A 57671-nucleotide genomic window follows, 5' to 3' on the forward strand; every position below is an offset into this window, starting at 1 on the left:
TTTGGCAATGGTAACTCCGGAGACTTGCTGATTTATGCCTCTAATGTAGAAGTGTTTGAGACACCAAAGTATAACTACTTTAGTACAGGAATATTTGCTGAGGTTGCAGATCCTTCTCCTGATGCTACTGGCATACCTGGAAATCCCAGACGCATAGCCAAAGGAAATGGTGGAAATTTAACTATTAAGGCTGACCAGTTAAGTATCCGAGATGGGGGCCGGGTTTCAGTATCTACTCGCAGTCAGGGTAATGCTGGAAAGTTGTTTGTCAGAGCTAAGGACTTAGTGGAAGTCGTGGGTATCCACTCAGAATATGGAGAAAGTGGCTTAACGGCGAGTGTCACTCCAAGAGGCAAAGGCACTGGCGGAGACTTGACTATTGAGACTAGACGCTTGAATGTTAGAGATGGTGGGCAAGTGTCAGTTATGACATTGGGTAAAGGTGATGCTGGCAAATTGCAAATCCATGCTGATGAATCCATAGAAATAGTTGGGACATCTCCAAATGCAGAAATTCAAAGTCAATTGAGTGCTGAAGTTGGTTCTGGTAGTACAGGTCGTGGGGGAAACTTAATTATTAAAACTGGGCAGTTAAATGTTAAAGATGGCGCAAGTATAACCAGCCGCAGCACTGGAGAAGGAATAGCAGGTGATATCTCTATATTTGCCAATATTATTGGCTTAATAAACAAATCTGCGATTAATGCCGAAGCAACTTCTCAAGATGGTGGAAACATTAAACTGCAAATAGCAAACTTGATTCTGCTACGTCGTGATAGTCAGATTTCTACCAGCGCAGGTAGTGAACGTAGTCCCGGTAATGGTGGCAATATAAATATTAAGGCTGACTTCCTAGTTGCTATACCTAGTGAAGACAGCGATATCACTGCTAATTCCTTTGGGGGTAAAGGAGGAGTTATAAATATCACGGCACAAAAACTTTTTGGGCTAGAAGTTGGTAATAAGCCAACTTCCTTGAGTGAGATTACAGCTTTCTCTCAAATTTCCCCCACGCTAAATGGTGAAATTACTCTTAACCAGCCTACATTTGACCCTACTCAAGGATTGGTGGAACTGCCCCAAACCATTATTGACCCTGCTGCCCTAATTGCCCAAAATCCCTGTCAACGGGGTGTAGGCAGCAAATTTATCATTACTGGACGCGGTGGTTTACCACCTAGCCCCAATGAAGGAACTAGCAGTGACGCTGTGCAAGTCGATTTAGTCGAGCCTGCAACTGGGGGAAGCGAAGGAGCAGGGGAGCAGAGGAGCAGGGGAGCAGAGGAGAAAAATAAATATTCAGTTTCTAAACCAATTGTGCCTGCCCAAGGATGGATATTCGACAAGAATGGTGAGGTGATGCTTACAGCATACGACCCTACAGGTACGGGTTCGCAACGTCTCCTTAATTCAGATGTCTGTCCAGTACCTTGAATTAATTCGTAATTCGTAATTAAACGTGGTGTGCAACGTTCTTTTAAACCTAACCCCCAACCCCTTCCCTACAGGGGAAGTGGAACAAGAGTCAAAGCCTCTACCCGTCGCGGAGAGAGGTTTGGAGAGGAGTTAAGCCAAAGTCTGAAATTCACGTATTTTTAACCCATAAAGAAAAAATCAATGAGGAAGGCAGAATATGAATTTCAAACTGTCTAACCTATTTCAGAGATTACAAAATCTAGCCAAACGATCGCTCACAGTAACTAAACCGCGATCGCTCATCCTATTAATACTTTTATTTCTCCTCTCCTTGAGCATTCCCCTGATCGCTCACCAAGTATCTGCATCATCTATCATCGTTCAAACTCAGCAAAATCCCTTACAACTGGTAGAACAAGCCAAAAAACTCTACACTACCGGACAGTTTGAGCAAGCGGCTTTAGTTTGGCAACAAACGGCTGAAGCTTATGCTGCTCAAGGGGATAATCTCAATCAGGCAATGGCTTTGAGTAATCTTTCGCTTACAGAGCAACAACTAGGTAAGTGGGCTGAAGCAAAACAGGCGATCGCAACTAGTCTCAAACTCCTAGAAACCCAGGAAAAAACACCAACGCAACGCCGCATCCAGGCGCAAACGTTGGATATTCAAGGACAGCTACAACTAGCTGTTGGGCAATCACAAATAGCCCTGAAAACTTGGCAACAGGCAGCTGATATATATAAGAATATTGGCAATAAACATAAGTTCATCCAGAGTCAGATTAACCAAGCTCAGGCAATGCAAGAATTAGGGCTTTATCGCCGGGCTTGTGAACTATTACTAGAATCTTTAGAACTTGAGCATCAAGACCTTGATATCTCAAAACAACAGTTGCAAACCCTGACAAAGAAATTCTCAGGAATAGGCGATTTAGCGTCTTTACAAGTTTTAGGATTACGTAGTCTTGGTGATGTTCTGCGAGTAATTGGCAACAGCGAACAATCCCAACTAATCTTGGCAGAAAGTGTGAAATTAGCAAAACAATTGGGTGATTCCCAAAACTTGGCTGCTAGCTATTTCAGTTTAGGTAATACAGTTCTGTCTTTGGGTAATCAAAAAGCCCAAATAGAAACCATTGCCACGCCAATTACATTCACATCATCTCAAGACTGCATGGCACGAGCAAATAATACTGTTTCCGAACTATACCAACAAGCAGCAGCCTGCTATCACCAAGCTGAATTATCTACCGATGCAAACATTAGCGCCAAGGCAAAACTGAATTTACTCAGTCTCCTCATCGAGACTCAACAATGGTCTGAGATATCAACGCTACTGCCTAAAATTCAATCCCAGCTAGATAAATTGCCAATGAGTCATGGAGCCATCTATGCTCAAATAAATTTGGCACAAAATCTAATTTGTCTGAAATCAGCAGTAAATCCAGAAGTATCTCAACTGTCGTCCCCCCTACTTCAGCAGTGTGGTGTAAGCCAGGAAAAAACAACTAACACTGGGGGTAATACTTTGCAACCTACGCTGATTCCTGCGTGGGAAGATATTGCAAAAATTGTCACCACCGCACGTAACCAGGCTCAAGTTTTGCAAGACAACCAAGCACAAGCCTACGCTTTAGGTTATTTAGGCGGAGTTTACCAAGAAATTGGGGAAATACCAAATGCTCAAAGGTTTACTCAAGAAGCATTGCAACTAGTTTCGGCTTTTGATGCGCCACATATTGCCTATCGTTGGCAATGGCAATTAGGACGACTGCGGCGAATTCAGGAGAACCAACCAGGAGCCATCGCAGCGTATACAGCTGCGGTTGAAACTCTCAAGTCACTGCGGAAAGACTTAACTGTAATTAATCCAGACATACAATACACGTTTCGAGACAGTGTAGCCCCAGTTTATCGGGAATTTGTCGGTTTACTGTTGCAAGCTAATAACTCTAACCAAACCAACCTCAAACAAGCTCGTGATGCAATTGAAGCACTTCAGCTGGCAGAACTGGATGATTACTTTCGAGATGCCTGCATTGAAGCTAAACCACAACAGATTGATCGAGTCGTAGATAAAGCTACTCCAGCAGCAGCAGTTTTATATACAATTACTTTGCCGGATCGCTTAGAGTTAATTCTCAAATTGCCAGGGCAAGAAAACTTAGAACACTACACTACAACAGTTACTCAAGCCCAATTAAAAGACAACTTAACACAATTAATAGAGCGTCTCAATGATAAAACACGCTTTGCTGGTGAAATTCAGGAATTATCACAACAGACATATGATTGGTTAATTAAACCAGCACAAAGCAAGTTAGTTGATAGTAAAGTCAAAACTTTAGTATTTGTATTGGATGGTCTATTACGAAATATTCCGATGGCAGTTCTTTATGATCACGCCAGTCAGGAATATTTAGTACAAAAATATGCTTTAGTTATCACCCCTGGTCTTCAACTGATCAGTCCTCGTCCTTTAGCAGATGTCCGCCTCAATGCCATGCTTGCTGGAATGAGTGAACAGCGTAGTTTTCCTGACGAAAATCAGTTATTCTCTAATCTTAAATTTGTACCTAATGAATTAGGAAAAATTCAAAACCAAGTGCCAAACAATGAAAAGTTACTGGATCAGAATTTTCTCAAAGCTACGCTGCAAGAGCATCTAGCAAATGCCAAATATACTATTGTTCACTTAGCAACTCACGGAGAATTTAACTCTGACCCCGAAAAAACTTTTATTGCTACCTGGGATCACCTAATTAAAATCAAAGATTTGGATAAATTACTGCGATCAGGTAAGACAAATCAACCAATATCGATTGAACTACTTGTTCTCAGTGCTTGTAAAACAGCCACAGGAGACAGCCGCGCTACTTTAGGGCTAGCTGGTGTTGCTGTACGAGCCGGAGCAAGAAGTACACTAGCCAGCTTGTGGTCAGTAAATGATGAGTCTACATCTGAACTCATGGGTGAATTTTATCGTGAATTAGTTAATGCCAATGGCCGAAAAAATGTCAGTAAAGCTGAGGCTCTCCAGCAAGCTCAGTTAGCTCTGTTAAACAATCGCGATCGCAATAAAAAATGGGAGCGTCCTTATTATTGGGCCCCCTTTGTTTTAGTAGGGAATTGGCTTTAATTTTGGGAAACTACAGTACCAAAACTATATTCTTGAGCCAGTCTTTCTAAGCCAACCACACCATTAGCTTTTAATAAATCAGCCCATTCCTGTTTTAATGTTGGATCTTGTGGATTGCGACGGCGACGTTCAGCTAAGTTATTCAACGCATCATACCAAATCTTATTATTTAAATAGCTTTGGTAATCATTAGTATTAGCAGAACCAAGGTTGATTCGTTCTACTATTCCACCAACATCAAAACTATTTCCATCATTACAAACCATCCGAAAAGACCAATTATAAACCTTGCCTTGTTTTAATGAGTTTTGGGGTTTTGATGGCACAGTCACACTAACAATTCCTGGTGTTGATTGAAGTGTGTATCGAGTTCTTTCTATGGTTTTTTGTTCTGCTTCATTTTGCAATACTAACTCAGCATATCTGATATCTTTCGGCAGATTAGGAACATAAACCCAAAAAGTAGGATACTCAGAGACAGTAGATCCCCCATTCTTAGGCACCAAAGCAGTTAGTTCCGTTGCTTCTATTCCATCACAATTACCACGGCTAGCAGCATCTGTTTGTCGATTTGGTCTACCTGTTGAAGTAAAATCTAGCTTTTGTCTCCGAGATGATTGTACTAAACGAAAGTTAGAATTTATAGTTAATCTGGGAGACTCTGCAAATACTAATATGGGGTAGCTTGTCAAGCCAGCCATAACCCAAAACAAAAAGAGGATAAGAGAATTTTTTGGAAAAGTTCGCTTCTTGTTACTCATAATTTCCTCTAAAAACTATTAACTATTGGTAGGAGTAGTAGGAGTAGTAGGAGTAGTAGGAGTGCTAGGAGCGCTAGGAGTACTAGAAGTGGTAGAAGTGATTTGCACATACGTTAAGGCAATTACTACGCACACTCCTGTTAGGAACAAACTAAGTATTGTGGGTATAACTGGCAACCACCCACCCTGCATAAAAGCTAAACGACATAGTCCATATAAAATACTGATCGCTATAACCACAACTAGCCCCCTCCTAATTGGCGATCGCCAATACTCAATCAATATCCCTACGAAGAATGCCCAAAGCCAAACCCAGATAATTTCTACCGCCTGTGGCCACCACCACAACAAGGGTCGTTGATTTAACACAGCACTAATAATTTGACTCACCATGTGTGCCTGAATTAACACTCCAGGCATTTCTGTACCATAAGGAGTCATATGAAAATCCCTAAAACTACGGGCAGTAGTACCGATTAAAACAATGCGATTATTAACGAGACTTGGTAGTTTAGCGTCTTGCGAACCTTCAAGGATATCCGTCAAGCTTATTTGCTGGGCAATTGATTCATCTGGTTTCAGCGATCGATAATTGAGGAGAATTTGGTAGCCCAAATCTTCTGTTCTTGGTAACTGATACCCACCAGCATCTGAAACTAACTTGGGAAAAATTACTGTACCAATTTGTAACCTCTGATCTACAGTCTGTTGGATTGGTGAAATATTTTCTGTTTCTAAGTAACGAAGTGCAATTCGTAGGCTAAATGATTGATCTGTATAACATTGGCTGCTAGGTGTCTGAGCTAATAATTGGCGACGGATAACCTTGTTTGGATCTTCGGGAATATTACTAAATCCCAAACGTTGATATTGTGCTAATTGAATTTCAGGTGAAGCTTTTATACCTCCAATACTGCACGTAAGAATCAAATTGTTGTTCTCCTGCAATTGTTTTACTAAGTCTTTGAATTGTAGGTTGACACCAAAATCACGAAAAATATCCAAACCAATGACTCGCGGTTGATGCGGATTCAATTTTTGTAAAAGTGCATCAAGTGCTTGGTCTGATAGTGATGCGGCTCTCCTTTCCATATTTTTCTGAGCTTGATATTCCAGATCATCATCGTTAATTGTGATTATTAGTAGGCGAGAATCTGGTTGCTCAATAGGCCGCGATCGCATCATATAATCAAATGCTGCCAACTCAGATGGCTGCAACATCCCTAAAGGTCGTACCACTCCCATCAACAAACCAACGATTATTACACTAGTTAGGAATGCAGTTTGGAATTTCCTCATTGGTAGAGTAGGTTTTCCCTTCCCGTTTGCCCTTGAGGGTTCTCCTGTGTTTTCTGCTTCCCGCATATATCGCAGAACTGTGATCAATGTGGTTGCTGCTGCTGTCAGTGCTGAAATTAAGGTCGGAAAATCCATCTGACACCTCCATGAAGGGTCTGTAAACAGGCAATGAGAAGGGATTTTAGCTTCTATTGTCTACAATCACAAAATCATTTCGTCGGTCATTGGTAGAGGTTTTGTAGGCAATTAAAATCTCTTGAGCATCTAAAATTCGAGAAAATGCCAAAGTGCAAGGTTGTCCCCAAGGTAAGCCAAAATCATGAACATTGCCGGAAATTTCTCAGAAGTACATCCGACCAAATTTTAGTGCTGCTGTGGATTGAAAGATTCTGACAATTTGAGAAATCTTTTGGTAAATTCTACAATTTTGATTTTGATTTTGATGTTTTTATATTAATCTGATTTATTTGGCAAATTAATCTAATGGAAGAGAAACAAACATAAGGATTTTATGCAGCTATCCAATCAATTAAGAATTCTTTAAGAGTGCTACGACAAAAGCTGTAGACAAGAATGCCAATAAATGTTGAGTGTAAATTTTACCCGTTTATCTTTATATTGCTGATCCCCCAAATTTAAACCTCTAACCAAAGTTAGATAAATTTAGTCAAAAGTTAGAGTTTAGAGTAAACTTTTTTGCCGAATAAAAAGTTTACTTAATGCCGTGTACAACTTTATCTCAAAGCTAACCCCCAATCCTTTCCCTATGTTCGTACAGCGTCTCAAAGAGAGAGAAGGGGAGCAAGAATCAAAAGCCTATCGACCTTTCGGGGATAGATTTGGAGAGAGGTTACAAGAATAGGTCGCACATCGCATTACTTAATGAAATTCAGTTGTTGAGGAATATATCATCTTCATCTATTTATAGAGATAGTTTTGTATCCTTTTGTTAATTAAGTTTTACCAAAATTGGTAAAGTTACTTTATACAATAATTTCCTCACAAGTTCCTCAAATTATTTTTTTAAATTTGGGAAGTAGATAAATTTAGTAACAATGTTATGACAGTCTTAACAAAATTACAGCAGTTTCTTAAATCAATTAAAGAAGCTCCTGCACAAATCATTAACTACATCTCAAGTGCAGCAGCGAGAATTTTCTCACCCAAGGATGATGATTATCCAGATACAGGGGTTCAACCTTTTGAGGGAGATATTCCTGATGATAAAAGAAAGTTTTGAGCGGATATTTAAGAAGTATCAAACTTTGGCTGGGTAATATTAGGACATAACATTAAGCTCATTCCATCCCCTTTTAGGGGATGGGATAACACGTGCATACTGATGACTGATGAAGGTTGACGGTTAACAGTCATCAGTCAACAGTTAACGACGGCATTGAATAAGTGGGCTTCCCGCCGCCTTGGTGATAGTACTCCAGTTACCATCGCTGTTATGTCCGTCCAGAAGATTGACTACGATCGCAAACTATAATTGTCGAATATCAAAATCCTGAAACGCAGACACGGGAAATTTTGGCAGTCGGTTGGTTAAATAAATCGCATGGTACGAATGAAGCAGAATTCGCTATTGTGGTATGCGATCGCTGTCAGGGTATATTAACCGAGTTACTGCGACGGCTGCTGGCACTTTAAATCACAAACCTATCAATTCTTCACAAGTTTCTCAACTTCTTATCCTAATGTCGAAAGTAGATCCACTTTAGTCATTGCTAGCGCTTAAAGACTTTCACCGGTGCAAGAAGATGAACAAGAGAAGCTTTGCAACCATAGACGGCAATGAAGCTGTTGCCCAAGTCGTCTATCGACTGAATGAAGTCATTGCGATTTATCCCATTACTCCCTCTTCACCAATGGCTGAGTGGGCAGATACTTGGGCTAGTGAAGGCAAACCCAACATTTGGGGTACTGTTCCCTCGGTGGTAGAGATGCAAAGTGAAGGAGGTGTAGCTGGTGCTGTACATGGTGCTTTGCAAACTGGTTCACTGACAACCACATTTACAGCATCACAGGGATTATTGTTGATGATCCCCAATATGTACAAAATTGCTGGGGAATTAACACCTACAGTATTTCATATTGCCGCGCGATCGCTAGCCGCGCAAGCTCTCTCCATTTTCGGTGACCACAGCGATGTCATGGCAGCGCGGGGTACTGGTTTTGCCATGCTGTGTGCCGCATCAGTCCAAGAAGCACAGGATTTTGCTTTAATAGCAACGCGGACAACCTTAGAATCACGAATACCGTTCTTACACTTTTTTGATGGCTTTCGTACCTCCCACGAAATTAACAAAGTAGAAACTTTAACAGAAGATGATTTGCGAGAATTCATTCCCGATGAATTAGTATTTGCCCATCGATCACGCGCTCTCACCCCTGACAAACCAGTTTTGCGCGGTACAACACAAAACCCTGATATCTACTTCCAAGCCAGGGAAACTGTCAATCCTTACTATCTAGCTTGTGCAGACATCACCCAGAAAGTCATGGATGAATTTGCCGCGATGACTGGGCGACAGTACCAACTATTTGAATATCACGGCGACCCAGCAGCCGAACGAGTTATTGTGCTGATGGGTTCTGGTTGTGAGGCTGTACATGAAATAGTAGATTATCTCAACGCCCGTGGTGAGAAAGTGGGTGTTTTGAAAGTAAGACTATATCGCCCATTTGATGTAAAGCGTTTTGTCGCTGCTTTACCAACAACTATCCGTAGCATCGCAGTTTTAGACCGCACGAAAGAACCAGGTGCATCAGGTGAACCTCTCTATTTAGATGTGGTAAATGCAATTCATGAAGCTTCGAAAGCAGGGCCAAGCATTTCCCTATCTCCCCTTCCTCAAGTAGTGGGTGGTCGTTACGGTTTATCTTCTAAAGAATTTACGCCAGCGATGATTAAAGCCGTCTTTGATAACCTTGCTGCGGCTGAACAAAAAAAAAATAATTTCACCATCGGTATTAACGATGATATCACCCACACCAGCTTGAATTATAACCTTGACTTTAGCATTGAACCAGACAACATAGTAAGAGCAATTTTTTATGGTTTGGGTGCAGATGGGACAGTGGGCGCTAATAAAAACTCAATCAAAATTATTGGAGAAGAAACAAGCAATTACGCTCAAGGCTATTTTGTCTACGACTCCAAGAAATCAGGTTCTGTCACAGTTTCTCACTTACGCTTTGGTTCACAACCAATTCGCTCAACCTATTTAATCAGCAAAGCTAACTTTGTCGGCTGTCATCAATGGGAATTTATCGAAAAATTTCCTATCCTGAAAGACATCATACCAGACGGCACATTCTTAGTTAATTCACCTTATGAACAGGATGAAGTTTGGGATCATCTGCCGCCATCAGTACAAGAGCAAATTATTCAAAAGCGTCTGAAATTTTATGTAATTAATGCGTATAAAGTTGCTCGTCAAGCAGGCATGGCTGGCAGAATCAACACAGTAATGCAGGTTTGTTTCTTCGCTTTGTCGGGTGTATTGCCACGAGAAGAAGCGATGCCTTCGGCGAGCTACGCTAACGCCTCTATCAAAAACTCCATCCGCAAGATTTACAGCCAGAAGGGTGACGAAATTGTACAGATGAACATCAACGCGGTGGATACTACATTAGAGAATTTGTATGAGGTGGGAAATAGGGAATTGGGAATAGGGAATGGGAAAGAAAAACAATCCCCAACTCTTGATACTGCACCTGCTTTTGTCCGTGATGTCTTAGGTAAAATGATTGCCCGTCAAGGAGATGAACTGCCAGTTAGTGCTTTACCAGCAGACGGGACTTATCCCACTGGTACAGCAAAATGGGAAAAGCGTAACATTGCCCAAGAAATACCCGTTTGGGATACAGATGTCTGCATTCAATGTGGTAAGTGCGTGATGGTGTGCCCTCACAGTGTCATTCGGAGTAAGGTTTACGAACCACAGCAGTTAGAAAATGCACCATCGACCTTTAAGAGTGCCAATGCCAAAGACCACGATTGGCAAGGTTTGAAATACACTATCCAAGTGGCAGCAGAAGATTGCACTGGCTGCGGAATTTGCGTAGATGTGTGCCCAGCGAAGAATAAATCAGAACTACGCCGCAAAGCCATCAATATGGAACCGCAAAGACCATTACGCGAACAAGAACGGGAAAATTGGGACTTCTTTTTGAATATTCCTAATCCAGATAGAAGCCATCTAAAGCTGACTCATATTAACCAACAGCAGATGCAAGAACCATTATTTGAATTTTCTGGGGCTTGCGCTGGTTGTGGCGAGACACCTTATATTAAGTTAGCAACGCAGCTGTTTGGCGATCGCATGATTGTTGCCAACGCCACCGGTTGTTCTTCTATCTATGGTGGTAATTTACCCACCACACCTTGGACGCACAATCTCCAAGGACGCGGACCAGCTTGGTCTAATAGTTTATTTGAAGATAACGCCGAATTTGGACTTGGTTTTCGCATTTCGATTGATAAACAAGCAGAATTTGCTGCGGAATTACTCAAACAACTGACAACAGATGTAGGTGAAGAACTGGCAAATAGTATCCTTAATGCCGAACAAAAAGATGAAGCTGATATTTGGGAACAACGAGAAAGGGTAGCGCTATTGAAACAGAAGTTAGATAAAATTTTGACTGCGGAAATAGACACCAATTTAAAATCTAAAATCCAAAATCTAAAATCGCTAGCTGATTACTTAGTGAAAAAGAGTGTTTGGATTATCGGTGGTGATGGCTGGGGTTACGATATCGGATTCGGTGGACTAGATCACGTCTTAGCCAGTGGACACAACGTTAATATTCTCATTCTTGATACTGAAGTTTATTCCAATACAGGTGGACAAATGTCCAAAGCCACGCCCAAAGCAGCTGTAGCTAAATTTGCGGCTGGGGGTAAAGTTGCACCTAAAAAAGACTTGGGTTTAATGGCGATGACTTACGGCAATGTCTATATTGCCAGCGTCGCAATGGGCGCACGCGATGAACACACCCTCAAGGCTTTCCTGGAAGCTGAGGCTTATGAAGGCCCATCGCTAATTATTGCCTACAGCCATTGCATTGCCCACGGAATCAATATGAGTACAGCAATGCAGAATCAAAAAGCTGCTGTCGATTCAGGTCAATGGTTACTGTATCGATTTAATCCAGACCGCATCAAGCAAGGAATAAACCCACTACAACTTGATTCGCGCACACCAAAGTTACCATTAGAGAAATATATGTATTTGGAAAACCGCTTCAAGATGTTGACTAAGAGTAACAAAGAAGTGGCACAGCAATTACTTAAAGAAGCTCAAGCAGATGTGAAAACCCGTTGGCAAATGTATCAATATTTGGCTGCAAGAAATTATTGAAAATTAAATATTTTGCCTAATCTCTCTTCTCTGAGTGAGAGGATGTTTTAAAAGTCATTTGATTGGTATAAAACCTTTTGTTATCCCCCTAAAATCCTCTAATATCATGTCCGGTAAAAGACTTATCATTAAGACCGCATTTCTCGCTGGGGGCAGGGAGCAGGGGGAAAGAGAGTTTTAAGATTTTTGCATAGATGCCCTGAATAATAACTAATTAAGCGGACATGATATAAAAAACAGGGAATTTGATTCCGACTACCCGCTTTCTAAGGGGTTAGGGGGAATAAACAAATGCCTAAAATTACAGCCAACCACTTTTAAAATATCCTCTGAGATTATTTTTAAATTTATCTTCACGGCTTAAATAGAATATTTTAACAAACAACGCGCAGCGTCTGGTAATAGAAGGAGTTCGAGGACGTAAAGGAAAGATAAATAGAGTATTTCCAGATATATCTCACCCAAATATTTTAGCAACTAAAGATTTTGTACAGAAGAAAACAAGTTTCTACATAACATTGAAAATAGGAGTAAAGATGATGGATTTGACTACAACTTATATGGGGATGAAATTGCGATCGCCTCTTGTTCCCTCTGCATCACCTCTATCTGAGGACATTGACAACATTCGGCAGATGGAAGACGCGGGTGCAGCAGCGATAGTCATGCATTCGCTGTTTGAGGAACAGTTGCGCCTAGAATATTATGAACTCCATCATCACCTTACCCAAGGTACTGAAAGTTTTCCTGAAGCCTTAACTTACTTCCCTAATTCAACCAGCTTTCGGGTGGGGCCAGAAACTTATTTAGAGCATATCCATAAAGCTAAGGAAAAGGTGAGCATTCCGATTATTGCCAGCCTCAATGGATCATCCGTTGGTGGATGGACAAACTATGCCAAACAAATTCAGCAAGCAGGAGCAAACGCACTGGAATTGAATATTTACTACGTTCCTACCGATATGGAACTAACAAGTAATGAAATTGAACAGACCTATATTAATATTCTTCGTGCAGTCAAAGTAGTAGTAACTATCCCCGTAGCAGTCAAACTCAGCCCGTACTTCACAAATACAGCAAATATGGCAAAACGTTTGGATGAGGTGGGGGCTGATGCTTTAGTACTATTTAACCGCTTTTATCAACCAGATATTAACCTCAACCTTCTGGAGGTTGAGCCTAATGTGCTGTTAAGCACACCGCAGTCGATGCGATTACCTCTGCGATGGATTGCAATTCTCTATGGACGCATTCATGCTGATTTAGCTGCAACCAGTGGTATCCACAGAGGAAATGATGCGTTAAAAATGCTCATGGCTGGTGCCAAGATTACGATGCTTTGCTCAGTACTGTTACAACATGGTATCAGCCACATTCGAGTCGTTGAGCAGGAAATACGCGAATGGATGGAAAAATACGAATACGAATCAGTACAGCAAATGCAGGGGAGTATGAGCCAAAAGTATTGCCCAAATCCCAGTGCTTTTGAACGTGCTCAGTATATGCGATCGCTTGCTACCTATAAACCTGAATGGGCAGCCACTCATGATACATCATATTATTTTGGTTAAAAGGGATAACACGAAAGACTGATGACGGTTAACGGTTAATGGTTAACCGTTAACGGCGGCGGGGCGGCTATCCCGGACAACCCAAAAAGCAAGTGGGGTTCCCGCCGCCTCGGTGATGATCTGACGGTGGCGATCGCAGTCGCAGAAGCTATCTGACAGTTACACCTGCGCTGACTAATTGATTAGCAAAAAAAATATGACAGCAGAGCATGGCTTTATTCTGGACTTCACAACTGTTCTAGGTGCTTCAGCATTAGGAGGATATCTAGCTAACCGACTGCGGCAACCTGTTTTGCTGGGTTATTTAGTGGCTGGATTGGCTCTAGGCCCTTATGGCTTCAAGCTGTTAAGTGATGTTCCACGGATTCAATCTTTAGCATCAATTGGTGTAGCTTTTTTGTTATTTGCCCTGGGTGTGGAATTTTCTTTAGCAGAGTTGAAGCGGGTCAAGGATATTGCAATAAAGGGTAGTTTGTTGCAAATTGGGCTAACTACGGCTTTGGTGGCATTTTTAACAATTGCGTTGGGTTGGGTTGAGAACTTTACACAAGGCATTTTTTTAGGGGTGGTTCTATCCCTGTCCTCCACAGCAGTAGTATTGAAAACTTTGACAGAACGAGGTGAAACGAATACAGTTCACGGTCAAGTCATGCTGGCAATTTTAATTGCTCAGGATTTAGCGTTGGGATTGATGTTAGCATTTTTACCTGTCCTCAACCAACCAGAAAGACTTGCTTGGGCGATAGGTATGGCTTTGCTGAAAGTTTTGCTATTTTTAGCATTAGCGATCGCCTTTGGTCGTTGGATAGTGCCGAAGTTAATTAGTAACGTGGCAGCTACGGAAAGCACAGAGTTATTCGTTCTGACCGTAATTGCTCTGTGTTTGGGTGTGGCTTTGGTGACAGCTAAACTGGGTCTGTCAATCGAGATGGGTGCATTTATTGCCGGGTTAATGGTTTCGGAGATTGAACATGCAGATCATGCCCTCGCCAAAGTTTTACCTTTAAGAGATACCTTTGCTTGTCTATTCTTTGCTTCCATTGGAATGTTGATCGATCCAGTCGCACTCATCCAAAATTTGGGGCTAGTTTTGGGACTGGTAACTCTAGTTATGTTGGGTAAAGCAATTGTTGTGATGCCAATCATTTTTAAATTTGGCTATTCACTCAAGACTACCATCCTTACCAGTCTGGGGATTAATCAGATTGGAGAGTTTTCTTTTGTCTTAGCTTTAGCAGGTTTACAACTCCAACTTATTCCCGAAAGAACTTATTTTATACTATTAGAGACAACAGCAATTACACTAGTTTTGACTCCCATATCGCTCAATATTGCGCCGCAGTTGGTAGAATATCTCACCCAGCTACCGTTTTTTGCTAAATCACTGCGACAATTTACAGAACCCAACATCTTCTCAATTCCAGAAACTATTAGTGGTCATGTTGTGGTTGCAGGTTACGGAAGAGTCGGGCAAGTGATTGTGAATATTTTGCTCAATCAGGGATATGTAGTCTTAGTCATTGAAAATAGTGAAGCCGCTATTCAAAGATTGAGAATGCAGCGTATCCCCTACATTTTTGGTGATGCTGATTCCGAATTAGTGTTAGAGAAAACTCATTTAGAAACTGCCAAAGCCCTAGCAATTGCCTTACCTGATCCTGCCAGTTCGCGATTACTTCTAAAACGCGCATTAGCGATCGCTCCTAAATTAGATGTAATTGCGCGATCGCACCACGATAATGAAATTGACCTACTCACGCAAATGGGAGCCAAGGAAGTCGTCCAACCAGAATTTGAAGCCGCCCTAGAATTAGGCGCACATCTCCTAGCCACTTTAGGGGCAGCAAAAAGCCAGATTGATCGGGTAATTACTGATATTCGCACCGACAGATATCGTAGTATCAGACCAGGGAGATGAATATAGTTTCTAATGCTTGACCAGCCGAACTTGCCATTCATCTGCGATCGGCAAAATCAACAATATACCATTTGCTAGATTCGGCTGGCTTACTGAGTGAAGAAAATAACAGATATATGCAGAAGTACGATAAGTAATAAAATGGAAGTTGCCATTCGCAAGACAGCACAGATCCTTGAGCAAGTTCATCAATCAGAGTCGGCACTTGGGCTAAAAAACGAAGCCTGTCGTTCAAAATTCTTTATTCATCCTAATTCCACATCAAAAGTTTGCCTATTCTTGCATGGTTTCACGGCAGGGCCTTACCAGTTTGAGCCAATCGGCAAAGCTTTTTTTAAAGCAGGATACAACGTTTTGATTCCTTTACAACCCGGTCATGGACGCTCAGGTAACTGGAGCCGTCAAAATCCTCCACCACTCCCAACAGATATTCAGATATATCAGGAATTTGTCATCAAATGGTTGCAGATTGCCAAAACGATAGGTCAACAAGTTGTAATTGGTGGATTATCTACAGGTGGAACTTTAGCTGCTTGGTTAGCTTTAAAGCATCCCCAGCAGATTGACCGCACCTTATTGTTCACCCCTTATTTGGGTAGCCGCTATTCACTATTCGATCAGCTGATCAAAATTTTGCCAATTTACTTTGAATGGTTCAACAAAGATGCATCAGGCAATTTTGGTTATAAAGGTTTTTATCTCAAGGCATTAAGGATATTTCTTGAATTGGGAGATCAGATTTTAGAAAAGGCTCAAGGCTCTGTTTCTGCCCCTATGTTAATGGTGTGTAGTGAAGGAGATCAGGCTGTTAGTCGCTCCAAACAGCAGGATTTTTTCCGAAGAGTACTTAAGCAGCAACCGAAATCCTGGTATTACTGTTTCGATGATTCGCTTCACATTGAACATCGGATGATGACGAAACTGGAAGACAATGATTATGAAGAACTGGTAATTACCCTTGCTAAAGCATTTGTTGAGAGTGATTTGAGTTGGGTCGAGTTTCAGCAAATGGCAAAGCGGATAGCGCAAGGGCAAATGTATGACCAAATCATGCGAGAATTCAACTTTGATGGACAAGTTTCTCAACAACTATCTGCAATGATGACTCAAGGTTTTGGCTGTGAGCATCTTAAATGTATCAATCCAGATTCATAATAATTTGTACATTTACCTAATGACTGATGACTGATGACTGTTAACCGTCAACAGTCAACAGTTAACAGTACACTCATAGGGGCACGGCAGTGCCGTGCCCCTACACCTGGCGATATAATGTTGTACCTTTAGACGCGCATCAGCTTACTATCTCTAATCAGTACTTTTCACCCTTTCAAACAAAGCCCGATAAACAGGTTGACCCTTTTTTTGCGTACCTATTTCCCGTTCTGTAGGGACTGGTAGCGGGTTTTCAGCCAACCATTCTTCTGTACCCACTTTCTGATAAGCTGGGTGAGCTGCAAAGCGATCGCGCATTTCCACTGCAACAAATTCCATATCTGATTGCAGAAAGACAACTCCTCCAACCGCAAGATAATTGGCTAATTCTGCCACTAGTTCTGGTTGCACTACACGGCGTTTAGCATGGCGGGTTTTAAACCAAGGATCGGGGAATTGAATTGTAACGCGTTGTAAACTTCCTGAAGGGAGGGAAAATAACAGCGATCGCAGTGAGTTATTCACATTGCAAAATAAGTAGTGCAGGTTTGTTAAAGCCAACTCAGAACGTAATTTATTCGCCTCCACCACCAGCGCTTCCCGAATTTCCAAGCCAAGAAAATTCCAGTTGGGTTCTATTTGGGCCATATTTACCAAAAATAGTCCTTTAGCGCAGCCAATATCTAAATGTAGTGGTTGATTTGGCTTTGCATAAATTTTTTCCAAGTCTTGGGGACTTGCTGGTGTTTGATACTTTTTACCCAGTGGATTAACATGCTGGCGAACTCGGACTGCTGCCAAAATTTGATCTCCTTTACGTGAAAATATTTTGTTTATTCTGATACCAATTTCTGTGAATGTTCGTTTAATTACATCTTGGAAAGCTTTATCCATTTCTGCTGTTTGTCTCAGTAGAAATGATAAACTATTGTTTCATTTTTCAGACCTTATTTAGTGACAAGTCGAGTAAATAACGGTTATAAAAGTAAGAGCTTATAAAGCCAATTTAGATTGTTGTCTTAAATTTACCGCGTAATATTTCAATTTAGGCAATTTTACACCAAGCAACCTTTTCGTTCATTGCTCTTGTTAATTAGCTAGAGCTTATAAACTGTAAATTATTATACTCTTTTTTAACTAGATATTTTGGTTAGCCTTCGAGTCAGAAAAAGGCAATACATGCTAGAATTGTATCAAATTATGGCAATTATTCAAGAGCAATTTAGAATAATTTTGCGCTTTGTTGAGTAAAAAAGCTAAAATCTACGATTTTTGGAGATTTTTAGGTTATGACAACCTCACAGGAGAGGATTATCCCGATAGACTTGCGAACCGAAATGTCGCAGTCTTATCTGGAATACGCCATGAGCGTGATAGTGGGTCGGGCGTTGCCAGATGCCAGGGATGGTCTAAAACCTGTGCATCGTCGCATTCTTTACGCAATGCACGAGCTAGGTCTGCTCCACGATCGCCCGTTTAAGAAATGCGCCCGTGTGGTGGGGGAAGTGTTGGGTAAATATCACCCCCACGGCGACACGGCAGTATATGATGCCTTGGTGCGGATGGCGCAGGATTTTTCCATGCGATCGCCCCTAGTAAACGGACATGGTAACTTCGGTTCGGTAGACAACGATCCGCCAGCCGCAATGCGGTACACAGAATGCCGCTTACAAGCTTTAACTAGCGCTGGGCTACTGCATGACATCGAGTATGAAACCGTAGATTTCGCAGATAACTTCGACGGTTCCCAGCAAGAACCCACAGTCTTACCGGCACGGATTCCTCAATTATTGCTCAACGGTTCCTCTGGGATTGCCGTGGGCATGGCAACCAACATTCCGCCGCACAATTTGGGCGAATTAATTGATGCTTTGGTGGCTGTAATCCACAATCCAGAAATCACCGATCTCGAATTAATGCAGTATGTCCACGGCCCAGACTTTCCGACTGGGGCGCAAATTTTAGGCACATCTGCCATTCGAGAAGCTTACACCACCGGGCGTGGTTCCATCACCATGCGTGGTGTCGCTAACATTGAAACCGTTGAACAACGGGGACGGCCGGATAGAGAAGCAATTATCATTACCGAATTGCCCTATCAAACCAATAAAGCGGCGCTGATTGAAAAAATCGCCGAAATGGTGAACGAAAAGCGGCTAGAGGGCATCGCAGATATCCGGGATGAAAGCGATCGCGACGGGATGCGAGTTGTTATCGAACTCAAGCGTGATGCTTATCCCCGCGTTGTACTGAACAACCTTTACAAACAAACGCCACTGCAAGCCAACTTTGGGGCGAATATGCTGGCGTTGGTGAATAGCGAACCCCAGGTACTCACCCTCAAACAGTTCTTAAGCGTCTTCTTAGATTTCCGCATCGAATCCATTGCCAGACGCACCCGTTACGAACTGCGGAAAGCCGAAGAACGTGATCATCTTCTGCAAGGGTTATTGATTGCCTTGTCCCAGTTAGATCCGATTATTGTCTTGATTCGCCATGCTCCCGATGCGCCCACAGCCAAAGGCGAGTTGATCACAACTTACGGACTTTCGGAAGTGCAAGCAGATGCAATTTTGCAGATGCAATTACGACGGTTGACTGCCTTAGAAGCAGACAAAATTCGTTTGGAACACGAGGAATTACAAGCGAAAATTACCGACTTGCAAGATATCTTGGCACGCCGGGAGAGAGTGCTAGAAATCATTGAAACCGAAGTCGGGCAACTGAAAACTAGCTTCGCCACACCCCGCCGCACGGTGATTTTACCAGGGGAAGGAGAATTAGACGATCGCGACTTAATTGCCAATGAAAAAGCGATAATTCTAGTTACAGAACAAGGCTACATCAAACGGATGCCAGTTAATACCTTTGAAGCACAAAGCCGTGCTACCAGAGGTAAAGCCGCAGCTAAGGTAAAAGATGATGATACCATTGAGCATTTTTTGACTTGCTGCGATCACGACAGTATTTTATTCTTTAGTGAGCGTGGTGTTGTTTATTGCCTGAGAGCGTATCAAATTCCAGCAAGTTCGCGTACTAGTCGCGGGACACCTATTGTCCAGATGCTACCCATTCCCAAAGAGGAAAAAATTACCTCGATTGTACCCGTTGACGAGTTTAGCAACGAAGAATATCTGGTCATGCTCACTAAGGGCGGCAATATCAAGAAAACCGAATTGGCAGCCTTTAGTCACATTCGCGCCAATGGTTTGATTGCCATTTCCTTAGAAGAAGGCGACCAACTGCGCTGGGTGCGACGCGCCAGAGTCGAGGACAGTGTAATCATTGGTTCTCGTAACGGAATGGCGATTAACTTCCGTTGCAACCACGAACAACTGCGTCCTTTAAGTAGAGCGACTCGTGGCGTGAAAGCCATGAAACTCAAAAATAAAGATGAACTGGTGGGTATGGATATTCTCCCCGCAGCAATTCTTGAAACTTTGGATGTTACAGAAGCCGAAATTGAAGATATCGAAGCAGTCGAAACAACCGAAACAATCGAAACAGAAGATATCGAAATTACCGAAATTAATGAAGAGTCCGTAGAAGTGCCTAGCAGTGGCGTAGTTGGCCCTTGGGTGTTGGTAATTACAATGGGAGGATATGGTAAGCGCGTACCCGTTGCCCAGTTCCGCCTGCAAAACCGTGCTGGTCAGGGTTTAATGGCAACCAAGTTCAAAAACCGCAAAAACAAAGACAAGTTGGCAACCCTACGCATTGTCAACAATGATGATGATGAAATCATGATGGTGACAAATCGCGGTATTATCATCCGTCAAGCGGTAAATGCTATTTCTATCCAATCGCGATCGGCAACTGGAGTCAGAGTGCAGCGTTTAGACGAAGATGACGCTATTACCGGAGTTGCAATAGTTCCACCTGATGCTGTCGATGCAGAAGAAGCAGAATAAAAAGCAGGGAGAGAGGTTAACCGCCTTACTCCCTTATTTAACTGCCTTAGCTAGCGGCATTTTAATGGGGCTAACCGTAGCCCCAGTAGGTGCATGGTTCTTGGCTTGGATTGCCCTAGTCCCCTTATGGGTGCTAGTTGTTACTTTAACTAAAGGCAAAAACCAATCCCCCCCGGCTTTCCTCTGGGGTATTGGTTATCACGGTGTCGCCCTATCTTGGATTACCGGAATTCATCCGATGACATGGTTGGGCGTTCCTTGGTTGCCAAGTTTGGCAATCACTCTTTTTTGTTGGGGATTTATCAGCCTCTTGGGAGGTGTATTCGTTGCTATTTGGGCGGCTGTGATGGTTCGCATAGCCGGACAAAAACCTTGGCTACGTGTACTGATTGGTACAGCCGTCTGGTGCGGCTTAGAGAGTCTGTGGAGTGCCGGCCCCCTGTGGTGGAGTTCTCTTGCTTACACGCAAAGTCCGCACAATCTCGTAATTGTACATTTGGGTCAACTCTCTGGGCCTAATACTGTGACAGCAGCAATAGTTGCTGTGAATGGTTTAATTGCTGAAGCATATATAAACCGCCGAGACACCAAGATTTCCTCTGTGTCGCGCCAGTTGCTAGAAGTCGGGGAACCGCAAGGGCGCACTGGCTTCTCTGCGCCTCTGCGGTTCATTAATAAATACTTAGTTATCGCTACAGGATTATTAATTACCTTACACCTCATCGGTTTTATCTTATACAGCCGTCCCATCACCCAAGTACCAGAAGCAGCCTTGAAAGTAGGGATTGTTCAGGGTAATATCCCGAACCGACTTCTCCGAAGTTCCGAAGGGTTTCGTCGCGCTCAAGAAAACTATACCAATGGATATCTGACTTTAGCAGATCAAGGTGTAGATGCAGTCCTCACCCCAGAAGGAGCTTTACCTATTTTCCAGCGCAACTTGATGCAAACTGCTTTAGTCTCAGCAGTGAAGAAAAAAGGCGTAGTTGCTTGGATTGGGGCTTTTGGCGAACGGGGAGACAGTTATACAATTAGCTTATTTACTTTCAATAGTAAGGGTGAAATTGTCAGCCGCTACGATAAGTCCAAACTAGTACCTCTGGGAGAATATATTCCCTTTGAAGAAATTTTAGGCGGACTAGTTCAACGCTTGTCGCCTTTGGAGGCACACCAAGTTCCTGGTTCAGCAAATCAGATATTTGACACTCCATTTGGTCGGGCGATCGCTAGTATATGTTATGAATCTGCTTTTCCTGAACAATTTCGCCGTCAAGCTGCTATGGGTGGGCAATTTATCCTCAGTTCTTCTAACGATGCCCATTACAGTGCATCCATGCCATTTCAGCACCATGCACAGGATATCATGCGGGCAATTGAAACTGATAGATGGTCAGCACGGGCAACGAATACAGGATATTCAGCCTTTGTAGATCCTCACGGTAAAACTTTGTGGATATCTAGATATAATACTTACGAAACTCATGCTGAAACAATTTATCGGCGACAGACACAAACTTTATATGTGCGTTGGAGTGATTGGTTAACACCTTTGTTGCTGGGATTAAGTGTCTTAGGATGGTTTGTGCAAAAGGTGATTAATTGAAAATAATTATATTTTGCTAGAAACTAACTCTTGAAATGCACAGTTTGAGCTAATTTGCAATTATCCACAAGGCTGTAATTTTAATACAATATTTCACCCCAATTTAAGTTTGAAAGAAGTGTATAAGCGATAATTTGCTGACTTTCAGGTGTTTTAATAAAGTTATTATCAAAAGTCTAGTGGAAGCAAAAACATGAAAGGTTTTAGGAAGTTATCCTCAATAGCACTATTGCTATGTGCCTTTGTGTATCCTCCCTCATTAGCTGAAGCCAAGGATATTTCTTTAACTAATGCTCGCAATGAACAGAGTGCTGCGCCAGATGCCAACCTAGTTGGAGATAAAACCGGAGAGCTTTTAATTGCTCAACGGCGGCGAGGACGATACCAAATTATTCGACGACGGCAGATTATCCGACGCCGCCAGCCTTTTGGAAGATACCAAATGATCCGACGAAGGCAGCCTTTTGGAAGATACCAAAATATCCAACGACGGCGCTCTTTTGGAAGATACCAAAATATCCAACGACGGCGCTCTTTTGGAAGATACCAAAATATCCAACGACGGCAGCCTTACGGAAGATACCAGATTATCCGACGACGGTATTGATGATAGCTGATGCAACTAACTAATGGTTAGTGGTTGAATCACCAACCACTAACCACTAACTATTGTTATCTTCTAATGACTTGCTACTACCTCTCCTTCAAGGCGAACCAGTCGGTCTGCCAAAAGTTTTTCAAGGTCTTCTAATGCCTTAGTGAAACCTTTGATGCCCTCGTCTAGTTTGTCGGTTGCCATGCGGTCAGCAGCGTGCATTTTGTCATAGCTAGCTTTGTCAATGGATATCTTTTCGATTGACAAACTTGCTGCCTTGGCGGGGTCAAGTTTACGTGGCAGTTCTGCAACAGTTGACTGCAATTCAGCCAAAAGTGACGGTGAAATAGTCAGTAAATCACTACCTGCAAGTTCAGTAATTTCACCAAGATTACGGAAGCTAGCTCCCATAACTTCAGTTTTATAGCCAAATTTCTTGTAGTAGTTGTAGATTTTGGTGACAGACAAAACTCCCGGATCTTCGGCTGCTGGATAGCTATCGCGTCCGGTATCTTTTTTGTACCAGTCGAGAATCCGACCGACGAAAGGAGAAATTAGGGTAACGCCAGCTTCTGCACAAGCGATCGCTTGGTGAAGACCAAACAACAAGGTAAGGTTACAGTGAATACCTTCTTTTTCGAGAATTTCCGCAGCGCGAATGCCTTCCCAGGTGGTGGCAATTTTAATTAAAACGCGATCGCGGCCAATTCCAGCAGCTTTATACTGGGCAATTAAATCCCGTGCTTTAGTCAGGGTAGCTTCGGTATCGTAAGACAAGCGAGCATCCACTTCCGTAGACACGCGACCGGGAATGATTTGTAAAATCTTTAATCCAAAGGCAACTGCCAAACGGTCAAAAGCTAAAGAAACTATCTGTGCTTGGGTGGCTCCGGCTCCAGCATCTTTCTTCGCCTCAAGTAAAGTTTGATCGACAATTCCCTGATATTCTGGCATTTGCGCCGCAGCAGTAATCAGAGAAGGATTGGTGGTGGCATCTTGGGGTTTAAATTTTTCAATTGCCTGGATATCCCCTGTATCGGCGACTACAACAGTCACTTCTCGCAATTGTTCCAGTAAATTCTTAGACATAAAATACTCCGTGATGTTTGTTTAGGATTTACTTATTCCCCAGTTCTTTACACTCTTTACTCTTCCTTCAATTCTGATTCTGGCAATTTTTCTTAATCATTGCCCAATTTTGCTTACTATCTTGAGCCACAGCCCTATTCTAAGTGCCTTATGCCGAAATTGGCTGTCCAATGGAATGCACTTTGATTAAACTAGTTGTGCCCGATTTACCAATTGGAACACCAGAGGTAATCACTACTTTATCGCCCTTATTCGCTAGGCCCATCACTACAACTGTGTTCACTACATTGGTAAACATCTCTTCGGCATTATGAACTGGTGGGATCAGCAAAGCTTCTACACCCCAAGAAAGGGCTAGTTGGCGATAAGCAGTGATGTCAGAGGTGAGGGCAATAATCGGAGAAGTAGGCCGATATTTAGACACCATTCTCGCCGTACTTCCTGATGAAGTGTTACAGAGAATTGCCCGTGAGCCTGTTTCATAAGCGATGCGACACACGGATTCTGCCACAGATTCGGTAACGCTGAGACTGCCTGCTTCATGACACCAGGCATGTCTGCTACCCTCATCTAAAGCTTGTTCTGTCCGCACGGCGATGTTGTGCATCATCTGGACGGCGGCGATGGGATATTGTCCGACAGCTGTTTCACCAGAAAGCATTACCGCATCCGTACCATCCAAGATGGAGTTGGCAACATCGGTTGCTTCGGCGCGGGTGGGGTCAGGAGCGCTAATCATCGACTCTAGCATTTGGGTGGCTGTAATCACCGGTTTGCCAGCACGATTGCAACGGCGAATAATATCTTTTTGAATTAGGGGGACTTCGTGAATTGGTACTTCTACCCCTAAATCGCCACGGGCAATCATAATCGCGTCGGCAACATTTAGAATGGAGTCAAAATTCTCTACTGCTTCTGCTCTTTCGATTTTGGCAATTAAGCGGATGGAAGCGCCAGCAGCTTCAATCATGCGCTTGGCGGGTTCTAAGTCTTGTGGTGATCGCACGAAGGACACCGCTACCCAGTCTACACCTAACTGAATCCCAAAGCGCAGATCCAGCAAGTCTTTTTCGGTGATCGAACTAACAGGTAAAGGAGTTTGTGGCAGATTTACTCCTTTGTGCGTAGAAATTAGCCCGCCAATTTTTACTTGGGCCCGAATGCGATCGGCATCGCGATCGGTAACAATCAACTTGACGCGACCATCATTAATCAAAATCGGTTCGCCTGGTCGCACCATTGCGAATAAAGTCGGCAATGGTAGGGGGAGTTCGTCAATACTCTCACCCTTTTCTTGCAAAACAAAGGTGACTTCACTACCAGCTTCCAGATTTAACCCTTCCGGTGGTAAGGTTCCCAAACGAATCTTGGGGCCACACAGGTCTTGCATAATTGCGATCGGCTTTTGCTGCTCAGTACTAATTTGCCTGAGATACTGAGCCGTTTGGGCGTGAAATTCATAGGCTCCGTGGGAAAAATTCAGCCGAGCCACATTCATCCCAGCTTCTACTAAAGCTTGCAGCTTTTCGGGTGCAGATGTAGCCGGCCCAACAGTACAAATGATTTTGGTTCGACGCATAGGGATTAGGGGTTGAGGAGTAACCTGCAAATTTGGATGGTGTAAGCGTAGGCGTAGCCTGTCGTAGACATCGCACAAGCCATACAAATTAACATGTGCTTTATATCACTGGTTTTGTAAATAAAGATACTAAATGGCGTTTTGTTTTCGCGGTATTTACCATTTGACCCAAATCCCAAAAGTCAAGGGTCAAAAGTCAAAAGTTAATGACCAATGACCAATGACTAATGACTAATGACCAATCAAACCACAGCAGCTGTCGGTGCGAGTTTTTCCTTTTGTGACATAGACAACATCAGATCAATCACGCGATTCGAGTAGCCCCACTCGTTGTCATACCAGGCAATTACCTTGAAAAAGTTGGAATTCAACTCAATCCCAGCACCTGCGTCGAAGATACTAGAATGGGTATCGCCTTGAAAATCTGTGGAAACTACTTCTTCATCTGTGTAACCCAGGATACCCGCTAGCGAACCTGCGGCAGCTTCCTTCATGGCAGCACAGATTTCCTTATAACTGGTGGCTTTGGCAGTTTTGAAAGTTAAATCAACTACAGAGACATCGGGAGTCGGAACTCGTAATGCCATACCAGTCAGCCTACCCTTCAATTCTGGTAAAACCAGTGCTACGGCTTTAGCTGCGCCTGTGGAGGAGGGAATAATATTCTGGCTTGCACCTCGACCACCTCGCCAGTCTTTCTTGCTAGGGCCGTCTACAGTTGGCTGAGTGGCAGTCATGGCATGGATTGTGGTCATTAACCCTTCGGTCAACCCAAAGTTGTCATTGATGACCTTAGCTATGGGAGCTAGACAGTTTGTAGTGCAGCTAGCATTGGATACAATGATATCCTTGCTGGAGTCAAATAGGTGATGATTTACACCCATTAGTAGGGTAGGAACTTTATCTGGATCTTTGGTGGGAGCGGAAATTACCACTCGCTTTGCACCTGCTTTCAGGTGGTTGGCCGCTCCTTCGTAGTCAGTGAAGAGTCCGGTGGCTTCTACGACATAATCTGCACCTAATTTTCCCCAAGGTAACTCTGCTGGATTTCTCACCGACACACAAGGAATGAAATGTCCGTCAATGAGAATGCCGTCTTCCCTGGCTTCAACCTTTTGCTTTAATTTCCCGTGGGTTGAGTCGTACTTTAATAGGTAAGCGAGGTTATCTGGTGGTACTAGGTCGTTAATTCCCACAAACTCGATGTTGGGGTTATCGATGCCAGCACGAAGCACGAGTCGCCCGATTCGGCCGAAGCCATTGATACCAACTTTCAATTTAGTCAAGATTAAACCTCCCGTTGTGGAAGTTGAACAAAAGGAGAAAGTTAAAAGTCAAAATAGATTGCCTTTTACTCTTTACTTTATGATCGTGACAGTTTCAGTCGGTTAAGGCATATTTACTTGGCATCTTTTAAGGATTGGGGGATTGGGGATTGGGGATTAAATAATTTTCTTTTGCAACCCACGATTGGTTAGGAGGTAAACAGCGAAAGTTCCTAGCCAGTGACTAGCTGCATAATGTTCAATTACAACATTTGTTAGTCCATGCTGACGATGGTGAAGGGCAGCAGAGCAAAGTGTTTCTATGCGGCGATCGCTATTTGCCAATCCAGAAATGATCCCCTCAAGCATCCAAGCACGACTGAGATTAAGACCGTAGAAGTGGGCTTGCATATAATCTTGAGGATTATCTACTCCGGCAGGTTCTAACCAATTTGCTGAATTATCAATGGGTATTTGTGGAAGAAAATCGGTGAGCCACTCAGCGAAAGCTGTTGTTGAGAGAACTCGCCGCATCAGGTCTGCTTCAGCAAGACCAGGAGAGAGAAAATCGTAGCCTAGCGGCTCGAATTGTAAGGAGTAGTTGCGATCGCTAAGATAAAATTGCCGTGCCTTGTTCTCTATTAACTGAATGAAGTCGGCATTTTCGGTAATCCGTGCCCAATCTAGCATCAAACCAAGTGCAAAAGCTGTTTGGCTATGCATCCCTGTGCGATTTGGGAGTTTCAGTCCATCAATCCAACGGTGTAAGTTACTAGCAATCAACTTTTCTAGCGGTTCCAATATCAGCCGCCATTCTTTCGCTTGAGGATGATTCCACTCGTGAAGTTCCGCAGCCAGTTGTAAAAGCCATGCCACACCATAAGGAAATTCAAAAAACGGTAGCCGTTGAAAATGGGCAATTTCTCCTTGAATCTTCTCAGGTGTCAGGCTTTGCTCAAGTGCTTGCTTTGACGCTGCATTGAAGGAGGCTTCAGGAAAATGACGCATCAGACGTACCAGCAACCAGTGACCATGTACGGCTGAATGCCAATCTAAGCAACCATAAAAAGCAGGAGTCAATTCACGCGGTGGTTTTATATCCTCGTCGCTATCAGCCCAATACAGACCACTATGGGGATATTCCCGCCCGATACAATCCAGCACCAATTGAGCAAATTGTGCCGCGATCGTTTCATTTATCTCCAATTTATCGAGTGGCATGGTCAGCCCCTTTGGGGAAGTCAAAAGTCAATAATTTTTAACCCCATAAATAAATTTAGGGGCTTTCTCGGCGCGGATAGCTTGGTAAAAGCGTAGCGTTTTTAATGCAGACGAACGCATTAAGATTGCATCGGGATGCATTGCCATTGCAGGGCGACGCATTAAGATTGCATTGGGATGCATTGGCATTGCGGAGCGACGCATTAAGATTGCATCGGGATGCATTGGCATTGCAGGCGAACGCATTAACATTGCATTGGGATGCATTGGCATTGCAGGCGAACGCATTAACATTGCATCGGGATGCATTGGCATTGCAAGGCATTGCCAAATTTAATTCGCTACGAATTAACCATCACTTGTGCTTCCGGTTTTACCCTAGCTTCTGCTTCCAGAAATTCAGCCACTTGAGCCTCAATTTCATCCCGAACAATCTGGCGATACTCCAAGAAATGCTCAATTTGGGCACAAACAGCTAAGTAGCTACTCACCCCACCCGGATTATGCTGATACATACTCCACAAGTTGCGCCAGAATTGCCAGCGTGTTTGACGACGTACACCTTGCCGCCAGCAAATGATTAGAAACGCTCGGAGTACTTTCCAGTTCAATGGTTTCTTGGCAGCTTTGCCTTTTTTCGGGTAGGTTGCTTCGCCCAAAAGCCGGAAATGTTTATATGTACGCTCCAAAAACCGCTCTGGCTCATACAAATCACAGAACGCCTGCACATATTCACGAGCGATGTCTTCTAAAGGTCGAGTTGGGACAAAATTCATCAACGTGGTTTGGTTGATATTCGCAGATTTATTGCGGAGTCGTCCTTCTTTTTCTAATCTATGCCAGAGGGCTGTATCTGGAAGCGCTTGCAGCATACTAAATAAGGCCGTGGGAATTGCTGTTTGCTCCACAAACTTGACAATTCGTGCGCCGGCTCCCGCCTTTTCGCCATCAAACCCAATGATAAAGCCTGCCATGACTCGCAACCCTGAGCGGGTAATTCTATTTACCGCCTCACTGAGTGAGTCTCTGGTATTCTGGTATTTCTGAGTGAAAGTGAGACTTTCTTCATCGGGGGTTTCAATTCCCAGAAAAACGGCTCCAAAATTACACGCTACCATCAAGTCCATCAGTTCTTGATCTTGGGCTAAATCAACTGAGGCTTCTGTGGCAAAGGAAAAGGGATAGTTATGTTCTACCATCCAGGGTAGAAGAGACTTCAGAAATAATTTGACATTCCGCTTATTACCGATGAAGTTGTCATCGACCATAAAAATACTGCGTCGCCAACCCAGTTTGTAGAGATAATCAAGTTCTGCTAAGAGTTGCTCTGGGTTTTTGGTGCGGGGTTTGCGACCATATAGCACAATAATGTCGCAGAATTCACACTGGAAGGGACATCCACGCGAAAATTGCACGGACATCTCGGCGTAGGCTTCAAATTCTAGCAAGTCAAAGCGAGGAGTTGGAGTATTAGTCACATCTGGTTTTTCACCGCCAGAGCGAAAAATACCTGTGCGATCGCCCCGTGCGATCGCTTCTACAAATAAGGGTAGGGTAATTTCCCCTTCGTCCAATATCAAGTAATCTGCTCCGGCGGATGTCATTTCATCTGGTAACGCTGTCGGGAAAGGGCCACCCACAGCTACCCGTTTACCTCTTTGTTTTGCTTCTAATATCTGAGAGAGCAAATCCTCTTTTTGCACAATCATCGCCGACATAATAACCAAATCTGCCCAAGCCCATTCTGCTTCCGTACAGACGCGAACATTTCGATCTACTAGCTTATACTCCCATTCCTGAGGTAATATCGCGGCTACAGTTACCAAGCCTAAAGGCGGTAGCATTGCTTTCCGGTCTAATAAAGCCAGTGTTTTTTCAAAAGACCAAAAACTTTTTGGAAAACGGGGGTATAGAAGTAAAACATTCATATTTGATGCTTATAAACCTTGATTTTAGCTGCTGGTTGAGTTCACATACAACTTAGCCACTCTGATAACACACTTAGAGAAGCCTTTGTATGTAGTAGCTGTAAACTCTACTATGACTGATTTAGACAAAGCAATATTTTTTAATACTGCTTTTAGATTAGAGAGGACTCAAAATTGCTCAAGAGTGCGAGAAGTGCGATCGCCCATGATTACATGGACAAGGAATGTGGGACGAAAGAATGTTCAACCTATTGGTTGATAGTTTCTAGATATGGTAGCGGTTGGTGAAAACCCTGAAGTGAAGCATCGACATTTCTAACGCCATAATTTCCTCTTAACACTAGGGCGTGTCTGTAAACTACAAAATCTATGATTCTGAACTTTTGAAGATTACTTCAGCATTACGTCTTTCTTTTTCTGAAGGATATTAATTTCTTAAAAATTCTTTACAAAATCGACTTTGCAGACAGCCAGGGGGGTAAAGAGGAGAAAAAACCCCAATTTATCGGGGGGTTGGGGGGATATTTGAGAGACAAACATGTTAACCGAACCGTATTGGGACGGATATAAAAGTAGGAGTTCAATATCTGCTCTTTTTCTGGCTTGGCAAATTGGCAACTCTGAGAAAATTAATTGTGTTATGTTCAACACTATACAAGGTGTATTTGCACTTTCAAGCTATTTAGACGGGCTGCAACCCGTCTTTATTTATCCCTAGATCCTTTTAACCTATTACTCCTGAAAGGGGGTGCAGTATTGTTAAATGAAAGCTATGCTTAGTTTCAGCTTTCAGATAGCGTTCTTGCAAGGGTTGCCACTCCTGCCACGACTGGTAACGATTTTCAGTTAACAAAGTAGCAAGGGTAGGCAGTTCAGTCTGAATTTCTGACTTGAAGACATCTGTAAGCCAATCAGTTAAGACCGCACTATCTTGCATCGTACCCAAAATTTCTTGGATACTTTTTACTTCTGTAAGATAAGCTGCATAAGACTCGCCATATAACTCAGTAAATAACTCCATCTGGTAGCGTATACGTTTAGCTTCTTTCCGCAAACTGTGAAGAATTTCACCTTCTGTTGTTAATTGTTTTTCTATCTTTTCTGGTTCCCAATTTTTATGGATTTTCACTTCTGATTCCACAAATTGAGTGCCAACTAGCCAACCCGGATGCAGTAAAAAGTTACTCACTTCTGGTAAAAGTAAATCTGGTAGCACCTGCTGAATAGTAAAAGATGCCAAAGGTTGATAATTAGGTTTTTCTAACCACTTGTCTAATGCATCTTTTAAAGACTTATAAGACTCATCTTTTAACGTTTTCTGCACACTCGATAGTACATCTTCGCGTTGTTTAGCTAAAGCTTTGAAAGCTGTTTGTAAAGATTCTTGTTCTTTGCGGGGTAAGTTTGGTTTGTAATTGTTTTCCAAACTTTCTTTGAGTACGTCTAAATCTCGGAGACTACCAAGACGACGGGCTATTTTACCAATATTTTTATCGCTAATTGGTTTCGGCACATCCACCGCTACCCCAAACCGAGTTACCGCTGTGCGTAAGCGACGCATTCCCACTCGCATTTGGTGTAGCGCTTCTGGGTCTTCATCTTTCTTCACTGATTTTTCCCACTTCAAGGTTTTCTTAAAGTGTTTCTCAATCGCTTGGTAGGCGTAGTCCCCTAGAGTTTTTACTGTGGGTTGTGTGGCTAATTTCATAATTGATCTTAAATGACGATTACCTCATGAGGTTATTGCATAATAACATTAGTTAAAAATTTGCATCTGCTTTTGATATTTTTTATTCAATGAGAATTATAAAGTATGCTTATGCTCTTTAAGACTTGCATCCTCTTTTAGCAACATATAATATCTATCAAAAGGATAGGAACAGATTCTCCCTTGATATTTGATATGATTTGCAGATTTTAAATATTTTTGTTACAGATTGTAGTTTACATTATAATAGCATAATTAACATTTTTATAACTATTAAGATGATTTAGAATGCCAAACTTAAATTTGCTCAATCAAGTTATTTTGACTTTTGTAGATAATTTTAAAGAACATAGAGAAGACTTATCGGCTGTGCTGCTAACACACCAGAAGTATTTATGGTTGGGTTCAGATGAAACCTCAACTATTGAACGTCTTTCTTTGGTTGATACTGATAAATTTACAGATCATCAACAATTTCGGGTAGCAGAATTTATCAATTTACCTGCACCAGAAGACCAAGAAATTGATATAGAAGGGCTTGCTTATACAGATAATTACTTATGGTTTGTTGGTTCTCATAGTTACAAACGCAAAAAAGCTAAACCTGATAAAACTGATGCACAAAACTTTAAAAGACTGGCAAAAATTGAATCAGAACCCAACCGTTACCTCTTAGGACGAATTCCTTTGATAGACGGTAAGCTATTCTCATCTTGCCCACATCCCCAAAATCCAGATGTGCAGTTGAATGCCGCTAAACTAGAGGTGACAAATGAGGGTAATTTACTGATGACAGCTTTAGCAGATGACCCCCATTTAGGCTTGTTCCTTAAGGCAGCAATTGCGGGGAAAGATAACGGCTTTGATATTGAAGGAATAGGCATTTATCAAAACCGGATTTTTTTGGGGTTGCGTGGCCCTGTATTGCGGGGCTGGGCTGTAGTGCTGGAAATTGAGTTAGAAGATTCTAGCCCTGGAATTCTGAAACTACGGCAAATTGGAGAACCAAAGGAGTTATATAAAAAGCATTTTATCTGGTTGAATGGTTTGGGAATTCGGGATTTGTATGTAGATGGACAAGATTTGTTGATTTTAGCTGGGCCAACGATGGATTTAGATGGGCCCGTGCAAGTTTATCGCTGGATAAATGGCGTTAACTTGCGAGAAAATGTCTTCAGCAATCCAGATTTTGTGCAAGATATTCCCTATGGAAACCGGGAAGACCACGCTGAAGGAATGACACTGTTTCAGGATGTAAATGGCATACCTTCGCTATTAGTAGTTTATGATTCTCCAGCAAAAACTAGGTTGGTGGGTGATGCTGGTGTAATAGCAGATGTGTTTCAACTGGGATAATTTAAAGGTTAGTGGAGATTGCTTGTACTGGACAGGTGGGGATACACTGTTCGCAAACGATACAACGCGATCGCGTGAACATCAACTTGTACGTCTCTGGGTGGAGGGTGAGGGCTTCGGTAGGACAAACCCCAGTACACAAGCCACAGTGGACACACACATCCTCATCGATCGCAATTTCGCCTAAAGTATAAGAAACGTTAACATGACGCGATCGCATCCACTCGATCGCCGCATCTAATTGATCGATATCTCCCGATAGTTCCACTACTAGTTTGCCAATTTGATTTGGGGCAACTTGGGCGCGAATAATATTGGCGGCGACGTTGAACTCTTTAGCCAGTACATAAGTGACTGGCATTTGTACGGCGCGTCTCGGAAAGGTAAGCGTTACTCGTTTTTTCACAGGTTTAGCAGAGAGTTTTTTATGTTGTAGCGTATTGAGAGTTTTATAACTCTAAAGATAATTACTCAGGTAAAGGATGCAATGGAGTGTTCTCTCCCTGCCCTTTACCTCAAGATACATAGCTTATACCATTACCATCTTTGTAACAAATAAATCATCTGTACGTTCTTACTAGAGAAGATATTTCGTGAACGTAAAATAGTATTACACTAGTAAACTATGGCGAAAGTTTGCTTACCTTTAACCAGTTGCTTAAGCACCTTGTCTGGTTAATTGAGATGGTAGGTAGATTAACGTCGTGCTGTACTAAGAGAACCTGGAAGTAAGGTATAGCGGTTCCCACTCAGATGCGGTACAACATTATATCGCCAGGTGTAGGGGCAAGGCACTGCCGTGCGCCTATGGGTGTACTTCTAAGCAGGCAGCTATAAAAATCTAATCAAAAATTTATCAATAATGAGTATAAACCCAAAATATAAACCTTTTAGAAGATGCTTTCAAACTTAGCATTAATATTAATTTATTTTGCAATTTCAGCTTATTGCTTGTTATCTGTTGCATCCATATTCGGAAAGCTTTTAACATGAAAATTTTAGTTGTAGAAGATGACGAGTTAAATGCCTATGCACTCACCGCCGTTTTGAATAACCAAAACTATGCGGTTGAAATTGCCACTGATGGTGAGGCGGCTTGGGATTTTATTCACACTTACGATTATGATTTAATCCTCTTAGATGTAGTATTACCCAAGCTGGACGGCATTAGTCTTTGTCGTAAAATCCGGTCTAGTGGTCTGCAAATGCCAATATTGTTATTGACAGGGCGCAATAGTAGTCATGAGAAAGCGATCGGATTAGATGCAGGCGCAGATGACTATGTAGTTAAACCCTTTGACCAAGAGGAGTTAATTGCTCGGATTAGAGCGCTGTTGCGTCGCAAAGGCGTAACCTCCCAACCTGTGCTGGAGTATGGTAAGTTGCGGCTAGACCCTAGTAGCTGTGAAGTTAAATATGCTGGCAATCTGTTGCCACTTACCCCAAAAGAGTTTGCTCTGTTAGAACTATTCTTGCGAAATAGTCGCCGCGTGTTTAGCTGCGACATGATTTTAGAACATCTTTGGTCTTATGAAGATACTCCACAAGAAGAAGCTGTTCGTACTCATATTAAAGGGTTACGACACAAACTCAAAGCTGTAGGAGCGCCCAGTGATTTGGTTGAAACAGTTTATGGTATCGGCTATCGTCTGAAAACGCTTGAAGAAGGGGAGCCGAGTGGCAGGGGAACAAAGGGGCAGGAGAGCAGAGGGAAATTAGCTCATGCAAAGTCCCCAGTCCCAAATCTCAAATCACAGCAGCAAGCATTAATGGCAGTTGCGGAAATTTGGCAACGATTTCAAGGGCGAGTAGACGAGCAGGTGAGAGTGCTAGAGCAAGCGATCGCAGCTTTAATTCAAAATAGTTTAAATCCCGAATTGCGATCGCTTGCAGCCAAAGAGGCGCATACCTTGGCAGGATCTTTAGGTACTTTTGGCTTGCCTCTTGGCTCAAAATTGGCACGCAATATTGAACTGCTACTGAGTTTTGATCAAAGCTTGAGTAAATCTGACATCAGCAACCTGGAAAGTTGGGTAAAGTTATTGCGTCGGGAAATTCACGGAAACGACGTAGCGGCAATATCTGCATCACCAACCCCACAGGTATTAAAAACAGTGACGCAACCGCTGCAAAATCACCCCCATGCAGAAAGTAAAATATTGGTTGTGGATGATGATCCGCAAATTCAGGCATTGTTGCAAACCTTACTTAGTCCTTGGGGACTTAAAGCGATCGCTCTTGAAGATCCACTTCAGTTCTGGGGAACTTTAGAAGCAGTTGCGCCAGATATGCTGATTCTGGATGTGGAATTACCCCATACAAATGGTATAGAACTTTGCCGATTGGTACGCAACGATCCGCACTGGAGTGAGTTACCCATCTTATTCCTCACTGTGCATAGCGATGCCGAGATGGTAAATCAGGTGTTTAGCATTGGTGCTGATGACTTTGTAAGCAAGCCAATTGTGGGGCCAGAACTAGTAACCCGGATTGTCAATCGCTTAGAACGGTTAAAATTGCGGCAACGCGTGGCGCAGGGGGGCAGAAGAACAAAGAGAGAAACTTCTCCCTCATCCCTTAATGACCAAGCCATCAACGAACTGGAATTGAGAGTAGCAGAGCGCACCGCCGAGTTAATTACCGTGAATCAACAGTTGCAGTCACAACTTGATGAACGTCAGCGAACACAGGAAGAATTACGCTTCTCTCAAGCCCGATTTGCCCGAATTTTAGATATTGCTGATGATGCAATTATTTCCATCAACGGGTTCCAACGCATCACCTTGTTTAATCAAGGAGCAGAGAAGATTTTTGGCTACTCTGCCCAGGAAGTGATTGGCCAAGGTCTTGATTTACTCTTACCGCAGCGCTTTTTCCAAGCGCATCGTCAACATGTGGTTGACTTTGGCCAATCTCCCAATATTGCCCGCCGGATGGGAGAACGACGGGAAATCTATGGTCGCCGCAAGGATGGGACTGAATTTCCAGCGGAGGCTTCCATCTCTAAAATTGATATGGGTAAGGAAATATTTTATACAGTTATCTTGCGAGATGTCACAGAGCGCAAGCAAATCGAACGCATGAAAGATGAATTTGTCTCTGTTGTTAGTCATGAACTCCGCACACCTTTAACTTCGATTTACGGGTCTCTAGGAATGCTAGCCAGTGGTTTACTACCGACAGACTCAGACCAGGGAAAACGCCTGCTGCAAATTGCTACTGATAGCACCGAACGCCTAGTACGCTTAATCAACGACATTCTAGACATTGAGCGGATCGAGTCGGGTAAAGCGAAGATGGAACCAGAAATCTGCGATATGGTTGATCTGATCACTCAAGCAGTAAATGTCATGCAGCCTCTGGCCGACAAAGCCGGAGTGACGCTATCCATTTCTGCCCTATCCGGTCAAGTATTGGCAGATTGCGATCGCATTGTCCAAACCTTGACCAATCTACTGAGTAACGCCATTAAATTTTCGTCTGCTGGTTCTACGGTTTGGTTGGGGGCGCAACAACAAGGTGATGAAGTTGTGTTGACAGTCAAAGATACTGGACGCGGTATCCCAACTGACAAACTTGAGAGTATCTTTGAGCGCTTTCAACAAGTTGACTCCTCAGATTCACGCAACCATGATGGTACTGGTTTGGGTTTAGCAATTTGTAAGAGCATTATGCAACAGCACGGCGGGCGCATTTGGGCCGAAAGTGTATTGGGTGAAGGTAGTACTTTTTACGTTACTCTGCCGTTGTTTGGGACTGTCCAAAATCCTGATTTAGAAGACTCTTCCAATGTTCCTGTAATTTATAGTCGTTACGAGCAAAGCACAAATAGGCAACTAAGTCCAGAACCAGAATTTTTGACCAAAGGGCGTGTGACTAACGAAGAATTTGAACAACGCGTGATGGAGTTACTTCAGCGAATTACCCTGAACCAACAAAAGGATAGCAGTGATGACAACAAAGCAAATTCTAGTGGTTGATAACGAGCAGTATATTCAAGAAGTTGCCAAGATTTGCTTGGAAACAGTTGCAGGCTGGAAAGTTGAGACAGCGAGTTCTGGTAAGGAGGGCATAATAAAAGCCGAGACTTACCAACCTGATGCGATTTTACTAGATGTGATGATGCCAGAGATGGATGGTATCGCTACCTTTGAAAAGTTACAAGCCAATCCGTTAACTAAAGCAATACCAGTAATTTTGTTAACTGCCAAAATTCAGGCTTCCGATCGCCATCGCTATACCCAGATGGGAATGATCAGTGCGATCGCTAAACCATTCAATCCTCTAGAATTAGCTAATGAAGTAGCCGTAGCGTTGGGCTGGAGTCTAGAAAAGTAGAGGTTCGCATCTGTGCGCCCCTACTCTATGGTTTTCAAACCTCGTTTCCAGCCAGAGGCTGGAAATGCTGCTCAACGAGAGTAATTAACGCAAACCTAAAATTTCGGAAATCGCCGCTACAATATCCAAATAGAAGTTGCCTTTTACCGCCCGAAATAATTCAAATTTAGAGTCAGGGGCACCAAAAAAGGGTCTGAGAAACCATCCTAACTGCATCCCAACAAAGGCATAAAGCAATAACCAGGATCTTAAAATAGTCGTGCGGGTTTTTTTGCCAACTTCATCTTGTTGAGAAAGCAATTGCATCCCTTCATACAGGAATTTAACGCCAAAGATGCCTGTAATGCCAAAAATTAATACATTTAACAGTTTAAAAAATTGATAAGAATCGGGTGTAGTGATTAGAAAAAATAACGTCACTGGTGCCAAGCTAAATAGAAGCACACTAATCACCGATACAGATGTGAGCAACACAACGAAATGCTGTTGAATACTGCTTCGAGAACCAAACAAAACATTAAAAAAGAACAAAGTGGGAAAACAAATAATCAGTGTTAATAAATAAAATGCTGGAAGTTTAATAGCACCAGATAAAGCCTGTGCCCAACTGTTAGAGGCACCGATAATTGCGCCATAGATGGCAAAGAAAATCGAACTAGTTACGAACAGAGAACTGATTTTATTTTGTAATCTTATTCCCAGACGAATCTCTTCTAAGAATGATTGGCGATCGCGCAGTAAATTAACTAAAACATTAAATTGTTGAATTCCGCGATTTTGCTTTTTCAGCATAATTTTATAGGTTGTATATTTTGGGGAATTACTAATGACTAATTAACGGAATCCAAAGAGATAGCTAAGAGATTTAATGACGCTTAAATAGAAATTACCTTCTCTTTCGCGGAATAGTTCAAAGACAGAACCAGGTGTGCCGAAAAACGGTCTGAGAGTCCATCCTAACTGACTGCCTACGAATGCGTAAAGAAATAGCCAAAATTGTAAAATTTTCTGGCGTGTCTTGCTACCTTCATCATCTTGTTCTAAAACTAAACTCGTGGCTTGATATAAAGACGAAACCCCAATAAATCCAGTTATGGCAAAGATAAAGACATTTAACAGAATTAAAAATTGGTAATTGTTGGTGGTAATTAAGAAAAACAGTGTGATTGGAGCAAAGCTAAATAAAAGTACGCTGGTAACTGAAACCGCAGTTAAGACTAATGCTAAATGCTGTGCAAAAGTCCGTTTGGAACCAAAAATAATATTCGCAAAGAATAACGTCGGGATACAAATCAAAAGTGTAATTAAATAAAGGGCTGGGAGTTTTATGGCAGAAGATAAAGCTTGCATCCAGCTATGGTATGCACCAATGATTCCGCCATAAGCAGCGATAAATAAGGAACTGCAAACCAGCAGCGAAATGATTTTATTTGGTAATCTTGTACCTTGGCGAATTTCCTCTAGAAATCCTTGGCGATCGCGCAGGAATCCAATCAGCACTGCAAAGTATTTGATTCCTAATGATTTCCGTTCAATCATGTTATCCCCACACCGATAAAATTCTAAGTTTCATCTAAGTAATCACCTCCAGAACCATACTTCCAGGCATCAATCAACCGATGCCAATAATATTGTTGTTCTTTTGGTTGATTCTTAATCCATGTTTCTAGCATTGGACTCAACCAAAATAAGGCAGTATATACACCTAAATTACTGTAATGCACCATCCAATCTAACAAACTTGCTAAACCTACTTGTGGAATTATCTTTGCAACTATTCCAGGATGAGATAAACCAGTTTTTAACAGTGTTTGTGTTAGTCCCGAAAACTGCACTATATCTTGTAAAAATGGTTTTAGCACTGGTGTACCCAACTGTTGCATTTCCTGAAATACTGCCGAGAGTAATTGGTTAATTTGATCTGGGGCAATTTTCTGATTTATACCAACACTCATCGCCCTTTGAAATAACCAGGTAACAGTCAAACTTGGCTGATAGGGTTGCAGCAGTGCTAAAGCTTTTGCAGATAATTGTTCTGTTTCCAGCGCTTCGGAAATGCCATAAGTTAAACGCTTCAGGTGACGCACCATTGCCCCAAAACCACCAAAACTCAAGGGAGATTGACTACCACTGCTATCTCCGGCTGGTAAAATGCGATTCCACGGGGTTTTTAGCGGACTTTGGCGATAGGTGGGAAAGAAACCAAATAGTGCTCGTTGAAATTTTAGTTTGCTCAATTCCACTCCCTGATATTCTGGTAAAAGTTGCAGATATTCCTCAAATAGAGCTTCTAAACTCAAGCGTTGCGGATGTGCATCCATGTAAGTAAACAAGTAAGTGGTTCTGCCATCCCTGGCTGGGAAAGCTTCCCAGAAGTACTGACATTGATTCTGCAAAGATGTAAATGATAACAACAAGTCGCCTGAGTTATTTTCCGGAAAACCTTGGGCGCAACTTCCCACAACTAAACACAGCGCGTCTGGTTTTTTTCCTTGGCGTGCTTGTTGGGTGATGGGTGAAAGATGTCCCATCGCGTCGATTAATAACCGAGTTTTGAATTGGTTATTTACCATCACCCCATCTGAATGAACCACCGCTTCGGTAAAGGGTGTGTTTTCTAACAACTTTCCACCTGCGCCGAGAAATCGGGTTTTCAAGGTAGCGAGTAGATAAACTGGATCTACGCCAATATTCAAAACATCCTCTACCCAAACTTCTGTACCGCCAGCAAAACTAACTCGTGCTGGGTTATATTGAGTAGCGATCGCACTTGCTAATTCTTCCTCAGTCAGCAAGTTCAATTCCACAAATACATCTAGTTCTTTGCGAGAAATATTCCACTCTTGTTCCCTCCCCCGCAAAATTCCGCGTTCCATCAACGCTACCCGCAGTCCCTTCACCGCTAAAGCGCAACCAATTAAAATGCCTAAAGTGCCACCGCAGATAAGCACATCAAAGTCTACAACACCTAAAGGCTGTTGACTTTCTTTAACTAGCGTTGGTACTGGTGCGGAGTTTTCGCGCAGGGATGTGAGGATGCGATCGCCTTGACGCAATCCTCCTAAAGCATCGCCGGGTAATTGGGAAAGAATTTCTTCAGTTAAAGACATCGGATTTAATTCCAGCAGAGTTACTAGTATTGATCGTATCTTTGCTGGAACCGCGCCCTTATCCCAAACCGAATAGTTTTGCGATCGCAGGCAATAATTTATTACCCGCTTCCACCAGAGAAGCAACAGCAGGTAAGCCGGTAAATATCCCTTTCAACATGGTGATGGCTGTTTTTGCCGTCTTCTGCTTGGTGGATTCTTGAGGATTTTTCCCCGCTTCTGCCAAAGTGTTTACCTGTTCTAGCGCTTCGGTTTTGTCTTCTTCTGACAAATATGTGGATTGGATGATTGCATCTTGCAACTGCGACAATAATTCTTTGATTCCTGGTTTCTCGGCATCGGTTGCATCAGGTAACTGATTGAGGGCAATACTCACGTTACCGCTAATGGTTCCCAGGTTAGCAATAGAATTATTGCCAGCAATACCGCTAACATTACTGCTGCCTTCAATATTGATGCCACTGATATCTGACATATTTGTATCTCCTTGAGTATAAAATTTCGGCTGCTTGAGAGCAGTATCTACCATATTTTCTAAACTAATAATGCGCTTATCTTTTTCTACCAGCAATAATTGCTGACTCTGCGATAAAGCTTTGAGTTGATTATAGTCATCAAAATATTCTGCACTCAGTTGAGATTTATCGATACCTGCGGCGGTTTTGGCTCTGAGTAAGAATTTATCATTACCGCGTTTCTCCATTGCCACGATTTCTAACTCGGCTTCAGGATGGTTTTCGGCAAGGTTTTTGAAAGCGATCGCCACAGCGCGAGGGTCAACGTCTTGATTATGATAAAGGTCGAGGGTATCAAAAATTGGCTTGATAAAGTCAGCAAAATCCCCATCCTTGAAAAACTTTCGCTCATTATCAGGTTTGCGTAGGGGATTGGGGTCTTTTTTGGTGGGTAAGTGCATAAAGACATATTCACACCTCACCCCATGCAATTTAGTTGTATTTGTAATCCCCCAATCTTCGATGTACGCACCTGTGAGAGTTGCACCTGTTAAATCTGTGCCGTCTAATTGCGTTTGCTTCAGCTTTGCTCTTGACAAATCGGCATCTTGCAAATTGGCTTCACTAAGGTCAGCACCTATAAAGCTGGCATCTGCTAGGTTTGCTTTTTGTAAGTTGACACCTCGCAGTGATAGACCATTAAAGTTTTTGTCTTGTCCTTGTCCTGTAATTACTAGTTTGCGTACTTGTGGTTTTTCAAGATAAGTTGCACCAACACGAGCGCGATCAAGCTTTTTAGCTTGGAACAAACAAGTATTAGTTAGATTAGCGGCTTCAAAATTAGTGTTTTTCAACGTCGCCGCAGTAAAATTAGCATCTGTTAAATCAGCTTTGCAAAAAGTTGTACCACCCGTGTTATGGCTTCTTGGTGATAGCGTTCGCTTTTGTCATGGAGCGTGAGCCAGCCCCATGTATCAATAAAAAGCTTATCCGCTATAGAGAGAGATCGTCGTCTAAGTTAGCAGCTAGAGAACCGTAAGATCCTACACCGATGAAATCTGCAAGGCGATCGCTGCTTTGGGTGGGTGGGTTAGATGCTGGTGATTTTTGGGTACGTGCAAGTTGTTGAACATACTGCAACACGTCTTTTAGGTGTTGCCCTGGCAGTTGTTCAATAGCGTCAAAGATAGCTTGTTTAGTTGTCATGGCGATCGCTCAATGTCGCTTTCAGATTGTTAATTTTTTATCTGCTAAACTGCGGTTCGCTCACGCCTAGAAACTGTAGCCAAGTTTATTATGTGGATATAGGCACTGCACAATAACTTGCATTACAGGAAATACTGATGGAACGTTCAAAAATAATTGCCATTCTTACAGGTGCGATTTCGGTCATTTTAGCGATCGCCTATCTCATCTTAGTCCAACTGCTGGACTACCGGGACATGAAACCCGCTCCCATCAGCCAATTTGACCAAGCGCCTACGATTATTTCTGTTTTTTGGCAGATTGACAAAATTACTGAAGTGTAGATTGCATTTATCTGACTTGTAGAGAGACGCTATCAATTGCGTCTCTTGTGATTTATGTCAATAAGTAAAAACTCATGATGACTATTGATGAAACCAACAGTTAATTCATAGATAAAAAGCAATACCTATTATTCATTTCTCAAATAATTAATTCTATAAGTTTTATTTAGAGGAATTATCTCAAATTTATTTAGATAAAGTGATTCCATTTGGACAAATATAACGGTAAGCTGTTTCTAAGAAAATTAAGCAAAGATAAATTTTTATTATCTGCGATTGCTGGGTTAACTGGGATCAACGCTAGTTGACTCAAAACCCGAAATTTTTAATGACAATATAGAGGTAAGTTGATGGCTCAGTTTCTACTAGAGACTGTTTGGCTAGTTCCGTGCTATGCCTTAATAGGTGGCTTGTTAGCCGTGCCTTGGTCACCAGGGATAATTCGGAAAACGGGGCCAAGACCGGCGGGTTATATAAACTTGGTGATGACGTTTTTGGCGTTTGTCCATTCTGTGATCGCCTTACAAGCAACTTGGAATCAGCCAGCCCAAGAAGTATTTATTCCTTGGTTATCTACGGCTGGTTTAGACCTAACCATTGCTTTAGAAATATCCTCGGTGAGTGTCGGCGCTTTGGTTCTGATTACTGGCTTGAATTCGCTAGCACAGATTTATGCAATCGGCTACATGGAAATGGATTGGGGTTGGGGACGCTTCTATTCCTTATTAGGATTATTTGAAGCAGGACTATGTGCCCTTGTTCTATGCAATAACTTGTTCTTCAGCTATGTAATATTGGAAGTCCTGACGCTGGGAACCTACCTACTAGTTGGCTTATGGTTTAGCCAGCCGTTAGTAGTCTCAGGTGCGAGAGATGCTTTCTTAACCAAGCGAGTGGGAGACTTATTCTTGCTGATGGGCGTGTTGGCATTATGGCCCCTCGCCGGAACTTGGAATTATCCAGAACTAGCCCAGTGGGCGGCTACTGCTAACGTCAACCCGACAACAATGGCACTCGTAGGTTTAGCCTTAATTGCCGGGCCGATGGGTAAATGTGCTCAGTTCCCCCTGCATTTGTGGTTGGATGAGGCAATGGAAGGCCCAGTTCCCAGTACGATTTTGCGGAACTCGGTAGTAGTTGCTAGTGGTGCATGGGTGCTGATTAAACTGCAACCTGTGTTAACCATCTCGCCCATAGTTTCCTCGGCGATGGTGACCATTGGAGTAGTGACAGCGGTGGGTGCTTCTTTAATTGCGATCGCTCAAATTGATCTTAAACGCTGCCAATCCTATTCTGTCAGCGCATACATGGGTTTAATATTCATCGCCGTGGGAGTGCAACAATACGAAGCGGCGTTGTTATTAGTACTCACCCATGCCATATCCGCAGCCCTGCTGGTGATGAGTACTGGCGGAATTATTTGGAATAGCATTACCCAAGACGTAACTCAATTAGGCGGATTGTGGACACGCCGCCCGATTTCAGCAATAGCCTTTATCATCGGGACTTTGGGATTAATTGGTTTTCCGCCCTTGGGTAGCTTTTGGGCACTGGTGAAACTAGCAGATGGGTTGTGGGAAACGCAACCTTGGTTAGTGGGAGTAGTGATAGCGGTAAATGCTTTGACAGCCGTGAGTTTAACCAGAGAATTCGCTTTAATTTTTGGCGGTAAAGCTACACAAATGAGTCAGCGATCGCCTGAAGCTCACTGGCCAATGATTCTGCCAATGATGATTTTACTTGGTGTCAGTCTACATCTTCCTTTAGTGTTGCAAAGCTTATCGCTTTTACCTGATTGGGCAACTCTAAATAAAGATGTCGCACTACTTTTAATTTGGTCGAGTATTTTCGGTTGCAGCATCACTGGTGTGATTTATTTAGGCAACATTCCTAAACCAATTCGCCTCCCTTGGCAAGGTTTGCAGGACTTGTTTGCATACGACTTTTACACTCCCAAACTATATAAAATGACCATTATTTTTGGAGTTGCCAAAATTTCCCAACTTGCCGATATGATTGACCGCTTTGTAGTTGATGGTATCGTTAATTTGGTTGGTTTATTTTCGCTATTGGGTGGCGAAAGTCTCAAATACAGCACCTCTGGACAAACCCAGTTTTATGCCTTTACCGTTCTTCTAGGAGTAGGCGTTTTAGGAATGTGGGTTGCTTGGCCATTTTGGGGAGTGCAGTTTTTAAATTTGATTTTCTAAATCACTACACCCAGTTAATTCAATCACCGTTTTATTACAAACAGAAAGTTTAATATTGTGAGGAGAATTCCATGAGCAGACTACATCCCCAGTTCAATCTTTCCAGAAGAAGTTTATTCAAGTTTGGTGCAGGTGCGATCGGTACAGGTGTATTGACAGCGGGACTTAGCTCAAACTTACTTGCAGCCGAAAAAACACCAGCAAAAGATGATATTACCCCCGATAAGGCACTGCAAGAGTTATTAGATGGAAATGACAGATTTGTCAAAGCAAAACGGCGCAATCCTAACCAAACACGTTCACGTTTAGTCGAAGTTGCCAAAGGTCAAAAGCCATTTGCTTCTGTTCTCGGTTGTGCAGATTCACGAGTGCCTTCAGAGATTGTTTTTGACCAAGGACTTGGAGATTTATTTGTCTGCCGTGTAGCTGGTAATATTGCCACACCAGAAGAAATTGGTAGCTTAGAATTTGGCAGCTTAGTATTAGGTTCCAAAGTCATCATGGTAGTGGGGCATGAAAAATGTGGTGCGGTAGATGCTGCAATCAAAGGCGCTCAAGTGCCAGGACAAATTGGAAGTTTGCTTCAAGCAATTAAACCAAGTGTAGAAAGCTCAAAAGGACAGCCAGGAGATAAGTTAGAAAACGCTTGTAAAGCAAATATTTTGGCACAAATTGAAAAATTGAAATCATCATCAGTTTTATCTGAGTTAATCAAGGCAGAAAAGCTGAAAATAGTCGGTGGTTATTACGATTTAGATACTGGCAGGATCAGTCTAGTTAGTTAGATTTTTTAAATCTCGTTTCCAGGTGCAACCTGGAAACGAGATTGCTCTGCTGCCACGAATTCATAGACATTTATAACAATTACCAATTTTCTAAAATCCCAAATTGCCATGTTAAGTGTTTTGATTTGGCTGCCAATTTTAGCCGCCGCTCTCATAGCAATATTACCTGTAAGTTTTCCTAATTATCGCATTCGTGTAACAGCATTAATTTTTTCTGGGATAGTTCTATTTTGGAACCTTTTTATCCTGCTAAAATTTGATATCAGCAATCCAGGGATGCAATTTAAAGAGTATTTGCCCTGGAATGAAACTCTGGGATTAAGCTACCAATTAGGTGTTGATGGGCTTTCTATATTAATGTTGGTGTTAAATAGCCTGCTCACCTGGATTGCTATTTACAGCAGTAGTAAAGAAACTGAGCGCCCCCGGCTGTTTTACTCCATGATTTTATTAGTTAGTGGAGGAGTTGCAGGCGCTTTTCTAGCAGAGAATTTACTACTATTCTTCCTATTCTACGAACTAGAATTAATCCCCTTCTACTTACTAATTTCTATTTGGGGAGGGGAAAAACGAGGTTATGCTGGGATTAAATTCCTGATTTATACTGCTGTTTCAGGAGCATTCATTCTGGCGACATTTTTGGGTATGGTGTGGCTGAGTGGTTCTACCAATTTTGCTTTTGATGCAGTTTCGACAGAAAACCTGTCAACAGCAAAACAAATCCTTTTACTAGCAGGGATAGTATTAGGTTTTGGCATTAAAATTCCCTTAGTTCCCTTCCATACTTGGCTACCGGATGCTTACGTTGAGGCTTCAGCACCAATTGCCATTCTTCTCGGTGGTGTGTTAGCAAAGCTGGGAACCTATGGACTGCTGCGGTTTGGGTTGGGGATGTTTCCCCATGCTTGGAGTATTATTGCACCGACTTTGGCAATTTGGGGAGCAGTTAGCGCTATCTATGGAGCAGTAGTTGCGATCGCTCAAAAAGATATCAAGCGCATGGTAGCATACAGTTCCGTCGGTCACATGGGTTATATCGTGCTAGCTGGTGCTGCTAGTACTCCCTTAGCATTGGTGGGTGCAGTCGCCCAAATGTTTAGCCACGGTATCATCCTGGCGATTCTCTTCCACTTGGTGGGAGTCGTGGAAGCCAAAGTCGGTACACGCGAGTTAGATAAACTCAATGGTTTGATGAGTCCCATACGCGGTTTACCCCTAATTAGCGCCTTACTAGTTTTAAGTGGGATGGCTAGTGCTGGTATTCCCGGTTTAACAGGATTCATCGCTGAATTTATCGTCTTTCAAGGTAGTTTTTCTATCTTTCCCATTCCAACAATTTTGTGTGTAGTAGCTAGTGGATTAACCGCAGTTTATTTTGTCATCCTCCTCAACCGCACTTGTTTTGGCAAACTCGATAACTTCGCCTACTATCCTAAAGTTCTTTGGGCTGAGAAAATACCAGCTTTAATTTTGGCAGCTTTTATAATCTTTTTGGGAGTACAACCCACTTGGTTAGTGCGTTGGAGTGAATCCACAACTACAACAATGGTGGCTGCAATTCCCTCCTTAGAAAAAACCGTAATCTCTGAAGTAGCGCTGAAATAGGAAATAAATCAAAACACTTGTAGAGACGGCGATTTATCGCGTCTCAAAACCTATCCCCCAGACGCGATAAATCGCGTCTCTACCAATTTCTGATTACCATGACAGCAATTAAAACAGCAATTAAATTACCTCCTTCTAAACACGAATTTGCTGAAGTAATTCATCGCCTAGAAGCAGGCGGTGCAATGTTACCCGATACTCCAGAAAATTTGATGCAAATCATCGGTTTATATAAAGCTTATGCTGTACCGATGGATTTCTACTGGCGTGACCTACTTTATATTGCCGAACGCGAATTCTTAAACCCGTTACCCTTCTTCAAATACTTCTTACCCAAAGAGTATTTAGAACTGCATAATCATTATGCTGGCGATGATGCCGATTTGCGAATTTGGCGCGGCGAAGCTACTGCACATCCAGAACTTTTAGCATTTATTGAGAAAGGTGAAACTTTCAAAATGCCAAAGTTGTTGCATCACTTGTTTCACGATCGCATTAACATGGAATTTGCTGAAGCTTGTATGCGGGCGATGTTGTGGCATAGAGGGATGGGTGGACAATTTGACCCTTACCTAGATTCAGACGAATACAAAGCCAACGCCGACAGGGCAATTAAAGCTTACTTCCAAGGGAACCCCGTCATGCTGGGGCTTTACAAGCTGTTCCCCGATATGTTTTTGGAACAGTGCCGCCAGATGTCATACTACGCCAACCTGGGCTTATTCTGGGAAATCATGGCCCCGGTATTCTTTGAAATGTCCGATCGCTATGACGAAGGTACCATTAGTAGCGTCCCAGAGGCAATGAGTTTCTTAGTTAATGGTATATTTGCGATCGCAGGTCGTCCGATTTACCATCACGTTTATATTCGTGGTGAATGCTACGAAATTATCCCCAAATCCAAGGGTTTCATGTGGCTTTATGAAGCAGCATTACCCTATGTAGAAGCAGTTTTCTACCGCACCGCACCCTTCCGGGGGACAAAATCTTATAATGCTCAAGCGCGTCAAGTACCGGCAGACCAGAAAGACTTTCACTATGGCATTCTTTACGCTGATGTATTCCCGGTAGGTACTGCTGGCATTCCCCCCACCTTATTAATGCAAGATATGTTGCACTTTTTGCCACCATATCTTGTTGATTACTACAGCCAACATTGCCGCGGTGAAGAAGATATGTTGATTCAGTTGGGAGTGAGTTTTCAAAGGTCAATGTACTGTGTAACTTCTGCGGTAATTCAAGCTTTGCGAACTGCTCTTTTATATCCTTTAGATGACCCAAATCCCAAGCATTTACAAGCCAATCGAGATTTCTTTGAAATGCAGCTAAATCGCTTTACTCGAAGTGACTACAATATTCGTGATGCTGCTCGTTTGGGCAGTATTCAAAAGCAAGATTATAGATAAGAGATCCTCCCAACCCCCCTCTTTAAGGGGGGTTTTTTTTGTTGTAAGTAAATTAGACAATGTTGAAATTTTTTCAGTAAAAACACTACTATAGCCTTAATTCTTATTAACTGGATAATACTCCTGTAAGACTCGTCAATTCCATAATTTTTTCAAATTGAAAATTCTGAGCAAAATTCTTGATAAAATTTCGTAGTCCTGCATTTTTTGAAGGGATTTGATCAATCAATTCTAAAATTAAGTCATCACTACATTGAGCTGCGGCAGTGTACACCTGTTTCACCCATTCCGGCGGCATTTCAGACAATAGAGTCACTAAATCTGTAAGCGTCAACATTGGTTCTATTTCCTGATGTCTTGCATCTGCTATCTGATAGCTTTCTTCTTGAAAAATATATTGAACTTTTAAATATTCACTCAATTTTTCTAGTAATTGTTCCTCACGGAAGGGCTTGTTAATATAATCATCACAACCCGCTTTAATCATTGCCTCTCGTTGTTCCTCAAATGCGTTAGCGGTTAAGGCGATGATAATGGTCTTGCGATTTTGAATTGAAGCTTCTTCTCTAGCTTTAATAATTTTTGTGGCTTCATAGCCGTCCATAATCGGCATCCACATATCCATTAAGATTAGGTGTGGTTGCCATGTCTGCCAAATTGCGATCGCTTCAGTGCCATTTGACGCTTCCCGGACTGTAAAGCCGATAGATGCCAGAATTTTCACTGGCACTAAACGGCTGTCTGTGGAGTCATCAACCACCAAGATCCGGTATTCGGTTTGAGCGGGCGCTAAACTAATCACTTGGCGTCTAGTTTGCTTTATCTGGATTTCGCTAGCTGCGGCTAGACCAATTTGAATATCAAAAGCAAATTTACTTCCCTCGCCAATGGTGCTGGTGACGCTAATATCTCCCCCCATTAGTTGCACGTATTTACGGCTAATTGCTAAACCTAGTCCCGTTCCCTGTTGCGATTTTCTTCCGGTTTCAGTTTGCCCAAAAGCTTCAAACAGTAAGTCAATTTCTTGTGGGGCAATACCACGACCGGTGTCTTGTACTTCGAAGAAAAGATGAGGGAGGTAAGGAAAATTTTGCTCCTTTATCTCCCCTTGTTCTCCTACTTCCCAGCCCCTAGTCCCCATTCCCGATTCTTCAGCCCCTAGACACACCCGCAGTATCACTCTTCCAGTATCGGTAAATTTGATTGCATTTCCCAAGAGGTTAAGCAACACTTGACGCAGTTTACTTTCGTCAGCTTGAACATACTGCGGGAGTTGAGATGTATATTCAAAAACCAATTCTAATCCTTTGGAGGTGGCGCGGAACCGCAACATCTCTTCGAGGTTTTCTAAGAGGCGAATTAAGTCAAAACTGTTGAGATTTAATGTTATTCTGCCGGCTTCGATTTTAGACATTTCCAAAATGTCATTGATTAAGTTGAGGAGATGTTCGCCAGCACGATTGATGATTGCTAGGTTTTGCTGATGTTCAGTAGATAAAGCATGATCGTGGCTCATGATTTGGGTAAAACCGAGGATAGCGTTGAGTGGAGTCCGTAGTTCGTGGCTCATGTTGGCAAGAAATTCGCTTTTGGCACGGTTGGCAGCATCAGCCGTAATCACAGCTTCTTGCAATGCTTGTGACTGCCTTTGAGTTTGCGCCAGCAATTGTGCCTGCTGTAAAGCAACACCCAATTGATTACCAATTTGAACTACGATGTTGATTTCTCCTGGTTTCCATTGGCGGGGATCGGAATTTTGATAACTCGCTAATAATCCCCAAAGCTGACTACCATATAGAATGGGCACAATAATGTAAGCTTTTGCCTGAAAGCGCTCTAAGAGGTTGATATAAGAACTATGAAACCCAGCGTTGTAAATATCTGGGACACAACGGAAACTTCCACCTTGAGTGGCTTGCAGACAAGGATCTTCCACCTGGTTATCCGCGTTATCCAAAATTTTTGCTAGGCAATGACCATTTTGTAACACACCCTCTGTGAGATAAGGGTCATTGTTGTGTTCTTCTATTAGAGAAATCCAACCGTTACTCACCGATTCGGAGACAAATTCGCCACTCCATTGGGGATTGAAACGATAGACAACAACCCGATCGCAGTTGAGCACTTGCCGTAATTCTTGAGTTGTAGCCGCAAATATAGTCTCTAAATCCAGTGTTTGGCGCATCCTTTGAATCACTTGGGCGATCGCTTTTTCTCGTTCTACACTCTCACGTAAGGCTTCTTCTGCCAATTTTCTTTCGGTAATATCTGTAATTGTGCCGATGTAACCTTTAATTTCTCCATCATCTCCAAATTCTGGCAAAGCTTGACAAATTACCCAGACAACTGTGTTATCTTCATGCAAAAATCGATGTTCGTATTTATACAGCTTTCTAGTAACTCTTGCTTGATTCCATGCCAAAAATAGCTGCTCGCGGTCGTCTGGATGTACGGCTTTTGACCAACCTTTTCCCAGAGACTCTTCTAAACTGCATCCAGTAATCTCACTCCAGCGTTGATTAAAATATAAGACATTGCCATCCACATCAGTATGAAATATACCAGCTGGTGAAGCTTCCGCTAGAAGTTTATATCGTTGCCGACCTGACTGCAAAGCTAATTCTGCTAATTTGCGATCGTTAATGTCTGCCCAATAACCAACGCATTCTATAGGGTTACCAGCTTCGTCACGAATTAACCTCATCTTTTCGTAAAACCAGTGATAAGTTCCGTCAGCGTGTAACCAGCGGTATTCGTAGGAGCTGTACTCTCGTTCAACAAGCTGGGAAAATTTCCCCGATATGAGTTCAATATCTTGTGGGTGGACGTGATGGAGCCAAAAACTTGAATTCTCGATAAATTCTTGCGCTTCGTACCCAACCATTGCTTTAACATTCTTACTAATAAAAGTAGTGCTAAAATCTCCTGAGTTTTTTTTGCTGCTATAAATGACTACAGGGCTAGAAGTGAGTAGATATTGTAGGCGTTCGTTGGCTAAACGCAGTTCTTGTTCAACATGTTTGCGTTCGCGTAGCGCTGCTTGCAGTTCGCTAATTTCTACTAAAACTGTACCGACACCAGAGGGGTGATCGTCCTCACCAGGAATTGGAAAATAAGAAGCTAAGAAATGGCGGATAATATCTGGTTGTTTAATTGATGCGCCGCTTAATTCTTGATTGAGAATGGGTTGACCAGTCAACAGAACCTGTTGGTAAATTGGTTCCATTAAGGGGGCGATGTGGGGTAAGACTTCATAGATTGTCTTGCCAATATGATCTTGCTGGGGTAGTCCATTAATTTCCGCCAGCAGTTGATTGATTTGCACAAACCGCAGCTGGTTATCTACAATGTTCATGCCAACAGGAGCACTGCTAAAAAAGGCATTGAGGCGAGCTTCTCTGAGTGCTAGTTCTTGTTCTAGGGTTTTGCGCTCAATCAACCCACCTAACTGAGCAGCAACAGCAGTTACTAGCAAGAGCAAACGCCGATCTACCAATACTGAGCTACGTTTAAAAAAGACTAAAACAGCTAAGACTTCCTTTCCAGCCAGTATGGGAACACCAAAACCAGCTTTTAATCCTACTTTTGCGGCATATTGCGATCGCAAAAAAACTGGCTGTGTAACTTCCGAAACATCTTCTATCCATTCTGGTTCCTGGCTTTGCCAAACCCTTCCTGGTAGTCCCACTCCCAGAGCAAATTTCACAGTTTGGCTTTGGCGGCAGAATTCTTCTAAACTGCTCTGCTCACCGTACCAGCCTAGACTGTGTTCTAAAGTACCATCTTCATTAGGTATCCATGCTTCACCAAAATCCCAACCAATGGTGTGACAAATTAAGCGCAAAACTACGACTAAAGCGCTGTTGACATCATTGGCGCGAGTGATAGCTTGGGTTGTCAACAGTAGCAAACGGCTTTCATTTTCTGCCTGCTTGCGTTCAGTAATGTCTTTCGCTGTGCCCAATACGTACCATTGTTCATCAATCTCGATCATTTCCGCACTAAACAGTGTTGTCCTGATTTCTCCTGTTGAAGTGCAGACATCAATCTCATAGTTGCGGATGGCTTTGGTTTGTAGCAACGTGTGGGCGAGGAAATTATATTCTTCTGGATTCGCCCAAATATTCAATTCTTGATCGGTGCGATCAAGGACTTGAGAACGAGAATAACCAAAAAACCGACAAAAGCTGTCGTTAACTTCGACATAGCGGTTATTGGGAAGAGTAATTAAGGCAATAGGATCAGGAGATGACCGAAAAGCTGATGCTAACTTTTCTTCAGAAGCCCGTCGCGCTGCTTCTGCGCGTTGGCGTTCTTTTGCCTCCAACACCAAGGATACTAAATTTCCCAAAGAACGAGCGAAATTTTGGTCTTCTAGCGTCCAATGATGAGTAACTCCCACCGCCTCCAGACATAAAGCTCCTACGGTTTTTCCCTCCAGCCTAATGGGTGTATTGAGTATAGAGCTGATGTTTAATCTTGAGTAAGACGCAGAAAATTCTTTAGTTCTGGGATCGGTATGGGCATTATCTGCGGCGATTAGTTGGTCTTGCTGCAAAGCTGCAAAATAAGCTGGATAGTCTGCCGTTGCCAAGGAAAGTCCTTCGCTATGTTGATTACGGCTAGCCTCAAATAAGTCAAAACACTGGAGTTTCATGCCTGTTTCGTCATATAGCCAGACACTAGTTCGTTCCACTCCAATATTTTTGACAGCTGTTTCTGTGATTTTACACAAGGCTGCCTTCAAATCGCCCTGATAAAGCGTCTGATTTTGTGCCAGTTGAGTTAGCACTAGGTTATGATTGCGGAGCTTAATCGCACTTTCTTGGAGTAATTTTTCGACTCCTCTACGCTGTGTAATATTACTAGCAGTACCTGTCATGCCTATAACTAGATTTTCTTCATTGCGTAAAGCGATCGCATTAAACATTAGATAAAGTAAAGTACCATCTTTGGCTACACAGGTAGTTTCATGCTGGAAGATCGACTTTCCCTGAAAAACACCCTCAAAGGCTGCTTTATCTTGAGCAACTTGTGTAGGCGAGATGAAATCAGTCAAGGCACGCCCGATCATTTCCTGGGGTTCGTAGCCATAAATCTGCTTGACTGCCGGGTTGACAAAGGTAAGTAGTCCATCAATATTCACTGACCAGATCATGTCCTGGGATGTCTCTACTAGGTGGCGATACTGACTTTCACTCTTCTTTAGGGCGGCTTCAACTAAAAGGCGTTCGCTCTCGGCGTTGGCGCAGCCATCGCTTTGGTAAACTTCTTTACAAAAAGCTTCAGCAATGCCAACAGGAATTTCTTTTAAAATATCTTCTATTTCTTTGTTCAGAATATTTAACTCAACTGCATTCCGTTGACGCTCTTTAATCTCCGGTTGTAGTTGAGCATTTTTTTCTTTTAACTGTTTTTTCAGCTTTTGCAGAGTGAGTTGATTTTGTATACGAAATAAAATTTCTTTAGGTGGCAATGGTTGAGTAATATAGTCAACATCTTCTAAATCAAAGATGTTTACTTTTTCAGACAATTCATCTAAACTACCGAAAAAAATTATCGGAATATATTGAGTTTTCTGGTGAGCTTTCAAATGTTGATAAACTTCATAACCATCCATATCTGACATAAGAATATCTAGCAAAATCAAATCAGGGGGAAAAGCCAGCGCTCTTTTAATTGCCAATTGCCCAGAAAGGGAAGTTTGCACCTGATAACCTTGATGTTGAAGGATCTCTGATAAAAAATTTAAATTCTCTAGCTGATCATCAACTAATAAAATTGTTATTTGTTGAGTTTCCATATAAATTACCGAGTTAATTTTAAATCAGGAATAATTTGTTGAATCAAACTGAACATCAAATCAGAAAGCAAAACTTTGTTAAAAGATTGTAAATAGAATTATTATCGCTTAATATCATACTTTGGCGTAAGTATAGGTAAAAGTTGCAGATAAAACAGGAGAACCGATTAATACTGCCAAATCTCTGTTAGTGAAATCGAAGTACGAATATACAACAAAGCGGACATCGGCCATGCACTGTGCTGATTCAATCAAATTGGTAACTCTCCAGCCAACCCACGACACCAGAGTACACGGTACAACCACCCTTTACCATACACGATGTCCAAGAAAATTCTCGGTTCGAGTTCAACTAAGTAAGTTGGCACAATAAAATCAAACTATGTAGATAAAAATGAACTAAGTTAAAACCGTTGTAACTCTTGCCTTTTGCCTTACCCAGCATTAATTATTTATACCAACTTACTCACAGCTTCTACAATAGCTCCATCTGTGACAAGAACACGTCCTCAAGAAAACTGTCATAAACTATACATACATGTCTACGGTTTGGCATTGCCTATGAATAGAGAATTCAGTATTCGTTCTCGTCCATATCAACTATTATCAAGCTTTTTACCCTTTTTTTGTTTGATACGGTAAATCCAACTTATGTCTGTACGGTTTACCCAACTGTTTTTAGATTTTTATTTTATTAAATTAGTTACTAGAGAGAAAAAACAAAGCAAATAAAGCTTCTCTCTAAAAAAATTAGAGGTTTGATATTTGCTTAAAGACCTCTAAATACCTCTAAAACTTTGTTTGATTACTCAAAAGTAAATTAGAAAGTTAAGGAGATATTGAGATATGGCACTCATCCGTTGGGAACCATTCCGTGAAATGGAGATTCTGCGTCGTCAAATGGATCAACTTTTCTCTGATCTCACAGCAGCCGAGCGCAGCAGTTCCGATATTTCTGTATCACCGAGAACAGCGTGGGTTCCTGCTGTTGAATTATCTGACAATGGTTCAGAGATCCTATTAAGAGTTGAGATTCCAGGCGTGGAAGCTAAAGACTTGGATGTTCAAGTTACTCAAGATGCAGTTTCGATTACTGGTGAGCATCGTTACGAAAAACATTCCGAATCTAACGCTAAAGTTCATTCTGAATTCCGGTATGGCAAGTTCACTAGAATAATACCTCTACCAAGCAAAGTTCAGAATCAACAAGTTAAAGCAGACCTGAAAGATGGGATTTTAATTTTGAATTTGCCCAAACTGGAGCAAGAGCAGAACAAGGTATTCAAAGTTAATTTAGGTCAATCTCAAAGTGCTACAGCTTCTATAGAAGCTGGCAATGGAAACACACAACCCAACATTACATCACAGCAAAGCGTTCAAACTGCTTGAGAAGATATTCTATTTTCTCAATCAATAGTTCCTATATCTCTGAAATAGCTAAATTTTGATATAAACCCCAGCTAAACTTATCGGCTGGGGTTTTTGTCGCTTAACTCTTAAACCGTTTTATTGCTGAATAAATTCAGCTTTTTCACTTATATCCCCCGGTTAGATACCTACGGTGTACACACAAGTCTTAAAAACCTAGCTTGATAAGGCTTGACTCGTTTCCAGTCTCCGACTGAGAATGCATTCATTGAGTCTCTGACTCAATATCTGACTGGAGGCGGCAGCCCCTAATAATCCATTCCCATGCAGAGCATGGGAACGAGAGAAATCCATTTTTTTCGCCTAGAAAATGGCTCTGGGTCTACTTGTGTGTATACCGTAGGGTTAGATACCGGAGGCTTTACGCATCACGACTCGTAAAATTTTTGAGCCTACCCGCAACTTCAGATATTTGCCCAATGCTAGTAAATTGAGGGAGAAAGCGCTATTCTTCTTGCACATCAACCCAGATACTGCCTTCTTCCACACGAATAGGAAATACTGGCAATGCCTTTTGTGGCGAAACCAACGAGAGTACTTTACCTACACCAGGTGGCCAGGAACACCAGTCTTGTACCTCACCAGTCCGCAGATCAAAAGCGCTGCGATGGAAGGAACAAACTATTGCTCCACTTTCATTAATTTTGCCACTTTTCAACGGTAATTTTAAGTGGGGACAGTTGTTATCTACAGCATAAAGCTGATTCTCGTGATTCAATACCAGAATTTTCCGGTTGCCAACTTTCACTACTTGTCGCGTACCTGGGGAAAGTGCTTCGACTGCAAGAACTTTAGTCCAACTCATTAGGTTCTCCTTTCCTAACTGATCTGCTTTCAGTTTCTCGCAATTGTGACCACTGCGATCGCCTTTCAGTACTGGGGAGTGGGGAAGGATAAAGTCACTAGATTACAAACTTTTCCCAAAAGAGCGATGTTTACGATGGGGTTTGCTTACGATGGTGAAATAGCACAACTATAAAATCTTACATAAAATATCATCTTGACACTTAATAAACTGATTTCTGGGTAAACTAAAGGGAGCACTTCCTGTCCTTACATCACAAGGCTTGTAGCTTATAACAGACAATTTTGAGGGATATAAAAAATGATTAAGACAAGTTACGAATTTGACCAGTCTATCCTCCCCGCAGGCTCTTCATTAAAGACTAATATTCTGCTACGTTTTCGTGCTGACATAGCTGAATCTCCCCGACGTAACCTTAACCTTTCTCTTGTAATTGACCGTTCCGGCTCTATGGCAGGCGCTCCCTTGCATCATGCACTCAAAGCTGCTGAGTCTGTGGTGGATCAACTTGAGCCAGATGACATTCTCTCAGTAGTTGTTTACGACGACGAAGTGGACAGCGTTGTACCACCCCAGGCTGTGACTAACAAGGCTGCACTAAAAAATTCTATCCGCAAGGTGAGAGCAGGCGGTATTACCAATTTATCGGGGGGATGGCTCAAAGGCTGTGAACATGTGAAGACGCGACTTGATCCGCAAAAAATAAACCGTGTTCTCCTGCTTACCGATGGTCACGCCAATATGGGCATTCAAGACCCCAAGGTACTGACGGCGACATCAGGGCAAAAAGCTGAGGAAGGCATTACCACGACTACCTTAGGTTTTGCTCAGGGTTTCAATGAAGACTTGCTGATTGGTATGGCAAGAGCTGCTACGGGCAACTTCTACTTCATTCAGAGCATCGATGAAGCAACTGAAGTTTTTAGTATTGAACTAGACAGTCTTAGAGCAGTAATAGGACAGAACCTGTTGGTAACAATTGAGTTGGCTGATGGTGTCAGCCTTGTTGATACCTTAAGTCTTGCTAAAGTTAGCCAAAATGACGCTGGTCAAGCTGTCATCACCTTGGGGGAGCTTTACGAGGGGGAAGACAAACTTCTCGGTTTGAGTTTGGAGATATCAAGCGCTCAAGTTGGTGAGTTACCTGTGATGAAACTGCATTACAGCGCCGATGTTGTGCAAGATGACCTAATTCAAAGTGTGTCAGGCACAGCAGATATCATCGCCAAAGTTGGTACAGTCGAGGAAGCAGCTTTTGCCTCTACAAGCCATATCATTCTTGAACTGAGTCGCCTCACGATCGCTAAAGCT

At 42.4% G+C, this 57671-nt stretch carries 40 protein-coding genes and 1 pseudogene (2 of these 41 cut by a window edge); 21 read left to right on the plus strand and 20 right to left on the minus strand.

Annotation, left to right across the window (positions count from 1 at the left end; genetic code table 11):
* Both H6G92_RS10960 and H6G92_RS10965 read left to right on the plus strand, forming a co-directional pair.
* On the plus strand, positions 1-1434 hold the 3' end of the coding sequence (locus tag H6G92_RS10960) for a filamentous hemagglutinin N-terminal domain-containing protein (protein WP_190893712.1). 1644 nt of this gene lie to the left of the window's left edge; only the last 1434 of its 3078 coding nucleotides appear in the window; the start codon falls outside the window, past its left edge; it ends in the stop codon at positions 1432-1434.
* 199 nt (positions 1435-1633) lie between these two features.
* The gene (locus tag H6G92_RS10965) at positions 1634-4555 is read left to right on the plus strand and encodes a CHAT domain-containing protein (RefSeq protein WP_190893714.1); all 2922 of its coding nucleotides are present in this window, start codon (positions 1634-1636) and stop codon (positions 4553-4555) included.
* Here H6G92_RS10965 and H6G92_RS10970 read toward each other — a convergent pair.
* Together H6G92_RS10970 and H6G92_RS10975 are read right to left on the minus strand one after the other, a co-directional pair.
* Positions 4552-5256 (minus strand): DUF928 domain-containing protein, encoded by a 705-nt coding sequence (locus H6G92_RS10970; protein ID WP_206758840.1) that lies wholly within the window; start codon positions 5254-5256, stop codon positions 4552-4554. The genes H6G92_RS10965 and H6G92_RS10970 overlap by 4 nt on opposite strands.
* Before the next feature lie 78 nt (positions 5257-5334).
* Positions 5335-6750, minus strand: coding sequence for a CHASE2 domain-containing protein (locus tag H6G92_RS10975; RefSeq protein WP_190893718.1), 1416 nt, complete (start codon positions 6748-6750; stop codon positions 5335-5337).
* 925 nt (positions 6751-7675) lie between these two features.
* Here H6G92_RS10975 and H6G92_RS10980 point away from each other — a divergent pair.
* The 5 genes from H6G92_RS10980 (at position 7676) to H6G92_RS11000 (ending at position 16631) form a co-directional block, all read left to right on the plus strand.
* A complete protein-coding gene (locus H6G92_RS10980; RefSeq protein ID WP_190893720.1) occupies positions 7676-7855 on the plus strand; it encodes a hypothetical protein in 180 nt (59 codons plus the stop codon).
* 523 nt (positions 7856-8378) lie between these two features.
* Positions 8379-11987 carry a pyruvate:ferredoxin (flavodoxin) oxidoreductase gene (nifJ, locus tag H6G92_RS10985; protein ID WP_190893722.1) on the plus strand — a complete coding sequence of 1203 codons (3609 nt, stop codon included), beginning with the start codon at positions 8379-8381 and terminating at the stop codon, positions 11985-11987.
* A 539-nt stretch (positions 11988-12526) separates the two neighbouring features.
* Complete coding sequence (locus H6G92_RS10990; RefSeq protein ID WP_190893817.1) at positions 12527-13558, plus strand: dihydroorotate dehydrogenase-like protein; 1032 nt, start codon at positions 12527-12529, stop codon at positions 13556-13558.
* A 196-nt stretch (positions 13559-13754) separates the two neighbouring features.
* The gene (locus H6G92_RS10995) at positions 13755-15476 is read left to right on the plus strand and encodes a cation:proton antiporter (RefSeq protein ID WP_190893724.1); all 1722 of its coding nucleotides are present in this window, start codon (positions 13755-13757) and stop codon (positions 15474-15476) included.
* Positions 15477-15617: 141 nt separating this feature from the next.
* Positions 15618-16631: an alpha/beta hydrolase gene (locus tag H6G92_RS11000; protein WP_190893726.1), complete on the plus strand. Its 1014-nt coding sequence runs from the start codon at positions 15618-15620 to the stop codon at positions 16629-16631.
* Between the two features lie 153 nt (positions 16632-16784).
* On the opposite strand, the gene trmB is transcribed toward H6G92_RS11000, so the two are convergent.
* On the minus strand, positions 16785-17432 hold the full coding sequence (trmB, locus tag H6G92_RS11005; protein ID WP_190893818.1) for a tRNA (guanosine(46)-N7)-methyltransferase TrmB: 648 nt from the start codon (positions 17430-17432) through the stop codon (positions 16785-16787).
* A gap of 488 nt (positions 17433-17920) precedes the next feature.
* On the opposite strand from trmB, the gene gyrA reads away from it, so the two are divergent.
* The 3 genes from gyrA (at position 17921) to H6G92_RS11020 (ending at position 22752) form a co-directional block, all read left to right on the plus strand.
* Positions 17921-20542 carry a DNA topoisomerase (ATP-hydrolyzing) subunit A gene (gene gyrA / locus H6G92_RS11010; RefSeq protein WP_190893728.1) on the plus strand — a complete coding sequence of 874 codons (2622 nt, stop codon included), beginning with the start codon at positions 17921-17923 and terminating at the stop codon, positions 20540-20542.
* A complete protein-coding gene (gene lnt / locus H6G92_RS11015; RefSeq protein WP_190893730.1) occupies positions 20523-22145 on the plus strand; it encodes an apolipoprotein N-acyltransferase in 1623 nt (540 codons plus the stop codon). The genes gyrA and lnt overlap by 20 nt, the downstream gene beginning before the upstream one ends.
* A 193-nt stretch (positions 22146-22338) precedes the next feature.
* Positions 22339-22752: a hypothetical protein gene (locus tag H6G92_RS11020; RefSeq protein ID WP_190893732.1), complete on the plus strand. Its 414-nt coding sequence runs from the start codon at positions 22339-22341 to the stop codon at positions 22750-22752.
* Between the two features lie 72 nt (positions 22753-22824).
* Here H6G92_RS11020 and H6G92_RS11025 read toward each other — a convergent pair whose 3' ends face one another.
* The 7 genes from H6G92_RS11025 to H6G92_RS11055 all read right to left on the minus strand — a co-directional run bounded on the left by H6G92_RS11025 (position 22825) and on the right by H6G92_RS11055 (position 31530).
* Positions 22825-23829, minus strand: coding sequence for a transaldolase (locus H6G92_RS11025; RefSeq protein WP_190893735.1), 1005 nt, complete (start codon positions 23827-23829; stop codon positions 22825-22827).
* Between the two features lie 148 nt (positions 23830-23977).
* On the minus strand, positions 23978-25408 hold the full coding sequence (gene pyk, locus H6G92_RS11030; RefSeq protein WP_190893737.1) for a pyruvate kinase: 1431 nt from the start codon (positions 25406-25408) through the stop codon (positions 23978-23980).
* 242 nt (positions 25409-25650) lie between these two features.
* Positions 25651-26694 carry a type I glyceraldehyde-3-phosphate dehydrogenase gene (gene gap / locus H6G92_RS11035; RefSeq protein ID WP_190893739.1) on the minus strand — a complete coding sequence of 348 codons (1044 nt, stop codon included), beginning with the start codon at positions 26692-26694 and terminating at the stop codon, positions 25651-25653.
* Positions 26695-26850: 156 nt separating this feature from the next.
* Positions 26851-27894 carry a DUF2891 domain-containing protein gene (locus H6G92_RS11040; RefSeq protein WP_190893741.1) on the minus strand — a complete coding sequence of 348 codons (1044 nt, stop codon included), beginning with the start codon at positions 27892-27894 and terminating at the stop codon, positions 26851-26853.
* Positions 27895-27921: 27 nt separating this feature from the next.
* On the minus strand, positions 27922-28209 hold the full coding sequence (locus tag H6G92_RS11045) for a hypothetical protein (RefSeq protein ID WP_190893743.1): 288 nt from the start codon (positions 28207-28209) through the stop codon (positions 27922-27924).
* A 26-nt stretch (positions 28210-28235) separates the two neighbouring features.
* Positions 28236-29822, minus strand: a complete 1587-nt coding sequence (locus tag H6G92_RS11050; protein WP_190893744.1) for a B12-binding domain-containing radical SAM protein — start codon at positions 29820-29822, stop codon at positions 28236-28238.
* Between the two features lie 724 nt (positions 29823-30546).
* Positions 30547-31530 (minus strand): CHAD domain-containing protein, encoded by a 984-nt coding sequence (locus H6G92_RS11055; RefSeq protein ID WP_190893745.1) that lies wholly within the window; start codon positions 31528-31530, stop codon positions 30547-30549.
* Positions 31531-31818: 288 nt separating this feature from the next.
* Between H6G92_RS11055 and H6G92_RS11060 the strand changes: the two genes are divergently transcribed.
* On the plus strand, positions 31819-32886 hold the full coding sequence (locus tag H6G92_RS11060; RefSeq protein ID WP_190893746.1) for a DUF3616 domain-containing protein: 1068 nt from the start codon (positions 31819-31821) through the stop codon (positions 32884-32886).
* A 1-nt stretch (position 32887) separates the two neighbouring features.
* On the opposite strand, the gene H6G92_RS11065 is transcribed toward H6G92_RS11060, so the two are convergent.
* On the minus strand, positions 32888-33292 hold the full coding sequence (locus tag H6G92_RS11065) for an NIL domain-containing protein (protein WP_190893747.1): 405 nt from the start codon (positions 33290-33292) through the stop codon (positions 32888-32890).
* Between the two features lie 583 nt (positions 33293-33875).
* Between H6G92_RS11065 and H6G92_RS11070 the strand changes: the two genes are divergently transcribed.
* Both H6G92_RS11070 and H6G92_RS11075 read left to right on the plus strand, forming a co-directional pair.
* On the plus strand, positions 33876-36866 hold the full coding sequence (locus H6G92_RS11070; RefSeq protein ID WP_190893748.1) for a response regulator: 2991 nt from the start codon (positions 33876-33878) through the stop codon (positions 36864-36866).
* Positions 36838-37224 carry a response regulator gene (locus H6G92_RS11075; RefSeq protein WP_190893749.1) on the plus strand — a complete coding sequence of 129 codons (387 nt, stop codon included), beginning with the start codon at positions 36838-36840 and terminating at the stop codon, positions 37222-37224. Before H6G92_RS11070 ends, H6G92_RS11075 begins: the two co-directional genes overlap by 29 nt.
* A gap of 84 nt (positions 37225-37308) precedes the next feature.
* On the opposite strand, the gene H6G92_RS11080 is transcribed toward H6G92_RS11075, so the two are convergent.
* The 6 genes and pseudogenes from H6G92_RS11080 to H6G92_RS11100 all read right to left on the minus strand — a co-directional run bounded on the left by H6G92_RS11080 (position 37309) and on the right by H6G92_RS11100 (position 41995).
* Positions 37309-38016, minus strand: a complete 708-nt coding sequence (locus H6G92_RS11080; protein WP_190893750.1) for an actin-binding WH2 domain-containing protein — start codon at positions 38014-38016, stop codon at positions 37309-37311.
* A 42-nt stretch (positions 38017-38058) separates the two neighbouring features.
* The gene (locus tag H6G92_RS11085; protein WP_190893751.1) at positions 38059-38763 is read right to left on the minus strand and encodes an actin-binding WH2 domain-containing protein; all 705 of its coding nucleotides are present in this window, start codon (positions 38761-38763) and stop codon (positions 38059-38061) included.
* A 23-nt stretch (positions 38764-38786) separates the two neighbouring features.
* Complete coding sequence (locus H6G92_RS11090) at positions 38787-40334, minus strand: FAD-binding oxidoreductase (protein WP_190893752.1); 1548 nt, start codon at positions 40332-40334, stop codon at positions 38787-38789.
* A 58-nt stretch (positions 40335-40392) separates the two neighbouring features.
* Positions 40393-41598, minus strand: a complete 1206-nt coding sequence (locus tag H6G92_RS11095) for a pentapeptide repeat-containing protein (protein WP_277926737.1) — start codon at positions 41596-41598, stop codon at positions 40393-40395.
* A 9-nt stretch (positions 41599-41607) separates the two neighbouring features.
* Positions 41608-41667 (minus strand): annotated as a pseudogene (locus H6G92_RS41310) (pentapeptide repeat-containing protein); the annotation flags it as partial.
* A 115-nt stretch (positions 41668-41782) separates the two neighbouring features.
* Positions 41783-41995 carry a hypothetical protein gene (locus H6G92_RS11100; protein WP_190893753.1) on the minus strand — a complete coding sequence of 71 codons (213 nt, stop codon included), beginning with the start codon at positions 41993-41995 and terminating at the stop codon, positions 41783-41785.
* 137 nt (positions 41996-42132) lie between these two features.
* Here H6G92_RS11100 and H6G92_RS11105 point away from each other — a divergent pair, with 137 nt between their 5' ends.
* The 5 genes from H6G92_RS11105 (at position 42133) to H6G92_RS11125 (ending at position 48324) form a co-directional block, all read left to right on the plus strand.
* Entirely contained in the window at positions 42133-42318 is a 186-nt protein-coding gene (locus H6G92_RS11105) for a hypothetical protein (protein WP_190893754.1), read from the plus strand.
* Between the two features lie 350 nt (positions 42319-42668).
* Entirely contained in the window at positions 42669-44528 is a 1860-nt protein-coding gene (locus H6G92_RS11110) for an NAD(P)H-quinone oxidoreductase subunit F (RefSeq protein ID WP_190893755.1), read from the plus strand.
* A gap of 71 nt (positions 44529-44599) precedes the next feature.
* Positions 44600-45313, plus strand: a complete 714-nt coding sequence (locus H6G92_RS11115; RefSeq protein WP_190893756.1) for a carbonic anhydrase — start codon at positions 44600-44602, stop codon at positions 45311-45313.
* 108 nt (positions 45314-45421) lie between these two features.
* The gene (locus H6G92_RS11120) at positions 45422-46918 is read left to right on the plus strand and encodes an NADH-quinone oxidoreductase subunit M (RefSeq protein WP_190893757.1); all 1497 of its coding nucleotides are present in this window, start codon (positions 45422-45424) and stop codon (positions 46916-46918) included.
* 98 nt (positions 46919-47016) lie between these two features.
* Positions 47017-48324 carry a CO2 hydration protein gene (locus H6G92_RS11125; protein WP_190893758.1) on the plus strand — a complete coding sequence of 436 codons (1308 nt, stop codon included), beginning with the start codon at positions 47017-47019 and terminating at the stop codon, positions 48322-48324.
* 106 nt (positions 48325-48430) lie between these two features.
* On the opposite strand, the gene H6G92_RS11130 is transcribed toward H6G92_RS11125, so the two are convergent.
* Entirely contained in the window at positions 48431-54127 is a 5697-nt protein-coding gene (locus H6G92_RS11130) for a PAS domain S-box protein (protein ID WP_190893759.1), read from the minus strand.
* Between the two features lie 846 nt (positions 54128-54973).
* Between H6G92_RS11130 and H6G92_RS11135 the strand changes: the two genes are divergently transcribed.
* A complete protein-coding gene (locus tag H6G92_RS11135; RefSeq protein ID WP_190893760.1) occupies positions 54974-55516 on the plus strand; it encodes an Hsp20/alpha crystallin family protein in 543 nt (180 codons plus the stop codon).
* A 195-nt stretch (positions 55517-55711) separates the two neighbouring features.
* Here the strand turns inward: H6G92_RS11135 and H6G92_RS11140 are convergent, their stop codons facing one another.
* Together H6G92_RS11140 and H6G92_RS11145 are read right to left on the minus strand one after the other, a co-directional pair.
* The gene (locus H6G92_RS11140) at positions 55712-55849 is read right to left on the minus strand and encodes a hypothetical protein (protein ID WP_190893761.1); all 138 of its coding nucleotides are present in this window, start codon (positions 55847-55849) and stop codon (positions 55712-55714) included.
* A 151-nt stretch (positions 55850-56000) separates the two neighbouring features.
* Positions 56001-56360 carry a Rieske (2Fe-2S) protein gene (locus H6G92_RS11145; protein ID WP_190893762.1) on the minus strand — a complete coding sequence of 120 codons (360 nt, stop codon included), beginning with the start codon at positions 56358-56360 and terminating at the stop codon, positions 56001-56003.
* 45 nt (positions 56361-56405) lie between these two features.
* Here H6G92_RS11145 and H6G92_RS40255 point away from each other — a divergent pair, with 45 nt between their 5' ends.
* The gene (locus H6G92_RS40255; RefSeq protein ID WP_277926735.1) at positions 56406-56534 is read left to right on the plus strand and encodes a hypothetical protein; all 129 of its coding nucleotides are present in this window, start codon (positions 56406-56408) and stop codon (positions 56532-56534) included.
* Between the two features lie 126 nt (positions 56535-56660).
* A protein-coding gene (locus tag H6G92_RS11150; protein ID WP_190893763.1) for a vWA domain-containing protein crosses the window boundary here: on the plus strand, positions 56661-57671 show its 5' portion. Its footprint extends 837 nt past the window's final position; 1011 of the gene's 1848 nt are visible here — the first part of the coding sequence; it begins with the start codon at positions 56661-56663; the stop codon falls past the right edge of the window.

Origin of the sequence: Nostoc foliaceum FACHB-393 (genome assembly GCF_014698505.1) — a bacterium.
In the GTDB taxonomy this organism is placed as follows: domain Bacteria; phylum Cyanobacteriota; class Cyanobacteriia; order Cyanobacteriales; family Nostocaceae; genus Nostoc; species Nostoc foliaceum_A.

Coding starts and splice junctions, on each gene's coding strand:
- H6G92_RS10965 (WP_190893714.1), top strand. CDS start 1,634: ATGAATTTCAAACTGTCTAACCTATTTCAGAGATTACAAAATCTAGCC.
- H6G92_RS10970 (WP_206758840.1), bottom strand. CDS start 5,256: ATGGCTGGCTTGACAAGCTACCCCATATTAGTATTTGCAGAGTCTCCC.
- H6G92_RS10975 (WP_190893718.1), bottom strand. CDS start 6,750: ATGGATTTTCCGACCTTAATTTCAGCACTGACAGCAGCAGCAACCACA.
- H6G92_RS10980 (WP_190893720.1), top strand. CDS start 7,676: ATGACAGTCTTAACAAAATTACAGCAGTTTCTTAAATCAATTAAAGAA.
- nifJ (WP_190893722.1), top strand. CDS start 8,379: ATGAACAAGAGAAGCTTTGCAACCATAGACGGCAATGAAGCTGTTGCC.
- H6G92_RS10990 (WP_190893817.1), top strand. CDS start 12,527: ATGGATTTGACTACAACTTATATGGGGATGAAATTGCGATCGCCTCTT.
- H6G92_RS10995 (WP_190893724.1), top strand. CDS start 13,755: ATGACAGCAGAGCATGGCTTTATTCTGGACTTCACAACTGTTCTAGGT.
- H6G92_RS11000 (WP_190893726.1), top strand. CDS start 15,618: ATGGAAGTTGCCATTCGCAAGACAGCACAGATCCTTGAGCAAGTTCAT.
- gyrA (WP_190893728.1), top strand. CDS start 17,921: ATGACAACCTCACAGGAGAGGATTATCCCGATAGACTTGCGAACCGAA.
- lnt (WP_190893730.1), top strand. CDS start 20,523: ATGCAGAAGAAGCAGAATAAAAAGCAGGGAGAGAGGTTAACCGCCTTA.
- H6G92_RS11020 (WP_190893732.1), top strand. CDS start 22,339: ATGAAAGGTTTTAGGAAGTTATCCTCAATAGCACTATTGCTATGTGCC.
- H6G92_RS11025 (WP_190893735.1), bottom strand. CDS start 23,829: ATGTCTAAGAATTTACTGGAACAATTGCGAGAAGTGACTGTTGTAGTC.
- pyk (WP_190893737.1), bottom strand. CDS start 25,408: ATGCGTCGAACCAAAATCATTTGTACTGTTGGGCCGGCTACATCTGCA.
- H6G92_RS11040 (WP_190893741.1), bottom strand. CDS start 27,894: ATGCCACTCGATAAATTGGAGATAAATGAAACGATCGCGGCACAATTT.
- H6G92_RS11045 (WP_190893743.1), bottom strand. CDS start 28,209: ATGCCAATGCATCCCGATGCAATGTTAATGCGTTCGCCTGCAATGCCA.
- H6G92_RS11050 (WP_190893744.1), bottom strand. CDS start 29,822: ATGAATGTTTTACTTCTATACCCCCGTTTTCCAAAAAGTTTTTGGTCT.
- H6G92_RS11055 (WP_190893745.1), bottom strand. CDS start 31,530: ATGAAATTAGCCACACAACCCACAGTAAAAACTCTAGGGGACTACGCC.
- H6G92_RS11060 (WP_190893746.1), top strand. CDS start 31,819: ATGCCAAACTTAAATTTGCTCAATCAAGTTATTTTGACTTTTGTAGAT.
- H6G92_RS11070 (WP_190893748.1), top strand. CDS start 33,876: ATGAAAATTTTAGTTGTAGAAGATGACGAGTTAAATGCCTATGCACTC.
- H6G92_RS11075 (WP_190893749.1), top strand. CDS start 36,838: ATGACAACAAAGCAAATTCTAGTGGTTGATAACGAGCAGTATATTCAA.
- H6G92_RS11080 (WP_190893750.1), bottom strand. CDS start 38,016: ATGCTGAAAAAGCAAAATCGCGGAATTCAACAATTTAATGTTTTAGTT.
- H6G92_RS11085 (WP_190893751.1), bottom strand. CDS start 38,763: ATGATTGAACGGAAATCATTAGGAATCAAATACTTTGCAGTGCTGATT.
- H6G92_RS11090 (WP_190893752.1), bottom strand. CDS start 40,334: ATGTCTTTAACTGAAGAAATTCTTTCCCAATTACCCGGCGATGCTTTA.
- H6G92_RS11100 (WP_190893753.1), bottom strand. CDS start 41,995: ATGACAACTAAACAAGCTATCTTTGACGCTATTGAACAACTGCCAGGG.
- H6G92_RS11105 (WP_190893754.1), top strand. CDS start 42,133: ATGGAACGTTCAAAAATAATTGCCATTCTTACAGGTGCGATTTCGGTC.
- H6G92_RS11110 (WP_190893755.1), top strand. CDS start 42,669: ATGGCTCAGTTTCTACTAGAGACTGTTTGGCTAGTTCCGTGCTATGCC.
- H6G92_RS11115 (WP_190893756.1), top strand. CDS start 44,600: ATGAGCAGACTACATCCCCAGTTCAATCTTTCCAGAAGAAGTTTATTC.
- H6G92_RS11120 (WP_190893757.1), top strand. CDS start 45,422: ATGTTAAGTGTTTTGATTTGGCTGCCAATTTTAGCCGCCGCTCTCATA.
- H6G92_RS11125 (WP_190893758.1), top strand. CDS start 47,017: ATGACAGCAATTAAAACAGCAATTAAATTACCTCCTTCTAAACACGAA.
- H6G92_RS11130 (WP_190893759.1), bottom strand. CDS start 54,127: ATGGAAACTCAACAAATAACAATTTTATTAGTTGATGATCAGCTAGAG.
- H6G92_RS11135 (WP_190893760.1), top strand. CDS start 54,974: ATGGCACTCATCCGTTGGGAACCATTCCGTGAAATGGAGATTCTGCGT.
- H6G92_RS11140 (WP_190893761.1), bottom strand. CDS start 55,849: ATGGATTTCTCTCGTTCCCATGCTCTGCATGGGAATGGATTATTAGGG.
- H6G92_RS11145 (WP_190893762.1), bottom strand. CDS start 56,360: ATGAGTTGGACTAAAGTTCTTGCAGTCGAAGCACTTTCCCCAGGTACG.